The 56,252-nt window shown below is 68.1% G+C and carries 57 protein-coding genes (1 of these 57 running past the window's edge); 38 read left to right on the forward strand and 19 right to left on the reverse strand.

Going from position 1 to position 56,252, the window contains the following annotated elements; all coding sequences use genetic code 11:
• Positions 1–221: 221 nt before the first annotated feature.
• Together ACLBYA_RS21750 and ACLBYA_RS21755 are read right to left on the reverse strand one after the other, a co-directional pair.
• On the reverse strand, positions 222–1,883 hold the full coding sequence (locus ACLBYA_RS21750; RefSeq protein ID WP_447711526.1) for an acyl-CoA synthetase: 1,662 nt from the start codon (positions 1,881–1,883) through the stop codon (positions 222–224).
• Positions 1,884–1,935: 52 nt separating this feature from the next.
• Positions 1,936–2,370, reverse strand: coding sequence for a hypothetical protein (locus ACLBYA_RS21755; protein WP_447711527.1), 435 nt, complete (start codon positions 2,368–2,370; stop codon positions 1,936–1,938).
• Positions 2,371–2,616: 246 nt separating this feature from the next.
• Here ACLBYA_RS21755 and ACLBYA_RS21760 point away from each other — a divergent pair, with 246 nt between their 5' ends.
• Positions 2,617–3,825, forward strand: a complete 1,209-nt coding sequence (locus ACLBYA_RS21760; RefSeq protein WP_447711705.1) for an IS110 family transposase — start codon at positions 2,617–2,619, stop codon at positions 3,823–3,825.
• A 29-nt stretch (positions 3,826–3,854) separates the two neighbouring features.
• Here ACLBYA_RS21760 and ACLBYA_RS21765 read toward each other — a convergent pair whose 3' ends face one another.
• Genes ACLBYA_RS21765 through ACLBYA_RS21775 form a run of 3 tightly spaced genes read right to left on the reverse strand, consistent with a single transcriptional unit; the run spans position 3,855 to position 7,923 of the window.
• On the reverse strand, positions 3,855–5,045 hold the full coding sequence (locus ACLBYA_RS21765; RefSeq protein WP_447711528.1) for an FAD binding domain-containing protein: 1,191 nt from the start codon (positions 5,043–5,045) through the stop codon (positions 3,855–3,857).
• Positions 5,042–6,403, reverse strand: a complete 1,362-nt coding sequence (locus ACLBYA_RS21770) for an MFS transporter (protein WP_447711529.1) — start codon at positions 6,401–6,403, stop codon at positions 5,042–5,044. Before ACLBYA_RS21770 ends, ACLBYA_RS21765 begins: the two co-directional genes overlap by 4 nt.
• A gap of 29 nt (positions 6,404–6,432) precedes the next feature.
• Positions 6,433–7,923, reverse strand: coding sequence for an aldehyde dehydrogenase family protein (locus tag ACLBYA_RS21775; protein ID WP_447711530.1), 1,491 nt, complete (start codon positions 7,921–7,923; stop codon positions 6,433–6,435).
• A 162-nt stretch (positions 7,924–8,085) separates the two neighbouring features.
• On the opposite strand from ACLBYA_RS21775, the gene ACLBYA_RS21780 reads away from it, so the two are divergent.
• The 3 genes from ACLBYA_RS21780 (at position 8,086) to ACLBYA_RS21790 (ending at position 12,035) form a co-directional block, all read left to right on the forward strand.
• Positions 8,086–9,855: a GAF domain-containing protein gene (locus ACLBYA_RS21780; protein ID WP_447711531.1), complete on the forward strand. Its 1,770-nt coding sequence runs from the start codon at positions 8,086–8,088 to the stop codon at positions 9,853–9,855.
• A 116-nt stretch (positions 9,856–9,971) separates the two neighbouring features.
• A complete protein-coding gene (locus ACLBYA_RS21785) occupies positions 9,972–10,955 on the forward strand; it encodes an amidohydrolase family protein (protein ID WP_447711532.1) in 984 nt (327 codons plus the stop codon).
• A gap of 3 nt (positions 10,956–10,958) precedes the next feature.
• On the forward strand, positions 10,959–12,035 hold the full coding sequence (locus ACLBYA_RS21790; protein WP_447711533.1) for an NADH:flavin oxidoreductase/NADH oxidase: 1,077 nt from the start codon (positions 10,959–10,961) through the stop codon (positions 12,033–12,035).
• On the opposite strand, the gene ACLBYA_RS21795 is transcribed toward ACLBYA_RS21790, so the two are convergent.
• A complete protein-coding gene (locus ACLBYA_RS21795; protein ID WP_447711534.1) occupies positions 12,032–12,436 on the reverse strand; it encodes a hypothetical protein in 405 nt (134 codons plus the stop codon). The two genes, ACLBYA_RS21790 and ACLBYA_RS21795, sit on opposite strands and share 4 nt — an antisense overlap.
• A 64-nt stretch (positions 12,437–12,500) precedes the next feature.
• Positions 12,501–12,860, reverse strand: coding sequence for a hypothetical protein (locus ACLBYA_RS21800; protein ID WP_447711535.1), 360 nt, complete (start codon positions 12,858–12,860; stop codon positions 12,501–12,503).
• 37 nt (positions 12,861–12,897) lie between these two features.
• On the opposite strand from ACLBYA_RS21800, the gene ACLBYA_RS21805 reads away from it, so the two are divergent.
• Genes ACLBYA_RS21805 through ACLBYA_RS21815 form a run of 3 tightly spaced genes read left to right on the forward strand, consistent with a single transcriptional unit; the run spans position 12,898 to position 14,775 of the window.
• A complete protein-coding gene (locus ACLBYA_RS21805; RefSeq protein WP_447711536.1) occupies positions 12,898–13,701 on the forward strand; it encodes a ketosteroid isomerase family protein in 804 nt (267 codons plus the stop codon).
• A gap of 52 nt (positions 13,702–13,753) precedes the next feature.
• Complete coding sequence (locus tag ACLBYA_RS21810) at positions 13,754–14,347, forward strand: hypothetical protein (RefSeq protein ID WP_447711537.1); 594 nt, start codon at positions 13,754–13,756, stop codon at positions 14,345–14,347.
• Between the two features lie 44 nt (positions 14,348–14,391).
• Complete coding sequence (locus tag ACLBYA_RS21815; RefSeq protein WP_447711538.1) at positions 14,392–14,775, forward strand: DUF732 domain-containing protein; 384 nt, start codon at positions 14,392–14,394, stop codon at positions 14,773–14,775.
• Here the strand turns inward: ACLBYA_RS21815 and ACLBYA_RS21820 are convergent.
• Both ACLBYA_RS21820 and ACLBYA_RS21825 read right to left on the reverse strand, forming a co-directional pair.
• A complete protein-coding gene (locus ACLBYA_RS21820; protein WP_447711539.1) occupies positions 14,747–15,538 on the reverse strand; it encodes an SGNH/GDSL hydrolase family protein in 792 nt (263 codons plus the stop codon). The genes ACLBYA_RS21815 and ACLBYA_RS21820 overlap by 29 nt on opposite strands.
• A 52-nt stretch (positions 15,539–15,590) precedes the next feature.
• The gene (locus ACLBYA_RS21825) at positions 15,591–15,848 is read right to left on the reverse strand and encodes a PASTA domain-containing protein (RefSeq protein ID WP_447711540.1); all 258 of its coding nucleotides are present in this window, start codon (positions 15,846–15,848) and stop codon (positions 15,591–15,593) included.
• A 137-nt stretch (positions 15,849–15,985) separates the two neighbouring features.
• Between ACLBYA_RS21825 and ACLBYA_RS21830 the strand changes: the two genes are divergently transcribed.
• Positions 15,986–16,462 (forward strand): NUDIX domain-containing protein, encoded by a 477-nt coding sequence (locus ACLBYA_RS21830; RefSeq protein WP_447711541.1) that lies wholly within the window; start codon positions 15,986–15,988, stop codon positions 16,460–16,462.
• Here ACLBYA_RS21830 and ACLBYA_RS21835 read toward each other — a convergent pair whose 3' ends face one another.
• From ACLBYA_RS21835 to malQ, 3 genes are all read right to left on the reverse strand, one after another.
• Entirely contained in the window at positions 16,463–17,890 is a 1,428-nt protein-coding gene (locus ACLBYA_RS21835) for a serine/threonine-protein kinase (RefSeq protein WP_447711542.1), read from the reverse strand.
• Between the two features lie 22 nt (positions 17,891–17,912).
• Complete coding sequence (locus ACLBYA_RS21840) at positions 17,913–18,353, reverse strand: hypothetical protein (RefSeq protein WP_447711543.1); 441 nt, start codon at positions 18,351–18,353, stop codon at positions 17,913–17,915.
• Positions 18,354–18,417: 64 nt separating this feature from the next.
• Complete coding sequence (gene malQ / locus ACLBYA_RS21845; protein ID WP_447711544.1) at positions 18,418–20,526, reverse strand: 4-alpha-glucanotransferase; 2,109 nt, start codon at positions 20,524–20,526, stop codon at positions 18,418–18,420.
• 66 nt (positions 20,527–20,592) lie between these two features.
• Here malQ and ACLBYA_RS21850 point away from each other — a divergent pair, with 66 nt between their 5' ends.
• Complete coding sequence (locus ACLBYA_RS21850) at positions 20,593–21,789, forward strand: MFS transporter (RefSeq protein ID WP_447711545.1); 1,197 nt, start codon at positions 20,593–20,595, stop codon at positions 21,787–21,789.
• On the opposite strand, the gene ACLBYA_RS21855 is transcribed toward ACLBYA_RS21850, so the two are convergent.
• From ACLBYA_RS21855 to ACLBYA_RS21870, 4 genes are read right to left on the reverse strand one after another with little or no spacing between them, the layout of a single operon-like run.
• The gene (locus ACLBYA_RS21855) at positions 21,786–22,106 is read right to left on the reverse strand and encodes a DMT family transporter (RefSeq protein WP_447711706.1); all 321 of its coding nucleotides are present in this window, start codon (positions 22,104–22,106) and stop codon (positions 21,786–21,788) included. The genes ACLBYA_RS21850 and ACLBYA_RS21855 overlap by 4 nt on opposite strands.
• Positions 22,106–22,444 carry a DMT family transporter gene (locus tag ACLBYA_RS21860; RefSeq protein ID WP_447711546.1) on the reverse strand — a complete coding sequence of 113 codons (339 nt, stop codon included), beginning with the start codon at positions 22,442–22,444 and terminating at the stop codon, positions 22,106–22,108. The genes ACLBYA_RS21855 and ACLBYA_RS21860 overlap by 1 nt, the downstream gene beginning before the upstream one ends.
• Positions 22,445–22,463: 19 nt before the next feature.
• Positions 22,464–23,537 carry a hypothetical protein gene (locus tag ACLBYA_RS21865; protein WP_447711547.1) on the reverse strand — a complete coding sequence of 358 codons (1,074 nt, stop codon included), beginning with the start codon at positions 23,535–23,537 and terminating at the stop codon, positions 22,464–22,466.
• An 11-nt stretch (positions 23,538–23,548) separates the two neighbouring features.
• Positions 23,549–24,805, reverse strand: coding sequence for an acyl-CoA dehydrogenase family protein (locus ACLBYA_RS21870; RefSeq protein ID WP_447711548.1), 1,257 nt, complete (start codon positions 24,803–24,805; stop codon positions 23,549–23,551).
• A gap of 109 nt (positions 24,806–24,914) precedes the next feature.
• Here ACLBYA_RS21870 and ACLBYA_RS21875 point away from each other — a divergent pair, with 109 nt between their 5' ends.
• From ACLBYA_RS21875 to ACLBYA_RS21895, 5 genes are all read left to right on the forward strand, one after another.
• The gene (locus ACLBYA_RS21875) at positions 24,915–26,468 is read left to right on the forward strand and encodes a carboxylesterase/lipase family protein (protein ID WP_447711549.1); all 1,554 of its coding nucleotides are present in this window, start codon (positions 24,915–24,917) and stop codon (positions 26,466–26,468) included.
• A gap of 30 nt (positions 26,469–26,498) precedes the next feature.
• A complete protein-coding gene (locus ACLBYA_RS21880; RefSeq protein ID WP_447711550.1) occupies positions 26,499–27,434 on the forward strand; it encodes a sterol desaturase family protein in 936 nt (311 codons plus the stop codon).
• A gap of 10 nt (positions 27,435–27,444) precedes the next feature.
• Positions 27,445–28,851 (forward strand): NAD(P)/FAD-dependent oxidoreductase, encoded by a 1,407-nt coding sequence (locus ACLBYA_RS21885; protein WP_447711551.1) that lies wholly within the window; start codon positions 27,445–27,447, stop codon positions 28,849–28,851.
• A gap of 98 nt (positions 28,852–28,949) precedes the next feature.
• Positions 28,950–29,606, forward strand: coding sequence for a LysM peptidoglycan-binding domain-containing protein (locus tag ACLBYA_RS21890; protein WP_447711552.1), 657 nt, complete (start codon positions 28,950–28,952; stop codon positions 29,604–29,606).
• A gap of 212 nt (positions 29,607–29,818) precedes the next feature.
• Positions 29,819–30,562: an Rv1815 family serine proteinase gene (locus ACLBYA_RS21895; RefSeq protein ID WP_447711553.1), complete on the forward strand. Its 744-nt coding sequence runs from the start codon at positions 29,819–29,821 to the stop codon at positions 30,560–30,562.
• On the opposite strand, the gene ACLBYA_RS21900 is transcribed toward ACLBYA_RS21895, so the two are convergent.
• Positions 30,475–30,915: a nitroreductase/quinone reductase family protein gene (locus ACLBYA_RS21900; RefSeq protein ID WP_447711554.1), complete on the reverse strand. Its 441-nt coding sequence runs from the start codon at positions 30,913–30,915 to the stop codon at positions 30,475–30,477. The genes ACLBYA_RS21895 and ACLBYA_RS21900 overlap by 88 nt on opposite strands.
• 101 nt (positions 30,916–31,016) lie before the next feature.
• On the opposite strand from ACLBYA_RS21900, the gene ACLBYA_RS21905 reads away from it, so the two are divergent.
• The 3 genes from ACLBYA_RS21905 to ACLBYA_RS21915 are packed head-to-tail and all read left to right on the forward strand — an operon-like array spanning position 31,017 to position 33,763.
• A complete protein-coding gene (locus tag ACLBYA_RS21905; protein WP_447711555.1) occupies positions 31,017–31,700 on the forward strand; it encodes a TetR/AcrR family transcriptional regulator in 684 nt (227 codons plus the stop codon).
• A 45-nt stretch (positions 31,701–31,745) separates the two neighbouring features.
• On the forward strand, positions 31,746–32,237 hold the full coding sequence (locus ACLBYA_RS21910; protein WP_447711556.1) for a VOC family protein: 492 nt from the start codon (positions 31,746–31,748) through the stop codon (positions 32,235–32,237).
• Positions 32,238–32,254: 17 nt separating this feature from the next.
• Entirely contained in the window at positions 32,255–33,763 is a 1,509-nt protein-coding gene (locus tag ACLBYA_RS21915; RefSeq protein ID WP_447711557.1) for an FAD-binding protein, read from the forward strand.
• Positions 33,764–33,831: 68 nt separating this feature from the next.
• Here ACLBYA_RS21915 and ACLBYA_RS21920 read toward each other — a convergent pair whose 3' ends face one another.
• Together ACLBYA_RS21920 and ACLBYA_RS21925 are read right to left on the reverse strand one after the other, a co-directional pair.
• Positions 33,832–35,757, reverse strand: a complete 1,926-nt coding sequence (locus ACLBYA_RS21920; protein ID WP_447711558.1) for an ABC transporter ATP-binding protein/permease — start codon at positions 35,755–35,757, stop codon at positions 33,832–33,834.
• A 36-nt stretch (positions 35,758–35,793) separates the two neighbouring features.
• Entirely contained in the window at positions 35,794–37,698 is a 1,905-nt protein-coding gene (locus ACLBYA_RS21925; RefSeq protein WP_447711559.1) for an ABC transporter ATP-binding protein/permease, read from the reverse strand.
• Positions 37,699–37,802: 104 nt separating this feature from the next.
• Here ACLBYA_RS21925 and secA2 point away from each other — a divergent pair, with 104 nt between their 5' ends.
• From secA2 to ACLBYA_RS22030, 21 genes are all read left to right on the forward strand, one after another.
• Complete coding sequence (gene secA2 / locus ACLBYA_RS21930; RefSeq protein ID WP_447711707.1) at positions 37,803–40,148, forward strand: accessory Sec system translocase SecA2; 2,346 nt, start codon at positions 37,803–37,805, stop codon at positions 40,146–40,148.
• A gap of 10 nt (positions 40,149–40,158) precedes the next feature.
• The gene (locus ACLBYA_RS21935; RefSeq protein ID WP_447711560.1) at positions 40,159–40,815 is read left to right on the forward strand and encodes a CDP-alcohol phosphatidyltransferase family protein; all 657 of its coding nucleotides are present in this window, start codon (positions 40,159–40,161) and stop codon (positions 40,813–40,815) included.
• Positions 40,808–41,716 carry a DUF881 domain-containing protein gene (locus ACLBYA_RS21940; protein WP_447711561.1) on the forward strand — a complete coding sequence of 303 codons (909 nt, stop codon included), beginning with the start codon at positions 40,808–40,810 and terminating at the stop codon, positions 41,714–41,716. Before ACLBYA_RS21935 ends, ACLBYA_RS21940 begins: the two co-directional genes overlap by 8 nt.
• A gap of 14 nt (positions 41,717–41,730) precedes the next feature.
• Complete coding sequence (locus ACLBYA_RS21945) at positions 41,731–42,063, forward strand: small basic family protein (RefSeq protein WP_447711562.1); 333 nt, start codon at positions 41,731–41,733, stop codon at positions 42,061–42,063.
• A 2-nt stretch (positions 42,064–42,065) separates the two neighbouring features.
• Positions 42,066–42,869, forward strand: a complete 804-nt coding sequence (locus ACLBYA_RS21950; RefSeq protein WP_447711563.1) for a DUF881 domain-containing protein — start codon at positions 42,066–42,068, stop codon at positions 42,867–42,869.
• Positions 42,870–42,898: 29 nt separating this feature from the next.
• On the forward strand, positions 42,899–43,294 hold the full coding sequence (gcvH, locus tag ACLBYA_RS21955) for a glycine cleavage system protein GcvH (protein WP_447711564.1): 396 nt from the start codon (positions 42,899–42,901) through the stop codon (positions 43,292–43,294).
• Positions 43,295–43,497: 203 nt separating this feature from the next.
• Positions 43,498–43,962 (forward strand): glycogen accumulation regulator GarA, encoded by a 465-nt coding sequence (gene garA, locus ACLBYA_RS21960; RefSeq protein WP_447711565.1) that lies wholly within the window; start codon positions 43,498–43,500, stop codon positions 43,960–43,962.
• Between the two features lie 25 nt (positions 43,963–43,987).
• Entirely contained in the window at positions 43,988–44,713 is a 726-nt protein-coding gene (gene ftsR, locus ACLBYA_RS21965; RefSeq protein ID WP_447711566.1) for a transcriptional regulator FtsR, read from the forward strand.
• Between the two features lie 46 nt (positions 44,714–44,759).
• Positions 44,760–45,254 (forward strand): bifunctional nuclease family protein, encoded by a 495-nt coding sequence (locus ACLBYA_RS21970; RefSeq protein ID WP_447711567.1) that lies wholly within the window; start codon positions 44,760–44,762, stop codon positions 45,252–45,254.
• 185 nt (positions 45,255–45,439) lie between these two features.
• Entirely contained in the window at positions 45,440–46,081 is a 642-nt protein-coding gene (locus ACLBYA_RS21975) for a MerR family transcriptional regulator (RefSeq protein ID WP_447711568.1), read from the forward strand.
• A gap of 506 nt (positions 46,082–46,587) precedes the next feature.
• Positions 46,588–47,589 carry a TRAP transporter substrate-binding protein gene (locus ACLBYA_RS21980; RefSeq protein ID WP_447711569.1) on the forward strand — a complete coding sequence of 334 codons (1,002 nt, stop codon included), beginning with the start codon at positions 46,588–46,590 and terminating at the stop codon, positions 47,587–47,589.
• Positions 47,590–47,672: 83 nt separating this feature from the next.
• Positions 47,673–48,377 carry a maleate cis-trans isomerase family protein gene (locus ACLBYA_RS21985; RefSeq protein WP_447711570.1) on the forward strand — a complete coding sequence of 235 codons (705 nt, stop codon included), beginning with the start codon at positions 47,673–47,675 and terminating at the stop codon, positions 48,375–48,377.
• A complete protein-coding gene (locus tag ACLBYA_RS21990; protein WP_447711571.1) occupies positions 48,374–48,949 on the forward strand; it encodes a TRAP transporter small permease in 576 nt (191 codons plus the stop codon). The genes ACLBYA_RS21985 and ACLBYA_RS21990 overlap by 4 nt, the downstream gene beginning before the upstream one ends.
• The gene (locus ACLBYA_RS21995) at positions 48,946–50,223 is read left to right on the forward strand and encodes a TRAP transporter large permease (RefSeq protein WP_447711572.1); all 1,278 of its coding nucleotides are present in this window, start codon (positions 48,946–48,948) and stop codon (positions 50,221–50,223) included. Before ACLBYA_RS21990 ends, ACLBYA_RS21995 begins: the two co-directional genes overlap by 4 nt.
• 4 nt (positions 50,224–50,227) lie before the next feature.
• Positions 50,228–51,151 (forward strand): LysR family transcriptional regulator, encoded by a 924-nt coding sequence (locus tag ACLBYA_RS22000; protein WP_447711573.1) that lies wholly within the window; start codon positions 50,228–50,230, stop codon positions 51,149–51,151.
• A gap of 137 nt (positions 51,152–51,288) precedes the next feature.
• Positions 51,289–52,107, forward strand: a complete 819-nt coding sequence (locus ACLBYA_RS22005) for an alpha/beta fold hydrolase (RefSeq protein ID WP_447711574.1) — start codon at positions 51,289–51,291, stop codon at positions 52,105–52,107.
• Positions 52,108–52,112: 5 nt separating this feature from the next.
• Positions 52,113–53,123 carry a zinc-binding dehydrogenase gene (locus tag ACLBYA_RS22010; protein WP_447711708.1) on the forward strand — a complete coding sequence of 337 codons (1,011 nt, stop codon included), beginning with the start codon at positions 52,113–52,115 and terminating at the stop codon, positions 53,121–53,123.
• Between the two features lie 121 nt (positions 53,124–53,244).
• Complete coding sequence (locus ACLBYA_RS22015) at positions 53,245–53,751, forward strand: flavin reductase family protein (RefSeq protein WP_447711575.1); 507 nt, start codon at positions 53,245–53,247, stop codon at positions 53,749–53,751.
• Positions 53,748–55,208, forward strand: coding sequence for a 4-hydroxyphenylacetate 3-hydroxylase family protein (locus tag ACLBYA_RS22020; RefSeq protein ID WP_447711576.1), 1,461 nt, complete (start codon positions 53,748–53,750; stop codon positions 55,206–55,208). The genes ACLBYA_RS22015 and ACLBYA_RS22020 overlap by 4 nt, the downstream gene beginning before the upstream one ends.
• The gene (locus ACLBYA_RS22025; RefSeq protein WP_447711577.1) at positions 55,205–55,621 is read left to right on the forward strand and encodes a RidA family protein; all 417 of its coding nucleotides are present in this window, start codon (positions 55,205–55,207) and stop codon (positions 55,619–55,621) included. Before ACLBYA_RS22020 ends, ACLBYA_RS22025 begins: the two co-directional genes overlap by 4 nt.
• Positions 55,618–56,252 carry the 5' portion of a DUF1028 domain-containing protein gene (locus ACLBYA_RS22030; RefSeq protein WP_447711578.1) on the forward strand. Its footprint extends 40 nt past the window's final position, so the window shows 635 of its 675 coding nt (coding positions 1–635); the start codon lies at positions 55,618–55,620; the stop codon falls past the right edge of the window. Before ACLBYA_RS22025 ends, ACLBYA_RS22030 begins: the two co-directional genes overlap by 4 nt.

Here is a 56,252-nt window from a genome sequence, read left to right on the forward strand (position 1 = left end):
ATCGGCATCCAACAACGCCTTCACCGATGCAGCGCGGTCGGCCAGCGCATGCTGCACCGCTTCCCGACTCGCCACCGCATCCGACTTCATGACCTCAACGTACGTGCGGCCACCGACAAAACAGGTCGGCTTGTGACACCAGAGGCCAACGGGGCCAAAGAAACTCGTGTCGCTCGAAAGTCGCTCCCCAGGTGGCACATTCGAGCAGTGAGGCGTGGGCGTCAGTCCACCGCGGCGCCCTCGGTGGCGATCGCCTTGGCCCATCGGTAGTCGGCCTTGCCCGCCGGCGAGCGCTGGATCTTCGGGTGCCGGATGAAGGCCTTCGGCACCTTGTACCTGGCGACCGACTGCCCACAGACCGCGGCCAGATCGTCGTCATCGGCGCTGGCGCCCTCGGCGAGCTGGACCACTGCCACAACCTCCGAGCCCCACCGCTCCGACGGGCGGCCCACCACCACGACGTCGTAGACCGCGGGGTGTGCGGCGATCGCACGCTCCACCTCCTCGACGAAGATCTTCTCGCCGCCGGAATTGATGGTCACCGAATCGCGACCGAGGAGCTGGATCTTGCCGTCTGCCAACATGTTCGCGCGGTCGCCGGGAACCGACCAGCGCACCCCGTCGATGGTGGGGAAGGTGCGCGCGGTCTTGTCCGCATCACCGAGGTAACCCAGCGGGATCAGGTCGCGGCGGGCCAACCAACCGCCACCCTCACCGGGGGTCAGCACCCGGGACAGGTCCTCGGCGACGACCGCGGTATCGGACTGGGCGTCGAAGACCGCCGCGGTCGTTTCTGCACCAGCGGTCGAGAACGTGCTCAGCTGCGCACCGGACTCGGAGGCGCCGACGGCGTCGAGCACCGTGACATGCGGGAGCGCTGCGTGGATGCGTTCCCGCACCGTCGGTGACAGGGCGGCGCCGCCGTTGGTGATGGTGAACAGACCGGACAGGTCGTACTCGCCGCGTTCGATCTCCTCGACCAGTGGTCGCGCCACCGCGTCGCCGACAACCGGAATGGTCAGCACCCGTTCCGTTTCGGCCAACTTCAGCACCTCGGCCGGGCGCAGCCGCTCGACGTCGTCGGGGATGACCAGCGTGCCGCCCATGGTGACGGCGTTGTAGGCCGCCCATTGCGCGGCGCCGTGCATGAACGGCGGGATCATCAGCATCTTCAGCGCCCCGGCGCCGGCCCGGGCCTTCTCGGCGAGCTCGTCGTAGGAGGCCAGCACCTGATCGCTGCCGAACGGACGACCGCCCATCGAGGACAGGAAGATGTCGTGCTGGCGCCAGAGCACCCCCTTGGGCATGCCGGTGGTGCCGCCGGTGTAGAGGATGTACAGGTCATCACCCGAGGCGTCCGGGAGGCCCGCCGCCGGCGCGGGTGTGTCCAGCGCGGTTTCGTAGTCCACCGCCCCGGACAGCAGGTCGTGCCCGGACTCGTCGGGCACCTGGATCAGCACCCGCAGGTGCGGCACCCGATCGCGGATCGCAGCCACCCGGGGGGCGAACTCGGCGTTGTAGACCAGCGCCGCGGCCTTCGAATCGTTGAGCAGGTAGACCAGCTCTTCCTCGACATAGCGGTAGCTGACGTTGAACGGAGCGACCCGGGCCCGGTAGCCACCGATCATCGACTCCAGATACTCGTTGCCGTTGCGCAGGTAGATGCCCAGGTGATCCTGGCCGGATTCGTGGCCGGCCAGGCCGGCTCGCTCGGTGTGGCAGCCCAGACCCTGCGCGGTGAGGAACCGGGCGAACCCGTCGACCCGGGCGTCGAACTCGGCATAGCTGAGTCTGCGATCCCGCCACACCAGGAAGGTCTGATCGCCGATCGCCCGGGCCACGGTGCTGAAAACCGATGACAGGTTGAAGGTCACTCCGCTCATGACACCCGACCATACATTGATCAAGCAAGCGTATGGTCGAGAATCCGGGTCGTCAGGCCAACGGCAGCGGGGCGTTGGCGCTGTCGAGGTGCTCGACCGTGGTGAACACCAGGTCGCCGTCGCCGATGTTCTCGATATCGTGCAGCAGGAACTCGCCCGGCCCGAAGTGGAAATGCCGGGTCTCGCCGGCGTCGTAGGAGACCTCGCGCACCGTGCCGTCGTGGGTGTGCTGCCGACTGCGCCCGGCGTTGACCGCCGTCCAGAAGTAATCCAGCACGTGGCGATGGGCGTGCCACCGCTCGCCGGGGGCCAGTCGGATCTCCCAGACCCGTACCCGGTCGTTCTCGCTGAGCAGTCGCGAGCCCACCTCGCCGTCATGGGCGTGCTCGGTGAACTCGGTCCGCAGCCAGTCCGGCCAGGTCTCGAAATCTTCTGCCACCAGTTCGCCGGCCAGTGGCAGGTCGGTCAGAAAGCTGTTGTCCCTCATGGAGTTTCCTTAAGTTCGTAGTTGCAGTTACTTCGTGTTGTTACGTTGTGCTGTGACCCGGGTGGGTCGGGTGAGGCTGCATGTTGTTTGCCGGCCTGTAGGTGCGGCTTGAAAGGACTGGCCGCCCGGCCTGCCTGGACTTCTCTGGCCGCTGATTGAGATCTGCGACGTGATCGCTTGTTTAAGGAGATGCCGGCGGGGTTGTCCGTGGGGATCATGTTGGTCAACAAGCGAATAGGAGCTTCGATGGCAACAGGCCAGTTGTGGGCTGGTGTGGATGTCGGCAAGGAACACCATTGGGTGTGCGTGGTCGACGACAAGGGCACTGCGGTGCTCTCGCGCAAGCTCGTCAATGATGAACAACAGATCCGAGAACTGATCGCCGCGGTCAACGCGCTGGGCCACGAAGTGTCTTGGACGGTGGATCTGACCACGGTGTATGCCGGCTTGCTGTTGACCGTATTGGCCGATGCCGGCAAGACGGTGCGCTATCTGGCCGGCCGCGCGGTATGGCAAGCTTCGGCGACCTACCGCGGTGGCGAAGCCAAGACCGACGCCAAAGATGCCAGGGTGATCGCCGACCAGTCGCGGATGCGTGGTGCTGATCTGCCGATGCTGCATCCCCACGACGACCTGATCAGCAAGCTGCGGATGCTTACCGCTCATCGTGCTGATCTGGTCGCCGACCGCACCCGCACGATCAACCGGCTTCGCCAACAACTCATCGCGGTCTGCCCGGCATTGGAGCGGGCCGCGCTGCTGACCCAGGACCGCGGCTGGGTGGTGCTGCTGTCGCGTTATCAGCGACCGAAAGCCATTCGCCAGAGCGGTGTTTCGCGTCTGACAAGGACGCTCGATGATGCCGGGGTGCGCAACGCAGCGGTGATCGCTGCTGCGGCGGTTGCGGCGGCCAAATCGCAGACGGTGCGTCTGCCCGGCGAGGACGTTGCCGCCGGTCTGGTCTCTGATCTGGCTAGGGAGGTGGTTACCCTCGATGACCGCATCACATCCACCGATGCCGACATCGAGGACCGATTTCGCCGCCATCCGCTCGCCGAGGTAATCACCAGCCTGCCCGGCATTGGGTTCAGGCTCGGCGCGGAATTCCTGGCCGCCGTGGGCGATCCCGAGTTGATCGGATCGGCTGACCAACTCGCTGCCTGGGCCGGACTGGCCCCGGTATCCAAAGACTCCGGGAAACGCACCGGACGGCTGCACACTCCCCGGCGGTACAGCCGACGACTGCGCCGGGTGATGTACATGTCGGCGCTCACCGCGATCCGATGTGACCCGCATTCCAAGGCTTACTACCAGCGCAAACGCGACGAAGGGAAACGTCCAATCCCGGCCACCCTCTGCCTGGCCCGGCGCCGCACCAACGTCCTTTACGCGCTTATCCGCGACAATCGCACCTGGCAACCTGATTCACCCCCGATCACCAAATCGGCGGCTTGACTTCTTCATTGAGAGTCCTTTCGTGGGGTTCAGCGTCCGGGCCCGTAGAGACCGAAGCGCAGATCGGGGTCCTGGGGGTCCCAGGTGTTGGTGAACTGGGAGCGTTCACCCATGCTGACGACGCGGCGCAGCAACGAATCGCTGAGCTGCAACTGGGCCGGTTCCCACTTGGTCAGCGCCGCCGGGATGTCGCCGGCGGTTTCGGCGAGTGCGGTGGCCAGTGTCCAAGCGTCGGCGGCGGCCTTGGCGGTGCCGGCCGCGGCATGCGGGCGCGACGCGCAGGCGGCGTCACCGATCAGTGCGACGCGGCCCAGCGCCATCCGGGTCGACCGCACATCGGAGAGCACCTGCAGATACGGCGTCTCGGTCGCGATGACCACCTCGGCGACCGCCGGTGCGAACAGTTGCGCCGCGGCACTGCGTATCTCGTCGATGTAGCGGTCCTGTACCTGGCCGGGGTGGATCGACACCGATCCGGCGAATCCGCGCTTGTCGATCAACATCTCGCTGAGATCGGGGCCGGCCGGCACGTTGCGGTACCAGACGTAGTTGATCAGCCGGTGCGCCTCGTCGAGGCCTTCCTCGCCGGGAATGGGGTACATGGTGATGTGCGAGTTCGGCACCACGTCATAGGTGATGGCGTCGTGCAGGGTGTCCCGGGTCGCCGCGGACAGCGCCGCCTGCGGCACCGTCCCGCGCCATCCGACGTACCCGGAGTAGGCGAGTTTCGCCGTCGGGTCGAAGCGTTCCCGGGCCGCCGAGGTGATGCCGTCGGCGAACACCACCAGATCGGCCGTCGCGGTGTGCCCGCTGGCGAATCGCACCGTGGCCTTTTCGTCGGTCTGGTGGAAACCGCAGGCGAATTCGCCGTAGTGATAGTGCTCGGTGCCGAAGTCGGCCAGCAACGCCCGGTAGAAGGTGCCCCACGAGGTGTAGGTCCAGCGGGCGGGCTCGCGGTGGGCGATGCTGCCGTCGGGGTTGAGGTACTGCACATGCGAGGTGGCGGTGTGCAGGTCGTCGAGGGACCTGCTGCTGCGTTCGGCGAACCAGCGCACCGTATCCGGTTGCAGCACGATGCCGCCGCCGCGGCCGTCCAGCGGCCCCGGGGTGCGTTCGTAGACATCGACGGTGAAGCCGAGATCGCGCAGCAGCAGGGCCGCGGTGAGCCCGCCGATGGAGCCGCCGACGACGATGGCCGAGGCGGTGTGAGGTTGGCTCATGAGTGGCTCTTCTCGGGGTCGGTGACGGGCGCGAAATGCTGGTCGACGGGGAGGGGCCGGCCCCGGGTCTCGGCGGCGAAGGCCAGGCCGACCACCGCGATCAGGCCGAGCGCGGCGACGGCGGCGGTGGCCAGCCCGAGGTTCCCGCCGAACCACGAGGCGGCGATGACGCCGGCACCGAGCGGGCCGAGCGCGGTGACGAAACGCCCGACGCTGTTGCAGACCGCCAGGGCGGTGGCCCGCACACTCGGCGGGAACACCTCGGGACCGTAGATGAAGGTGCCCGACAGCGCCCCGAACAGCCCGAAGCCCAGCAGCGGCATGGCGAACAGGAACTCGGTGTAGCCGCGGTCGAAGGGGAATGTCCAGGCGATCGACACCGCGGACACCGCGAAGCTGAGCAGGAACGTCTTGCGCCGTCCGATCGCGTCGGCGATGAAACCCCAGGACGCGTAGCCGATGATGCCGCCGGCGTTGAACAGCATGGCGGTGATGGCGACGCGGTGGTCGGTGACCGCTTGTGGCACAGCCTCGTTGGCGCTGATCTGCCGGATGATCTGCGGGTACCAGGTGGACACGCTCCAGAAGGCCAGCAGGGCGCCCGATGCCAGCGCGGTGCACACCAGCATGGGCCGCAGCAGCGGCGGCGAGATGAGCCGACGCAGGACGAACTGCTCGCGGGTACCGGCGGCCTTGCGCTGTTTGCGGGCATGCATCTGGGCGTTGATCTCCGGTGGTTCCGGGACGTAGCGGCGGATGAACCACACCAGCAGGGCCGGCAATCCGGCCAGCAGCATCATGAATCGCCAACCGTGGTCGCCGAGTAGGGCGTACACCGCGGCCGCGGCAAAGAAGCCACCGGCGTAACCGGCCATCATGACGCCACCGGCCCGGGCGCGGTAGCGGTTGCGCCAGGTCTCGGCGATCAGCGCGGCACCGACCGGTGCCTCGACCCCGGAGCCGACACCGGCGACGAAGCGCAGGACGCCGAGCTGCCACCAGGTGTCGGCGAACGCGGCCAGCGCGCTGAACACGGCGTAGGTCAGGATGCCCACCGACAGCACCCGGGTGCGGCCGAAATAGTCGGCCAGCATGCCGAACATGATGCCGCCGACCGCCCAGCCGATCAGGAACAGGGCCACGGTGAGCCCGCCGTACAGGCCGATCGACGACGAGGACACGGCCAGACCGCTGTTGGGCAGTAGTTCGGTCATGGTGGGCCCGAGCACCAGCACGTAGAGGCTGCCGGCGAAACCGTCCAGCCCCCAGCCCAGCGTGGTGCCGGCGAGCACCAGCCATTGCACGCGGGTGATCTCATGACGCCAGCCGGAGTTCGGCGGGCGGGATTTCAGGGACATCAAAAGCCTTTCAGCAGTTCGGAATCAGGTCAGTTGAGGCGGCGCTGGCCGAAGTTGCCGTACCAGTCGACGGGCTCGGCGGCGGTGCGCACCACGATGGTCTTGATCCAGGAGAAGTCGTCGAAGGACTCGGTGCCGGCGTCCTTGCCGGTGCCGGATTCCTTGACCCCGCCCCAGGGCAGCGAGGGCTCCAGGCGGTGATGGTCGTTGACCCACACCATGCCGGCGGTGATCCGGGACGCGACGCGATGGGCGCGGGCGACATCGAGGGTCCACACCCCCGCACCCAGCCCGAACTGGTTGTCGTTGGCCATCACCACCGCATCGGCCTCGGTGTCGAACGGGATGACCACCGCGACCGGACCGAAGATCTCGTCGCGGGCCACCGTCATCGCCATCGTGGCGTCCGAGAGCACGGTGGGTGCCACAAAAAATCCTTGGCGCAACGCATCGGGCAGGGCGGGATCGGCACCCCCGGCGGACAGCCGCGCGCCCTCGTCGACACCGGTCTGGATCAGCGCACGCACCTTGTCTCGCTGCCGGGCGCTGATCAGCGGACCCATCTGGGTGTCGGGGCTGCCCGGGTCGCCCACCACGATCGACTCGGCGCGCCGTCCCAGGGCCGCAACGAACTCGTCATAGATGTTGCGCTGCACCAGGAATCGGGAACCCGCCACACAGGACTGCCCGGCGGCGACGAAGGCGGCGAAGGCCGCGCCCTCGGCGGCGCTGACCGGGTCGACATCGTCGAACACGATCACCGGGGTCTTGCCGCCGAGTTCGGCGGTCACCCGCGCGAACCGGGCCGCGGTGGCCACCGCGGCGGAACGGCCGGCCTCGGTACCGCCGGTCAGGGTGATTTTGGCGACGTCAGGGTGCTCGGTCAGCCGGATGCCGGCCTCTCGGCCGCCGGTCACCACGGTGACAACCCCGGCGGGCACCCCGGCCTGGCCGAGGATGTCGGCGAGTGCCAGCGTGGTGAGCGGGGTCAGCTCGGAGGGTTTGACGACGACGGTGTTGCCGTTGGCCAGGGCCGCGGACAGGCTGCGGGCCAGGATCAGCAGCGGATGGTTGAACGGGGTGATGATCCCGCACACCCCCAGCGGCAGTCGCTGCTGATAGGTCAGGTAGGGGCCGTCACCGGGTAGCACCGAATTACGCTGGGCGGCAAGCAGTCCGGCGTTGTACCGGAACCACTCGGGTACCCGGGACAACTGCGCGCGGGTTTCGGTGATGGGGCGGCCGTTGTTCTGTGCTTCCAGGGTGTACAGGCGCTCGGCCTGGTCCTCGATGGCATCGGCGATCCGCAACAGAAGGCGCGCCCGCTCGCTGCGCGCCATCTCGACCCACGGGCCGGCCTCGAAGGCGGCCTTGGCCGCGGCGACGGCGGCGTCGACATCGTCGGCGCCCATCTCGGCGACCGTGGTGATCACGGTGCCGGTCGCCGGATTGAGGATCTCTCGGACATCGGGCCCGGAGGTGTCAGGGGTGCGGGGTGCGGCGTCGGTGCTGCTGGTCATTCGGGTGTCCTTACTTTCCGGTGAACCCGCCGTGCTGCGATGTGGTCAACAGCACGGCGTCGATATGAGTGTCGTCACGCCCGAGCGGTCGGGCAATGTCGCTCGGGCCATAAGAATCAGATTCTTATGTGCTATATGACATACGCATGTCATGCTGTCGTGGTGAGCGGGAGATCTGCCGGCGGTCGGCCCGGCGTCGAACTGTCGACCTGGTTGGGTGCCATGCGGGAGCTCAGCGCCGCCGCGACCGCGGCGACCGACCTGGCGGACCTGCTGGGACAGGTCGCCACCACCGCACGGGCCCTGCTGGGGTTCGATTTCTGCGGTGTCCTGATACCCGACGCCGAACAGACCCGGCTGGTGGTGGCCGGGTGGAGCGGGTTGTCCGAGGAGTACGTGAACCGGGTCAACGGTGACCGACCCATCCGACTCGACGGCGGCGCGCCGTCGAGTCGGGCGTTCCACGCGGCGCAATCGGTCACCATTCGCGATATCGCCGCCGACCCTGAATTCACACCGTGGGGTGGGGCCGCCCAGGAGCAGGGCTACCGCGCGATGATCAGCGTTCCGCTGATCGCGGCGGGCCGCACCCTGGGCACCCTCAACGGCTACTACACGCCGGTGCACACCTTCACACCGTTCGAAATCGAGCGAATGACGCTGTTGGCCAACCATGCCGCCATCGCGCTGACCTCAGCCGACCGGCTGGACCAACTGCGTCAACTCAATACCGAACTGCGGGCGCAGCGCGATGCCCTGGCGCGTTCGGAGGAGATCCACAACAGCCTGCTCGCGGTCACCTTGCGCTCGGGCGGGCTCAGCGGGGTGGCCGAGGCGCTGGCCGAACTGATCGCGGCGCCGGTGCTGATCGAAGGCCCGCTGCACGAGGTGCTGGCCACCGCAGGGGCGGCGGATCTGTTGCCCGGCAGCGACATCCGGATGGCACTCGATGCCGAGGGGCATCGCTCGTCGCGCCCGACACGGATCGGCGCAGGCTTTTTCGTGTCCTCGCCGGAACTCGACGGTGAGCTGGTGGCCCGGATCTGGTTTCCCGCCGGGGCAGCCGAGCCCGATCCGATGACGGTGCGGGCGGTCGAGCACGCGTCGATGGTCGTGTCGCTGGAGCTGCTGCGCGCACGCACCGCCGTGGAGGTGGAGCAGCGCCTGCGCGGTGAGCTGTTGTCCGAGGTGCTCGGTTCGGCGGCGCAGCTGCCGGAGCCGGTGCTACGCCGGGCCCAGTTGCTCGGCCACGATCTGAGCCGGCCGCACATCGTGATCGTGGCGCGGCTCAACAGCCTGCCCGACCGATCGGGAAAGCTGCTGCGGCAGCGTATTTTCGGGCTGGTCACCGATCTGGCGGCCGATCAGCGGCCGCGCCCGCTGGCCGCCTCGATTCGTGACGACATCGTGGTGTTGTGGCCCGAGGGCACCGCCTCGGCGTCGGTGTTGGCGGCCTCGATCCACCGGACCATCGTCACCGTCGCCGACGGTGTACAGGCGACGGTCGCCGCCGCGGCAGCCGGCGGTGTGACCTACGCCGAGGTCTATCGCAGTGTCCGGGGCGCGGTGACGATCGCGGTGGCCGCACACCGCACCGACGAGGTGGTGACGTTGGCGGACCTGGGGGTGGCGGGTCTGCTGTTGCAACTCGATGATCCGACTCTGCTCAGCGGGTTCGCCGACCGCACGCTGGGCCCGCTGCGAACCTATGACGCCACCCATGGCACCGAACTCTTGCGCACCATCCGCACCTATCTGGCCTGCCACCAGGACCGTAAGCGCGGGGCCGCGGAGTTGCACATCCACCCCAACACCCTGACCCAGCGGCTTCAGCGCATCGAGACGTTGTCGGCGGTGTCGCTGGCCGATCCCAGTGCGGTGTTGCAGTTCGCGACTGCATTGACTGTTGATGATGTCGCCGCGCAGCGTTGAGGCATTGCCATGGCGGTGGACACATACATCAAAGCGAACTATGTGACCGTTCACATTGAATCGGCGTGGTCGTCGGCCGACACTCGTATCGACACCGCCGTTGGAAGGACGTATCGATGATCAGTGCCACGCTCGCGCCCGGAGTGATCGACGTGCACGCACACTGGCTGCCGCGCGAGCTGTTCGGCCTGCCCGGCGCCGGGCCGCACGGTCAGATGAACGACCGCGACGGCAAGCTGTTCCTCGGCGAGATCCCGCTGTCGATCGCCACCGAGGCGATGAGCGATGTCGCGGCGATCCGCGAGGACATGCGCCGCAACGATGTCGGGGTCCGGGTGCTGTCGGCGCCGCCGTTCGCCTTCCCGCTGCAACCCGGCGCCGCCGCCGACACCTATGTGGCGGCCTTCAACGATGCGCTCGGCGAGGTGGTCGCGAACGCCGACGGCGCACTGCTGGGCCTCGGGCTGGTCAGCCTCGCCGACGCCGGCGCGGTCACCGCGCAGCTCAAGGCGTTGGCGGCCACCGAAGGTATTGCCGGAGTGGCGGTTCCGCCGCTGTTCGATACGCAGTCGCTGGACGGTCCGGTACTCGGCCATGTGTTGCGCGAGGCCGCGGGCCTGGACCTGGCGGTGCTGGTGCACCCCATGCAGCTGCCGCAGCCGCAGTGGACGTCGTATTACCTGAACAATCTGATCGGCAACCCTGTCGAATCCGCCACCGCCGTGGCATCGCTGATCCTCAGCGGACTCAAGGATGAGCTGCCCGGCCTGCGGATCTGCTTCGTCCACGGCGGCGGGTGCGCACCGGGTCTGCTCGGTCGGTGGCGGCACGGCTGGGAGGCCCGCGCGGATGTCCGCGCGGGCGATTCCCGGCCACCGCAGGAGGTGTTCGGCGAGCTGTACTTCGACACCGTCACCCACGGGGCGCCGCAGCTGGACCTGCTGTGCGAGGTCGCCGGTGTCGACCGGGTGGTGTGTGGCAGCGACTATCCCTTCGATATGGCCGATGCCGATCCCGCCCGCTTCGCCGTCGAGCACGGTCCCGGCCGCGACGCCGTCATCCGCGCCGCGCTGGCCTATCTCGGCATCTCGGGGGAGTAGCTCATGGCCACGTTGTTCAGTCCGCTCACCTTGCGTGAGGTCACCTTCGCCCATCGGGCGTGGATGTCACCCATGATGCAATTCGCCGCGTTCCCAACCGGTCCCGACGAGGGATCGCCGACCGACTGGCACCTGCAGCACCTCGGCGCCCGCGCGGTCGCCGGTGCGGCACTGATCATGGTGGAAGCCACCGCCGTGCATCCGGTCGGCCGCAGCAGTGTGTACGACCTCGGACTCTGGAACGACGGGCAGGCCGACGCACTGCGCCGGATCGCCGAGTTCGTGACGTCCCAGGGATCGGTACCGGGCATTCAGCTGGTGCACGCCGGGCGCAAGGGCTCCACCGGTCGGCCCTGGGACGATGACGGACACCGTTGGCCCACAGTCGGTCCCAGCGCCGTACCGTTCGGCAGGCTGCCGGCGCCGGCCGAACTGGACCTCGCCGAGATCGCGGACATCACCGTGGCGTTCGCGGCCGCCGCCTGGCGCGCCGCCGCGGCCGGATTCAAGGTCCTCGAATTACACGGTGCGCACGGTTATCTCATCCACCAGTTCCTGTCCCCACAGTCCAACACCCGCACCGATCACTACGGCGGATCGCTGGAGAACCGGATGCGGTTCGCATCGGAGGTCGTCACCGCGGTGCGCCAGGCCTGGCCGGCCGAGCTGCCGCTGTTCTTCCGGGTATCGGCCACCGACTGGCTCGGCGGCGATACCGATGACCCGCGGCCGGGCTGGACCGTCGCCGACACCGTCGTGCTGGCCGGGCGGCTACAGGCACTCGGCGTGGACCTCGTCGACGTCTCCAGTGGGGGATCGGCGCCCGACGCGAAGATCACCGTCGGCCCCGGTTATCAGGTCCCGTTCGCCGCCCGGATCCGCAAGGAGGTCGACATCCCGGTCAGCGCGGTCGGCCTGATCACCGACGCGGATCAGGCCGACGCCGTCGTCATCGGCGAACAGGCCGATGCGGTGTTCCTGGCGCGGGAACTGCTCCGCAACCCGGGTTGGGTGTGGCAGGCCGCCGCGCACCTGGGCGCCGAGATGGCCCACCCGGCCCGGTACGCCCGCGCGTTCTAAGCCGGGAAGAACCCGTCCCCGGTCAGCGTGCCGGGCTGCCAGCCCATCGCCCCGCGACACAGCATCGGCCGGCCGTCGGTGGTCTGCGCGGCGCCCTGGGGCACCGCACACGGCGCACCGACCTCCTGCACCCCGTGCAGCGGGTAGGAGATCGTCCAGAACCCGGTGTAGACGGGCGGCCACTGGTTGGGGATCCAGCTGCACTTCATCGCCTGGCCACCACGGCCGCGGCCGAAGGTGAACAGCTGGTAGTTGTCGCACGGGGCGCCGAGCGCCGCGTGGTAGTTCATGCCCGGGACATCGGTCGGGTAGCGACCGGACTCGTCATCGGCGGTGGCCGGCGCAGCAAAGGTCAGCGCGGCCAGTGCGGCGGTCGCCGCCACTGTCAGTTCACGAATCATGTTCACCCTCGCCGTGGCCGGTCATCACGGGGTGAGCTTAATGGCGCAGACCGCCGGTGGGTGGCTATTCCGGCGCGTCGAGCACGCTCACCGCAATCCCGTACGGCAGGAACCGCACCCGCCGGGACGGATCGGTGTTGTTCTTGTTGGCGCGCAGCGCGTCGAGTTCGCTGGGATAGACCTCTTCGATATGCGCACCGCCGGCGTCATCGACGGTGTAGATCGCCCACACCCCGTCACCGGTGTCACCGGTGGTCTCGGGGGTGGGTGCCGGCCGGGCCTGATTGGTGAACTGGTCGATCAGGGTGGCCCAGCCCGCACGCTTGCCGAACCGGTCCAGCGCATCGCGCAGGCCCTCGCCGGCCTCACGGGCGAGCCTGTCAAACTCTTCTGGGTCGATACCGAACGGCCCGTTCTGGCTCATTGCCGTCCTCCTTCGCACAGGGGTGGTAACCAAGGATATGTCCACAACACGAACTGCGGTTCTGGCTGCGGTGGAGCGCTCGCCGGCGGCGGCCGCCGCCCACGACCGTGACGGCTGGGTCGGGCTGTTCACCGCGGCCGGAACCGTCGAGGACCCGGTCGGTTCGCGGCCGCACACCGGCCGCCTCGAGATCGAACAGTTCTACGACACCTTCATCGGCCCGCGGGACATCACCTTCCACCGCGATATCGACATCGTCCGCGGGCACACCGTGCTGCGGGACCTGGTGCTCGAGGTGGCGATGGGATCGGCCGTGACCATGCGCATCCCGGCGGTGCTGCGGTATGACGTGGCACCGGTCGATACCGGGCTGGCCATCGAACGACTGCAGGCCTACTGGGAGCTACCCGCGATGATGTGGCAGTTCACCCGCAAAGGACCGGTCGCGGTACCGGCCGCCGTCGCGTTGAGCCGCGCGTTGCTGGTCAACCAGGGACCGTCCGGGGCCCTCGGCTTCGCCTCCGGCCTGACCGGCGTCGGCGGCCGTGGCAAGCGGCTGGTCGGGCAACTGATCGACGATGCCTGCGCCGGGGACGAGATGACCGTCAAGCGCCGGCTCGGCGCACACGCCGAGATCACCGGGGGGGACACCGACCGGCTGCGCGCAGGCGAACTGATCGCCGCACTGGCCGGCAAACATCGTCGAACCCTGCTGGCGGCCGGGCGGCAGGTGGCCGTCAGCGTCTCCGGCCCCGACGGGGCCGCGGTGCTGATCGCCGATGTCGGCCTGCGTCCCACCCGGGTGCGGCGGCTCCGGCTGTTCGTCGACGGGGCGGCCTAGATGGGTGTGTCGTGCTGCGCCCCGGCGGGTACGTGAGACGGTTATATCCACCATGGACAGTTCCCCGACCCCGCATCCGGCACCCGATCTCCCGGCGCAGTTTCTGAGCTACGAGGAGTTCGGCCGCCGTTTCTTCGAGGTCGCCGTATCGGAGAAGCGGGTCGCCGACGCCATCGGGGCGATCGCCGGTGACGAGTTCGAGATGGGCCCGATGGGACAGGGGCCGGGCGGGATCGCCAAGGTCACCGCGCGGGTGCGCGTGCAGTACCCCCGCGTCACCCGGCATGTCGGCGAGGCCATCACCTTCGACATCCGGATACCGCTGGAGATCAACATGGTGATCGACCTGCGGATCGACAAGCCCCGCTTCATGGTCTTCGGAGAGATCACCCTGCAGGCGACGGCACGCGCCGCCGAACCGCTGCTGCTGATCCTCGACGTCGGCAAGCCGGGCCCGCGTGACATCTCGATCCATGTGACCTCCGGCACACTGCGCGCCGAGGTGCTGCGGGTGATGGCCGGCATCGACAGCGAGATCAAACGGTTCATCTCGGCCCACGTTGCCGGTGAGATCGACAGTCCCGGCGGGCGGGAGGCCAAGATCATCGATATCGCCCAACAGATCGAGGGCGCCTGGCACAGCTGACGGTGACCGGGTGGGCACCGCGAAATGGCATAGGATCACCAGCCATGCGCCGTATCACCGCCACCCTGCTGTCCGGTTTGGCCGCCGCCGGGACCGCCGTCGCGGTCGCCGCCCCCGCGAGTGCGGACTCGGCGACCGACGTGTTCCTGAACGCCTTGGATGCCGCCGGGGTGAGCGCACCGAACACCCTCAATGCCGTCGACACCCTGGCGCTGGGACAGTCGGTGTGCCCGATGCTGTCGCAGCCCGGCCAGAACGCGGCCAATGCCGCGTCGACGGTCGCCGACCGCGCCGGGATGTCGCTGGGCCCGGCCACCATGTTCACCGGGGTGGCCATCTCGATGTTCTGCCCGGCCGCCGTCGCCGGCATCGGCGACGGCAAGATCTTCGGGCTGGACCCTATTGGGCTTCTGAGCGCACCGCGATAGGGGTGAGCTCGGGGTGACGTGACACCCGACCATGGAAGGCGCTGCGGCCCCGCAGATGCCGCCAGATCCACGGCATGAACATGTTCTGCGTCCACAGCACCTGCGAATACATCCGCGACCGCAGCGAGCGATACTCGTCGCCGGCCTCCGCGTGCGCCCAATCATGGTTGGCGCCAGGTAGTTCCAACGCCTCGGCCGCCGCGGCGGCGAACAGCAGGTGGCCGGTACGCGAACCGTGCACCCGATCCGGGCTCCAGACGGCCGGGTTGGTCATCGACGGAGCGTCGTACAGATCGACCAGCCGGAAGCCGTGCCGCGCGGCCGCGGATCGGATCACCTGGTTGATCTGGATCACCCGCGACACCAGCAGTCGGCCGGCGGGCAGGATCTGGGTGATATCGGGGAACGTCGTGGTCACCACCGTGGCACCGGAGCGGGCCAATTCGTCGTGCAGGATGTCCAGATCCAGCAGCGCCTGCTGGAATTTCCGGCCCGGCCGGGTCACATCGTTCATGCCGACGCAGACGGTGATGAGATCCGGTTGCATCGACAGTGCCTGGGGCAGTTGCACATCCAGGACATCACGGATGCGCTTGCCGCGGATCGCCAGATTGGCGTACTGCAGACCAGGGGAGTGCAGGTCCATCATCCGGGCCAGTCGATCGGCGAACCCGATCAGCGCGCCCGAGTCGTCGAGATCCCAGAGTCCTTCGGTCTGACTGTCGCCCACCGCGACGTATCTGCTGTACCCGCTGCCGGCCACGGTGGTGACTGTAACGGGCAACCGTTCGCGCCGCGCTATGACATGTGCGAAATCAGCCGACTTCCAGGTACACCACATCGCCGGCGAGCCGCTGGTAGTTCTCGCCCGGCCGCACACCGAGCACCTTGGCCCGGTCCAGCGGGGTGTTGCTGCGCTTCTCGACGATGACGATGACGCCCTGTTCTTCCAGCTCGCTGATCGCCTGGTCCGCGCTGCCCGGCCCGGTCGGGGCAGCCTGGGCCTGCGCCGCCAACCCGATCGTGGCACCCGCCAGTGCCGCCCCCAACACGATGAATCCTCTTGCCTGCATGGCTGTCTTGCCTACTTTCGGTGACTCTGCAGGGTGCAACCGGGCCCAGATCTTGAAAATTCCGGCGAACGAAAAGGTTGACAGTAAGTTAAATCACCACGTCACAAGGGTCGCCGGCGCAGGACGTAGGGTGCGGTATGCCGCAACAGAGCGCAGGGGTGCTCCTCTTCCAGGTGACCGACGGCACAGTTCAGGTCTTGCTCGGGCATCCCGGTGGCCCGTTCTGGGCCCGCAAAGACGATGGCGCCTGGTCGATTCCGAAGGGTGAATTCGACGGATCGGAGGACGCCTGGGCGGCGGCCCGGCGGGAGTTCGCCGAGGAGACCGGGTTGGCCGTGCCGGACGGCCCGCGCATCGATTTCGCACCGTTGCGCCAACCCAGCGGCAAGGTCGTGACGGCCTTCGCGGTCGAGGCCGACCTGGACGTCACCGCGGCGGCGAGCAACACCTTCGAGCTGGAATGGCCTCGCGGATCCGGCACGCTGCGGCAGTTCCCCGAACTCGACAGGGTGCAGTGGTTCCCGGTGGGGATGGCAAGGACCAAACTGCTCAAAGGCCAACGGCCGCTGCTGGATCAGCTGATGGATCGACTGGCCGGGCGAGCAGTCGAATAGTCAGGGCAGCCCATTGCTCAGCCGGATCTGCTCGCGGCACTCCCGGCGTGTCATCCCGGTCTGCTGCATGCAGACCCGGACCGGTGATTCCTCGGCCGCGGGCAGCGGCTCCTCGGTCGGATCCACCGTGACCGTCGGGCTCGGGACGGTGCCCTGGGTCAGCGACCAGATGGTCGCGTCGGTGCCGGCCAGCGTCTCGCAGTAGACGGTCGTGCCGGTGACGGTGCTGCCGGTCGCGCCGGCCGGGCTACAGTCCGCGCCCACCACGGCCGCGGTCGGTGCGGGTGGCGCGTCGGTGGTCTCGGTGACGGTCAACGTCGACTCCGGTGCCGTCGTGGTTGCCGAGGGTGGGGACGTGGTGGCCGGTGCCGGGGTGGCGGTCGTGGTGGGCCGCGGGCTCTGGCTCGTGGTCGGCGCCGCGGCGGGTTGTTCGTCGTCGGCGCGGCCGAACTCGAAGGCGGCCACCACGATCGCCGCGACCAGCAGCACCGCGAGCACCGCGGCGACGACGATGGCGGTGGGCGGGCGCCGACGCGGCGGCTTCGGGGCGCCGGCCGGGGCGGCCAGGCGGGTCTGTTCGACGGTGTCGCCGGCCAACTGGTGACCGAGCGCGCGGGCGAAGTCGGTGCACCGGTCGAAACGCTCGGCGGGATCCTTGGCCAGCGACTTGGCGAACACCGGGTCCAGATGGGCGAGCTCGGGCCGGCGGCTGCCGATCGTCGGCGGCGCGGCCGACAGGTGCTGGCTGATCACGACGGCTGGATTGGAGTTCCGGAACGGCGGTGTGCCGGTGAGCAGTTCGTAGGCGGTGGCGGCCAGCGCGTACTGATCGGACCGGCCGTCCAACGGATCGCCCATCAGCTGCTCGGGTGCGGCATAGGACACCGTGCCGACCGTCATGTTGGTGGCGGTCAGCCCGCTTACGTCATCGGACCAGCGGGCGATACCGAAGTCGGCCAGCATGATCCGCTGGTCGCCGGATTCCGGATGACACAGCAGGATGTTGGCGGGTTTGACATCGCGGTGCAGCAGGTTGCGCTGATGCGCGTAGTCCAGCGCGTCGGCGACCGCGGTGACGATCTCGGTGACCTGCTCGGTCGGCAGTCCCTGCGGGTGCTGCTCGCGCAACAACCGTGAGGTGTCGGTACCGGGCACATAGTCCATCGCGATCCACAGCTGACCGTCGTTCTCGCCGCGGTCGTGCACACCGACGATGTGCGGATGCCACAAGGTGGCCGCGATATCGGCCTCGCGCTCGAAACGCTGCCGGTACTCGTCGTCGGTGGATACGTGCGCCTGCAGGATCTTCAGGGCGTCCTGACGGGGCAGCCGCGGGTGCTGGGCGAGGTAGACCTCGCCCATCCCACCGGTGCCCAGACACCGCACGATCGTGTATCCGGCAAAGGTCGCCCCAGCTGCCAATGGCATGGGCGAATACTAAACGCCGAAATCAGGGCAGCGGCGGAGGCACGGGAGCCGGTGAGGTCGGCACACCCGTGGGGTTCATCGGCATCGGGGTGGGCGTCACGGTGGTGACACCGTTGGCGCCGATGGTGACACCGCCGGGGCCGGATCCGGTCGAGTTGCTGATCCCGGCCTCGTCGAGGGCTGCCTGCGTGCAGTTCAGATTCAGGATCATGGTGCCGCTGGAGCTCATCTTCTGCTTCGACACCACGCACAGGCTCTGCTGGATATCGCTGCCGACCGCGCCACCGAAGGTGGCCTTGATGCCCATGCTCTTCAGGATCTGGACGGCCTTGCCGTACGGTTCGCCGATCACGTAGTACGGGCTCGCCCCCGCCTGCGGATCCGAGCTCGCGGTCCCCGCCGTGATCAGGGCGGCCGAGGCCACGGCGCAGGTGCCGAGTCCGAGCGCGATTGACTTCTTCACGTGACCTCCGGGTGTCGCGGTGCGGTGCGAACATATCGCAGAACCGCACCTGTAGAAACTCCAGTCACGTGTCCATCGTCCGTACCTGGGAATTCATTACTTCGGCCAGCGAGCAGGCGCGCGGATCGGTGAACACGTCCTCCAGCTGCAGCCGTTTCCCGTCCGGGCCGGCCAACGGGACCCGCCAGTTCGGGTACTCGTCGGTGGTGCCGGGCTGATTCTGGGTACGCCGGTCACCCACGGCATCGGGTAGCGCCAGGGCCAGCAGTGTCGACGGGGTCCGACCCAAGAACGCGTGCAGGCCGCGCACCATCTCGTCGACATCGGGATCCTCGCCGACCAGTCCGAGCCGGTGCAGCTCGTCGCGCCACGCCTGCTGTTCGGCATGGTCCTCGGCGATCTCGTCGGCGACCGGACGCGTCAACAGTCCCAGCTGTTCGCGCAGCCGGATGTGCTCACCGGCCAGGTATCCGGCGGTCGGCGGCAGATCGTGGGTGGTGACCGCCGACAGGCAGGCCTGGCGCCAGGACCAGGCCGGCAGCGGCGCACCCTCGTAGGTCCGTTCGAACCACAGGATCGACGTGCCGAACAGGCCACGGTCGCGCAGGTGATCACGCACCCACGGTTCGACGACGCCGAGGTCCTCGCCGACCACGACGGCGCCGGCGCGCTGCGCCTCCAGCGCGACGATGCCGACCAGCGCCTCATGGTCGTAGCGCACGTAGGTGCCCTCGGTGGGCGGGACACCCGACGGGATCCACCAGAGCCGGAACAACCCGATGATGTGGTCGATGCGGACCCCGCCCGCGTGCCGCAGCACCGCGTTGACCAGAGCGCGGAACGGCGCGTACCCGACCCGCTCCAACTGGTCGGGCCGCCACGGCGGCTGGGACCAGTCCTGGCCGAGCTGATTGAACTCGTCGGGTGGCGCGCCGGCACTGACCCCGCGGGCCAGTACATCCTGCAGGGCCCAACTATCGGCGCCGTCGGGGTCCACGCCGACCGCCAGGTCGTGCATGATGCCCAGCGCCATCCCGGCGCCGGTGGCGGTGCTCTGCGCCGCCGCCAGTTGATCGTCGAGCAGCCATTGCAGCCAGCGGTGGAAGTCGACCTCGGTCTCATGCGACGCCGCGAACTCGGCGACCGCCGGGTTGTCTGGGTGCGACAGTGCCTCGGGCCAGCTGTGCCAGTCGGCGCCGTGCACCTCGGCCAGGGCGCACCAGGTGGCGAAATCGTCGAGGCTGCGTCCCTCGCGGGTGCAGAAAGCGGCATACGCAAGCTCGCGGCCGGCCGATCGCGGTACCCGGTAGACCTGCGCCAGGGCCGCCCGCTTCACCTTCCAGGCGCGGTCGCGGTCGATACCGTCGTGCCGACGTGCCCGGGCGGCCAGATCGGTGCGGGCCTTGCGCAGCGGTCCGCGCTTGCGCAGGTAGGCGTATTCGGGCACGGCCTCGACCCGCAGGTACAGCGGGTTGGCGAAGCGTCGGGAGGTGGGCAGGTACGGCGAGGGTTCCATCGGGGCCACCGGGGCGGCCGCGTGCAGCGGGTTGACCAGGATGAAGCCGGCGCCGTGCCGGGTCGCCGACCACACCGCGAGATCGGTCAGGTCGGTCAGATCGCCGGTGCCCCAGGAGTTTTCGCCAGCGACGCTGTAGAGCTGGGTGGTCAGGCCCCACTGCCGGTGTGCGGGCGGGGTCAGCATGGCGGGCGACACGATGAGCGTGGTGTCCGTGTCGAGGGCGCCGGTCTGGGCGTGCAGCCTGTGGTAGCCCGGTGGTAGATCGGCGGGCAGCTCGAAGGTCGCCTCACCGACCAGCCTGCCGTCCAGATCGTATGGCGGACGGTTGTTCTCGAGCTGGCGCAGCCCGGTACGCACCGACCCGTCCTCCAGTCGGATCCACAATCCGACCGGTTCACCGTGGGTGACATGCACCCAGAACGACGAGGTGCTGCCGGCCCGGGTGACCACCGTGGGCGGCAGGGTGTCGGACCAGTACTGCCGGTCGTGCCGGGCCAGGGAGTCCGCTCGCTCCTCAGCGGTCCCGGCGGGCAACCCGAGGGCAGCCAGCACCGCGACCAAGGTCTGTTCGGGGACCGGATTGTGTTGGCCGTTCCAATCGATGAATTCGGTTGCCACCCCGTAGCGCTGTGCGAGGTCGGCCAGTTCGGTCATGGCGCCAATCTTGCCGGATCGACGTCGGCGACGCTGGACTCGCCCGCGTCAGTAAGGTCGGCGGGCATGGTGACCGGATCCCCGCCCGTGCAGGATCGCCGGGCCAGGATCGCCGTCGGTGCGCTGTTCCTCACCAATGGCGCGGTGTTCGCCAACCTGCTGCCGCGCTACCCGGAGATCAAGACCGACCTGGCGTTGTCCAACACCGCCTATGGCGCCATGGTGGCCGCGTACGCCGGGGGTGCGCTGCTGGCCGGCCTGGCCGCGGGTGCGGTGATCCGTCGATTCGGGTCGGCGCGCTCGGCGGTGGTGTCCACGGTGCTGTTGGCGGCATTGCTGGTGGTCGCCGGATTCGGCGGGACACCGGTGGTGGTGGCTGCCGCGCTGCTGCTGGCCGGCGCCTGCGATGCCGTCACCGATGTCGCGCAGAACGCACACGGCCTGCGGGTCCAGCAACGCTACGGGCGGTCCATCATCAACTCACTGCACGCGGTGTGGGCGGCGGGGGCCATCCTGGGCGGGTCGATGGGCGCGGCGGCGATCGCCCTGGACATCGGGCGGGGGATCCATCTGACGATCTCGGCGGTGTTGTTCGCCACCGTCGCGCTGACGGCCTACCGGTTCCTGTTGCCCGGCCCCGACCATGTGGACCGCCACGAGTCGGCGGCCGCCGCTCGCGGGCGCGCCGGGTTCAGCGTCTACGCGGTGCTCGCGGCCTTGATCGGGCTGGCGATCGCCGGTGCCGTCATCGAGGACGCCGGCAGTACCTGGGCGACGCTGTACCTGCGCGATGTCGTCGGCGCGCCGGGCGCGGTCGCGGTGTTCGGGTACGTGGCGCTGGTCGGCTGCATGTTCGTCGGCCGGCTGGCCGGGGACCGCCTGGTGGACCGGTTCTCCGAGCGAAATGTCACCTTGAGCGGTGGGCTGGTCATCGCCGTCGGGATGGGGCTGGCCCTGGCGTTTCCCTCTGTACCGGGCACCATCGCCGGGTTCGCCGCGGTGGGGCTCGGGGTGGCCACGGTGGTGCCCGCGGCCATGCATGGTGCCGATCGGCTGCCGGGCCTGCGACCGGGCACCGGGCTGACCGCGGTGGCCTGGCTGATGCGCCTCGGCTTCGTGGCGTCCCCACCGGTGGTCGGTCTGCTGGCCGATGCCGCCGGGTTGCGTGCCGGGCTGTTGCTGGTGCCGGCCGCCGGGCTGCTGGTCGCGGTGTTGGCGAGCATCCCAGGGGTGCTGAGCGGGCCTCGTTGCAAGTACACCTAGTGAACGCCACCCATCTCGATCGTGAGCACGCCGGCGATGATCAGGCCGATGCCGGCCATCATCCGCCAGGTCAGCGGGTCACGGAAGAGCACCTTGGCGGCGATCGCGACCAGCGCGACACCGCAGGCCGTCCAGATGCCGTACGCGACGCCCACCGGCATACCCAGTGACAGCGACAGCCACAGCAGATAGAAGGACACCAGATACCCGGCGGCCACCGGCGCGATCCAGCGCCGCCGGCGGAAACCGTCCGAGGCGCGCAGCGACAGCGTCGCCACCACCTCCATGGCGATCGCACCGGCCAGTGCGAGCCACATCATGACGGGACCGGTTCGGTGTCGTGCGAGCCGAACTCGACCAGCAGCACCCCGGCGATGATCAGGACGATCCCCGCGGCCAGCGCCCAGGTGAACGCCTCGTCGAAGATCAGCGACGCCGCCACCGCGGTGACCGCCGTCCCGGTCGCACCCCAGATGCCGTAGGCCACCCCGACCGGCATGCCGGCCCGCAGCACGGCCGCCATCAGGATGAACGACGAGATGTACCCGACCACCACGACGACCAGCCACGCAGAGTGGTCCTGGGACGCCCGAAGAGACAGGGTGCCGGTGACCTCGGTGGCGATGGCCGCGCCGAGCAGCGCCCACTTTCGCATCGCGGCAGCCTAGCCGCGATCAGGCCAGCGCGGCCTGCCGGGTCTCGAACAGTTCGTCGACCGCGGCCACCACCGCGTCGAGTTGCGCGGCCGAATGCCGACCCAACCCGCATTCGGTGGAGATACCGAAGGTAGGCAGGAACTTGGCGGCCAGGGCGGCCCGGTACTTGGCGCCCGCCGCGCCGTCCTCGGCGTGCAGCAGGCCGAGGAAGAACTCGGTCTCGGGTTCGATGGCCAGATTGGCCAACGGCTGCCAGTGCGCCAACCGGTTCCACGCGGTGACGGTCGCCGCCTGGATGGCGTCGATGCGGCGGGGGACGTGGCGCGACAGCCCGTTGGACACCGCGACGATCACCGACGCATCCCGCGGGTAGATGTGCCTGCCGCCGCGTGCCGCCGCCTCCTCGTCCGGCGGATCGCCCATGAACGGCGAGGCGCCGAACTTGGAATCCCCATAGCAGAGGTGGAAGGTCAGCTCGACACCCTCGTGCACCCAGGACGCCGGCCGGGCGGTGACGGCGTAGATCTCCTCGAAATCCTTGTAGGGGTTCGGGAACCAGCCCTCGACGGTGGCGTCCTCGACCGGCAGATCCCACTGGATCACCAGATCCTGGTGCGGGATGGAGGCCTGGATGGCATCGACACTGTCCTTGAGCGGGACCTCGTACGCGCGGGCCACCTCGACCTGGGAATCGAACTCGACGAAGAAGTTCACCGCGTTGAACGGGGTGGGGATGGACACCAGGAACTTCGAATCCGGTGTCAGCTCACCGCGTTCGCGGGCGGCCCGGAACAACGCATAGGACGCGATGGCGTGGTCGGCGTAATCGAAGGCCGGGAAACGGACATCGTCACCGGTGGTGCCGGGCTTGAGCCGGGCCAGCCGTCGACCGTGCACCTCGACGACATCCAGCGTCGGGTTCTCCAGGAAGTGCGGGGTCTGGGTGAGCACCCAGTTCGCCCGGTCCCCGGGCTCACCGTCGGGCACCCGCTTGACGGCACCCCGCAGCCTGCTGCCGACGAACCGGAACGCATCCTCGACGGTTGGCTGGTTGATACTTCCGGTCAGGTAGAAACTGTTCTCGTACCCCATCATTCGCCTTTCTAGAGGACCAGGCCCAGCCGCGGCGGGCGGGTGCCGTGCAGGGTGTGGTTGCCCAGGTGCACGTACTTCCAGCGGGCCGGGTCGTGCAGGGAATGGGTGCGCACGTTGCGCCAGTGCCGGTCCAGGTTCACCTCACCGTCGGTACCCGAGGTGCCGGTGAGCTCGAAGATGCCACTGGCGATCTCGACACCGAATTCCTGGGCCAGCGCCTTGGCCGCGGCGACGTGCAGGGTGGCGGCGGCCGCGGTGTCGCGGGACAACTCGGGCTGTGCCTGGCCCTCGTCGACCAGCGCGGTGCCGCGGGCCAGCAGCGCCTCCAGCGCGTACAACCGCGCGGTCAGTTCGCCGAACCGACGAACGATATGCGGTTCCTGATCGGCGCGCTCGATCCCGGCGTTCAGCGCCTCCTTCCACGGCCGTGACCGGGTGCGGACGAATTCGGCGCCGTCTTCCAATGCGGCCCGGGCGATCCCGATATCGATGGCGGCGTGCAGCGCCTGGTCGTAGGCGCCGAGCACGGTCGGCGGGCCGTCCACCGGATCCGGTGCCGGACCCTCCTCGATGACCAGGTCGTCATCGACGATGACGCCGTCGAGGCGGACCTCGCCGCTGCGGGTGCCGCGCTGGCCGAACGCCGACCACTTCTCCAGGTCGAGGGTGACACCGGCCTGATCCGGCCGGACGAACACCGTGGCGGTCTCCCCGGGCTTCTCGGCGACAAGCGCGGCCACGGCGATCCACTGCGCACCCAAAGTGCCGGTGGCGTAATACTTCACACCGTTCAGGTCCCAGCGGCCGTCGGGGCGCCGCGTCACGGTGGTGCGGCGGTCCAGTGCGCTGGCGGTGCCGCGTTCGGCGGTCGCATTACCCAGTTGGCCGCCGGCGAGAATGTCGGCGTAGATCCGCGGGGCCGGCTGCTGGTCGACGGGCAGACCCGAAATCGCCTGGGAGATGACAAAATGCGCCAACAGCAGCTGCCCGACCGCACCGTCGCCACGGGACAACCGACGCAGCACCTCGACCTGCACCGAGGCCGGCAGGCCGGGCCCGCCGTGGGCGGCAGGCACGGGTACCGCGAGCAGACCGGACTCAGCGACCAGCCGCAATTGCGGGAGCAGCGAGGTGCCCTCGCGCTCGTATTGGGCTGACCGGGCGGCCAATTCGGCGACGACCGCATCGGCGGCGGCCAGGGCGGCCTGCGCGGTGTCCAACAGCGGTGGGGACGTGGTGATGGTTTCAGCGATATCGATGGCCATGGCGGGTGAGGCTACGGTCACCGATCGCCGGTGCCGAGAGTTGTGAGCAGCGCGAGTGAATCTATGGGGCGCGTCACGAATCGGTCCGCGCGGCGGCGGCAGTGCCACTATGGAAGATGTGACCGATATCCGAGATGCGGTCGGCGACGTGACCGTCGTCGACACCGAATACGGTCCCGTACGCGGCAGCACCGACGGGGCCGTCAACCGATGGCTGGGGGTGCGCTATGCCGCGCCGCCGGTCGGTGACCTGCGTTGGCGTGCTCCGCAGCCACCGGCGCGCTGGACCGAACCGGCAGACGCCACCCGGGTGGGCCCGGTGTGCCCACAACCGACCGACCCGCGGGTGCCGCTGGACCTGGGCGCACCCCAGGGTGACGACTTCCTGACACTCAACATCTGGTCGCCGACGCCGGACGACGCTCCCAAGCCGGTGCTGGTGTGGGTGCACGGTGGCGCCTACGTGCTGGGATCTTCGGCGCAACCGCTCTACCACGGCCGTGAGCTGGCGCTCGGCGGTGATGTCATCGTGGTCACCGTCAACTACCGGCTGGGTGCGTTCGGATTCCTGGATCTGTCCTGGCTCGGCGACGGTTTCGAGACCAACCCCGGGCTGCGCGATGTGCTGTGCGCGCTGCGCTGGGTGCGCGACAACATCGCCGGTTTCGGCGGGGATCCGGAGCGGGTGACGCTGTTCGGCGAATCGGCCGGTGGCGGGATCGTCACCACGCTGCTGGCCAGCCCGGCCGCCGAAGGCCTGTTCGCCAGGGCCATCGCCCAGAGTTCGCCGGTGACCTCGGTGTACGACCAGAACCGGGCACAGCACATCGGCGCGCAGTTCCTCGGTGAGCTGGGCATGACCGCACGGCAGGCAGGTCAACTCACCCAACTGCCGGTATCGGCGATCGTCGCCGCTTCCAAGCAGTTGTTCAACGATGTGCCGCAACTGGCGCCCGGCACGCTGGCGTTCGCGCCGATCGTCGACGGCGATGTGGTGCCCGACTATCCGGTGCAGACCGCCCGGGCCGGCCGCACGCTGCCGGTGCCGCTGATCATCGGGACCAATCAGCATGAGGCGGCGCTGTTCCGCTGGATGCGCTCACCACTGCTGCCGATCACCGCACAGGCCATCACCGAGATGTTCGCCGCGATCGCCGCCGAGCAGCCCGGACTGCAGATCCCGACCCAATCCGAACTCGGTGCGGCGTATCCCGGGCGGGGTAAGAAGCCCGGGCTCGGGGTGGCCCGCGACGTCGGCTTCCGGATGCCGTCCATCTGGTTCGCCGAGGGCCACCAGCGGGTGGCCCCGGTCTACATGTACCGCTTCGACTGGAGCACCCCGATGCTGCGGGCACTGGGCCTGGGCGGCGCGCACGCCACCGAACTGCCCTATGTGTGGGGCAATCTGGTCGCCGGGCGCAAGGACCCGACGTTCAAGTTGGGCGGGCTGGCCGCGGGCACCGAGGTGTCACGGCGCATGCGCGCCCGCTGGTGCAGCTTTGCCAAGGGCACCGGTCCCGAGGCCGAGGCGGCGACGTCCTGGCGTCCCTACCGCCCCGACGATCGGGCCAACCTGGTGATCGGGCGCGATGACGAGGTGGTCGTGGACCCCGATCATGTGCAGCGCAGCACCTGGGGTGAAGAGGTGCTCAGCTTTCGCTGACGCCGCCATGTGACGTATTACTCTCGTCACATGGATGTGGTCGTGACCGTGCTCGACGCGCTGCCCCCGCAGATGCGCGACCCGGTGCTGTTCGCCATCCCGTTCTTCGTCCTGTTGCTGGTGCTGGAATGGACCGCCGCCCGCCGCCTCGAGCATCTGGAGTCCGATCGCACGCCCGCCGGGGCATATCAGCGTCGGGACGCCTGGACCAGCCTGTCGATGGGTCTGGTGTCGGTGGTGACGACCGCAGCCTGGAAGGCCGGCGCACTGCTCGGTTATGCGGCGATCTACGCCTATCTGGCGCCCTGGCACCTGCCGGCCGATCGCTGGTACACCTGGGTCATCGCCCTGCTCGGGGTCGACCTGTTGTTCTACGCCTATCACCGGGTGGCGCACCGGGTCCGGTTGATCTGGGCCACCCACCAGGCGCACCACTCCAGCCAGTACTACAACTTCGCCACCGCGTTGCGGCAGAAGTGGAACAACAGCGGCGAGATCCTGATGTGGATTCCGTTGCCATTGCTGGGTGTACCGCCGTGGATGGTGTTCGCCAGCTTCTCGGTGAACCTGATATACCAGTTCTGGGTGCACACCGAGCGGATCGACAAGCTATGGCGGCCAATCGAATTCATCTTCAACACGCCGTCGCACCATCGGGTCCACCACGGCATGGACCCGGAATACCTGGACAAGAACTACGGCGGGATCCTGATCATCTGGGACCGCATCTTCGGCTCGTACACCGATGAATTGTTCCGGCCGCATTACGGATTGACCAAACAGGTGGACACCTTCAACATCTGGAAACTGCAGACCCACGAATACGTGGCGATCGCCCGCGACATGCGCCGCGCGCGCCGCTGGCGGGACAAGCTGGGATACTGTTTCGGCCCGCCGGGATGGGCGCCGCGCACCGCCGAGACCGTCGATGCCGGTCTGTCCTCGGCCACCGCGCCGACCGCGTAGGGTGCCGGAGGTGGATACCGTATTCGATGCCGACGTCGACCCGGCGCTGGTCGAACGTTCGCTGGCGGCAAGCACGTTCGGCCCGATGTGGTTGGACATCCTGCGCCCGGAGTATCCGCGCCTGAGCGGCAGGCAGACCTGCGACCTGCTGGTGGTCGGCGGCGGGTACACCGGACTGTGGGCGGCCCTGCACGCCGCCGAACGGCATCCGGACCGCAAGGTGGTGTTGATCGAGGCCGACCGGATCGGCTGGGCCGCCTCGGGGCGCAACGGTGGTTTTGTCGACGCCAGCCTGACTCATGGTGCGGCGAACGGAAAGTCCCGTTGGGCCGCCGAATTCGACACCCTCGAAGTCCTCGGCATGGAGAACCTGGACGGGATGGCCGCCGATATCGCCCGGCTCGGGCTGGATGCGGAGTGGGAGCGGACCGGCATGCTGTCGGTGGCCACCGAACCGCATCAGGTGGACTGGCTGGTCGAGGCCGCGGCCGACGGTGAGGGCCGGTATCTGGCACTCGATGAGGTCCGGGCCCAGGTGAATTCGCCGACGTATCTGGCCGGGCTGTTCGCCGAGGACAGTTGTGCGCTGGTGCATCCGGCCAAGCTGGCCGTCGAGCTGGCCCGGGCCGCCCGCGAGGCGGGGGTGCAGATCTACGAGCAGGCCAAGGCGATGACGTTGGAGTCGAATGGCACCGGGGTGACCGTCGGCACCGGCTCCGCCGAGGTGACCGCCCGGCAGGTGGTGCTGGCGACCAACGTGTTCCCCAGCCTGATCCGGCGCAACCGGTGGTACACCGTCCCGGTGTACGACTACGTGTTGTCCACCGAACCGTTGACGCCGGCGCAGCTGGACCGGATCGGGTGGGCCGGCCGCCAGGGCGTGGGGGACTGCGCCAACCAGTTCCACTACTACCGGCTCAGTGCCGACAACCGGATCGTGTGGGGTGGATACGACGCCGTCTATCACTTCGGGCGGCGGGTGGATGCCGCCTACGAGGACCGTGACCAGACCTACCGGCGCCTGGCCGAGCACTTCTTCATCACGTTCCCCCAGCTCGACGACATCCGGTTCAGCCATCGCTGGGCAGGTGCCATCGACACCAACACCCGGTTCTGCGCGCACTGGGGTACCGCGCACGGTGGCCGCGTCGCGTATGTCAACGGTTTCACCGGGCTCGGGGTGGGTGCGACCCGGTTTGCCGCCGATGTCTGTCTGGATCTGCTCGACGGGCTGAGTACCCCGCGCACCGAGTTGGAGATGGTGCGCCGCAAGCCGCTGCCGTTCCCGCCCGAACCGATCGCGTCGGTCGGCATCCAGGCGACCCGCTGGTCGCTGGACCGCGCCGATCATTCGGCGGGCCGGCGCAATCTGCTGCTGCGCACCCTGGACAGCTTGGGTCTGGGCTTCGACTCCTGACGTTTCCGAATTGTTCCGCTTATGTCGAGCGCAAACCGCCACGGCGACAACGTCGATCACTACGCTTTGCGGTACGCAATAGCGAAAGGGGAGCGGACATGGGGGATCGACTTCACGCTGGTGAGAAGCTCGAACGTGGGCAGTCGCTGACGTCACGGAACGGGGCCTACCGCCTCGACCTGCAGGGCGACGGGAACCTGGTGCTCTACGCAGGTGACACCGCGGTCTGGTCGACCGAGACCAACGGTCAGGATGTGGTGCGCGCCGAGGTGCAGAAGGACGGCAACTTCGTGCTCTACACCCCGGACAAACCGGTCTGGCACACCGACACCAAGGGGGCCAAGGACGTCCGACTGATCCTGCAGGACGACCGTAACGTGGTGCTCTACGGTTTCGACGGCGTGGCGTGGGCGTCGGGAACCGATACCACCGAACGGCCACCCGCCGGCGAGTCCGTTCCGGCGCCGGCTGCCGCCGACAGCGCCGAGCCACCGGCCGTGGCCGCCGAACCCGAGGTGGAACTGGCGGCCGCGGAGGAACCCGCGCCGACTCCGGAGCCGGCCGCACCGGCCGCTCCGCCGCCACCGCCCCCGCCGCCTGCCCCGCGCAGCTACACCGTCGTTTCCGGCGACACCCTGTGGGCAATCGCGGAACGGTTCTACGGCGACGGCAACCAATACCCGCGCATCGCCGAGGCCAGCGGGGTGGCGAATCCGGACCTGATCCACCCCGGCCAGGTGCTGACCATTCCCTGATTCAGCCACTTCCTCCGCGAGATTGCAGTTATCGGCGTAGGCACTTGGGCGGATTCACGGGGAACGGTCACTACGGCATGGGGCTGAAGTGACTGGTGTGACACACGTCTTGTTACGGGATGTGTGGTGTAACGAGATCTGACCGTTATCCGATTCACCTGACAGCACCCCGGTAGCGTCATCCGAAGAGGGGTGGGGGATCGGAGGGCTCCATGCGCGCACGGCTTTTCCTGACCACCGCCGCGACGGCAATGGCCGCGGTCACGCTGTCCCCGACCGCTCCCGCCGGCGCCGAACCCGGTGTCACCGTGCATCCCGGGATGGAGATCAGGCAGGGCGGCACCTTGTGCACGCTGGGCTTCGTCGACCCCGTCGCACGGGTGGCGTTCACCGCCGGGCACTGCCGCGGCCAGGGCCCGGTCACCGACCGGTTCGGCAATGTCGTCGGTGCCATGGCGCTCTCCGATGACAACACTCCCGACGGCGCGACCGTCACCGGCGATCACCAGATCTCGGACTGGGGCGCCATCACCCTGCATCCCGATGTCGCGGTCAACACCGTGCTGCCCGGCGGCCGGGCGCTGGTGATGGACCAGGCGCTCCCGGTGCAACAACCCGGCCAGCCGGTCTGCCACTTCGGTGTCGTCACCGGTGAGAGCTGCGGCACAGTCGCAGCGGTCAACAATGGCTGGTTCACCATGAAGGACGGCGTGGTCAGCCAGAAGGGTGACTCCGGCGGCCCCGTCTACGTGCTCAACCCGGACGGCAGCGCGGTCATCGTCGGCCTGTTCAACAGCACCTGGGGTGGCGCGCCGACGGCGGTGTCCTGGCAGTCGACTGTCCCACGCATCCGGGATGCCGTCGCGACTCAGCCGGCCAGCTCGAACACCGGGATCGAGGCGGCGATCTCGCTGACCTCCGAATCGGTCGACGAGGGTGTCAACCCGCCGGCGTGACCCTTGACCTCCCAGTACCACCGGTCCAGATAGCGCCGGATCAGTTCCGGCTTGTCGGCATCGGGAACCTCCACCGCGCGTAACTGTTTGCGGTTCCACCGCGGGCCGGTCTCGACAGTGCCCGCCGCCCGGGTGTTGCGCACCCAGTGGGTGTTCCCGCGGGTGGCCACCAGGTAATCGCGACCGTCGACCGTCAGCACATTTACGACGACCGACCGCCACTGGCCGGTGCTGCGGCCGCGGACCCGCAGGGCCCGGCTGCCGGCGATCTCGACACCCCATTCGGCCAGCCGGCGGATGACGGCGTTGGCGGCCCGGGCGATGCGGTCGGGTTCGTCATAACGAATGGTCATTGGTTCCTCCTTCAATTTGTGAGCGGTGCTCTCACATTCACGATGGCAGTGCAGGCTCCAAAAATCAAGAGCAGTGTTCTCATTTGTGGCAGACTGGCCCGGTGGGTAAACGGCAGGAGGCCCGGAATCGCATCGAGGTGCAGATCGTCGAGGTGGGACGCCGGCATCTGGCGACCGACGGCGCCGCCGGGTTGTCGCTGCGAGCGGTGGCCCGCGACCTGGGCATGGTGTCCTCGGCGGTGTACCGCTACGTGGCCGATCGCGACACTCTGCTGACCCTGCTGCTGGTGGATGCGTACGGCGAACTGGCCGATGTGGTTGATGCCGTCGCGGTGGATGTCGACGCGCCATGGGACCGCCGGTTCGGCGCGCTCGCGCACGCCGCCAGAGACTGGGCGCTCGCGCAACCGGCCCGCTGGGCCCTGCTGTACGGCAGCCCGGTGCCCGACTATCACGCGCCCGCCGAGCTGACCGTGGGGCCCGGCACCCGGGTCATCGCGACCCTGTTCGCGGTGGTGGCCGACGGCATTCGGGTTGGGTCGATACCGGACCCGGAAGATATTGCAGCCGAGCCGGTTTCGAGTGACTTCGACGGAATTCGGGCGGAGTTCGGATTTCCCGGGGGTGATCGGGTGATGCTGCGCTGTCTGACGGTGTGGGCGGCATTGGTCGGTGCGATCAGCCTGGAGGTGTTCGGTCAGTACGGCGCGGACACACTGACCGACGCCCGGGCGGTCTTCGGTGGCCAGATCGACCTGCTGACGCAGCTGCTGGCGCAAAACTAGAACATGTTCTAGCCATCGTGGCGCACGGGCGATATCCTCACTGCGATGCTTGATCAGACACCTGTCCAGGTTGCCTGGGTGACCCGTGACCTCGATGCAGGAGAGCAGATGCTCAGTGCGCTGCTCGGTGCGCGCCGATGGTTCCGGATGCCCGGTGTGCACTTCGGGCCGGACGCTTGCACCTACCGCGGTGCGCCCGCCGACTTCACCGCCGATATCTCGCTGAGCTATGCCGGAGACCTGCAGCTGGAACTGATCGCGCCGGTCTCGGGGCCGAGCATCTATACCGAATTCCTCGCCGAGTCGGGCCCCGGGCTGCATCACATCTGTGTCGTCGTGCCCGACGAGGATGCCTTCGAGACCCGGCTGCGCGATGCCGAATCCGCCGGGGCACCCGTCGTCACCCGGGGTGTGATGCCCGGCGGTATGCGATTCGGTTATGTGAGCGCCCCGGACGCGGGTGTGCCCTATCTCGAGATCGCCCATATCCCACCGGATATCCAGGCCTTCTTCGACCACATCAAACAACAGCAGTGACGCGCGAGGAGAAAACGATGAGCCTGCAACAGATTCCGGACGCCGTCGGGGTGGCCGATGTGGACACCTGGTCCGACGAGGTCGACGTCGTCGTCCTCGGGTTCGGCATCGCCGGTGGATGCGCCGCGGTTTCCGCCGCCGCGGCCGGTGCGCGGGTTCTGGTGTTGGAGAAGGCTGCCGCGGCCGGTGGCACCACCTCGATGGCCGGCGGCCATTTTTATCTCGGCGGCGGTACCGCGGTCCAACAGGCCACCGGCCACGAGGACAGCGCCGAGGAGATGTACAAGTACCTGGTCGCGGTCACCGAGGATCCCGAACTGGACAAGATCCGGGCCTACTGCGACCAGAGCGTCGAACACTTCGACTGGCTTGAGGCCCTTGGCTTTCAGTTCGAGCGCAGCTACTACCCGGGCAAGGTGGTGGTGCCGCCGGGCACAGAGGGGCTGTCCTATACCGGCAATGAGAAGGTCTGGCCGTTCAACGAACAGGCCAAGCCGGCACCGCGCGGCCACTCGGTACCGGTGCCCGGTGAACTCGGCGGCGCGGACATGGTGATCCAGCTGCTGCTCAAGCGGGCCGCCGAACTCGGTGTCCAGTTCCGCTACGAGACCGGTGCCACGAACCTGATTGTCGATGCCGGGTCAGTGGTCGGGGTGCGCTGGAAGCATTTCACCGATACCGGTGCGGTGAAGGCGAAGTCGGTGGTGATCGCCGCCGGCGGCTTCGCGATGAACGCCGAGATGGTGGCGCAGTACACCCCCGAACTCGGGCAGGAACGCAAGACCAAACATCACGGCACGGTGGCGCCCTACATCCTGGGCAACCCCAACGATGACGGGCTGGGGATCAAACTCGGTGTGTCGGTCGGCGGGGTCGCCAAGAACCTGGACCAGAAGTTCATCACCGCGGCGGCCTACCCGCCCGAGATCCTGCTGACCGGCGTGATCGTCAACTCCGACGGGCAGCGCTTCGTCGCCGAGGACTCCTACCATTCGCGAACCTCGGCGTTCGTTCTGGAGCAGCGTGATCATGCGGCATACCTCATCGTCGACGAGGCGCATATGCAGATGCCGGAGATGCCGCTGATCAAGTTCATCGACGGATACGAGACGGTGGCTGAGATAGAGACCGCACTGGGCATCCCGGCCGGCAACCTGGCCGCCACCCTGGACCGCTACAACACCAACGCCGCGGCCGGATCCGACCCGGACTTCCACAAGCAGCCGGATTACCTTGCCCCACAGGACACCGGCCCGTTCGCGGCCTTCGACCTGACCCTCGGGGTGGCGATGTATTCGGGCTTCACCATGGGCGGGCTGACGGTGTCGCTGGACGGTGAGGTGCTCGACGGTACCGGTGCCGCGGTGCCGGGACTGTACGCCGCCGGGGCGTGCGCATCCAACATCGCGCGCGACGGCAAGGGATATGCCAGCGGTGTGCAGCTCGGCGAAGGATCGTTCTTCGGGCGGCGGGCGGGCGATCACGCAGCGCGGCGGGCCGGCGCGCACGCGGCCACACGGGGGTAAGTCCCGGCCGAAACTGGGGAAGATGACGGGTTTTCGTCGAATTCCCGCCATCTACTTCAGGTTCGACGCTACTCGGTGGTGCGCGGCTTCCCGGTCTCCTCGTCGACCTCGCCGAGCACCCATTCGCCACCGCCGAGCAGGTGCAGATGCTTCTCGTGGTGCTCGCCGACCGTGCTGCGGTGGGTGACGCTGACCAGGATGGTGTCCGGCAGCTCCCGGCGCACCAGGTCGTACATGGTGAACTCCAGACCTTCATCCAGCGCCGAGGTCGCCTCGTCGAAGAAGACCACCCGCGGTTTGGTCAGCAGCACCCGGGCGAACGCGATGCGTTGCTGCTCACCGGGGGAGAGCACCTTCACCCAGTCCGCAACCTCGGACAACCGCCGCGAGCACTGCGGTAGCGACACTTTGTCCAGCGCGGCGATCAGCTCCTCGTCGGAAAGCTCCTCGGGTCCCTTCGGATAGGACACCACCGCGCGCAGATCACCGAGCGGCACATACGGCATCTGGGACAGGAACATCGTCTCGTTGATGCCGGCCGGGCAGCGCAGGGTGCCGGTCGTGAACGGCCACAGCTGCGCGAGGCTGCGCAGCAGTGTGGTCTTACCCGCGCCGGACTGGCCGGTCACGATCAGCGTGTCACCCGGGAACATCTCCAGGTTCAGATCGTCGACCAGCAGTTCACCGGTCGGGGTGCGGACGTCGACATTGCGGATCTCGACCGGGCAGTCGCCGCACGGTTCGACATTGAGTTCGGGCAGCTCGCGGCCCTCCTCGTTGGCGACCACCAGACCGTGCAGACGGATGATCGAGGCGCGCCAACCGGCGAACGCGTCATAGGAGTTACGGAAGAACGACAGCGAGTTCTGGATGCTGCCGAATGCCGACGACGTCTGCGAGACATCGCCGAGCTGGATCTCGCCGGCGAACAACCGCGGTGCCTGGATGATCCAGGGCAGCGGGTTGATGATCTGGCTGACCGACAGGTTCCAGCCGTAGAACCCGATCGACCGGTTCAGGTACCGCTTGTAGTTGGCCACGATCGGTTCGAACCGCTTGCGCAGCTGCACCCGCTCGGCGACCTCACCACGGTAGAACGCCACCGACTCCGAGGCGTCGCGCAGCCGGACCAGGGCGTACCGGAAGGCGGCGTTGTACTTCTCGTTGTCGAAGGTCAGCCGGATGATCGGCCGGCCGATCCAGAACGCGATGACGGTGGCGATCAACACGTACACGATCGCGATCCAGAACATCGCCCGCGGCACGTTGACGCCGAACATCTCGTAATTGCCCGACAGGTTCCACAGAATCGCGGTGAACGAAATCACCGACGCGATGGCCTCGATGGCGCCGAAGAGCAACGTCGCGCCGCTGGTGTTGTTGGGCGTGTTCGGCAGCGGGCCGATATTGGTGGTGAAGATGTCGATATCGGCCTGGATGCGCTGATCCGGGTTGTCGATGGTGTCATCGATGAATCGGCTGCGGTAGTAGGCCTTGCCGTCGAGCCAGTCGTTGGTCATCCGGCCGGTCAGCCAGGCCCGCCAAGCCAGCATGAACCGCTGCATCATGAACAGGTCGAGCATCACCCGGGTGACGTGGATGGTGGCCAGCACCGCGAAAGTCCAGATGGCGAACCAGAATCCGTCGATACCGGACTGCCTGACCGCCTCGTCACCTCCGGACAGGCCCTGCACCGCCACCTGCGCGGCGCTCATCATGTCGTTGCCCTGGAAGCTGAGCAGCACGTCGATGCGCACACCGGCGATGACCGACAGCAGGATCGCGCCCAACCACAGCCACACCTTCAGCGATTCGCGTCCGGTGAAGTAACTGCCGGTCACCCGCCAGAACTGGCGACCCCAGGTGGTGAACTTGGCCAGCAGCACGAGGACCACCAGGGTGCTCACCGCGGCGATCGCCCACGCTCTGGCAATCCAGATGAGCGACGTGACCAGCTCGGCGCCCCAGTCGAGGGTCGGAGTGAACATCTCCATGCGGGCAAGGTACCCCTTGCGGATGTCGGCAGCGTGTTACGGGGCGTCGGCGATGTCCGGGCTCACCCCGGTGAGTTCCCCGGTCGCCCACCGGCCGTCCCCGCTCAGGTCCAACCGGCGCCGGTGCAGTGCCGCCACGCTGCGCCGGTGACTCACACTCACCCAGGTCGTCCCGGGTAGTTCCGCGGACAGCAGTCGGTAGAGCATCAGCTGCAGCCCTTCGTCGAGCGCGGCGGTCGACTCGTCGAGGAAGACGACGGCCGGCCGGTGCAGCAGCACCCGGGCGAATGCCACCCGCTGCTGTTCACCGGGAGACAGGATGGCGGCCCAGTCACGGGTGTCGCCGAGTTGCAGCAGCAGATGTGGCAGCGCGACCTGCGTCAGCACCCGCTGGATCTGGTCATCGGTGAACTCGCCCGGCTCACCCGGATAGCCGACCACCGCGCGCAGCGTGCCCAGCGGCAGATAGGGCACCTGCGGCACGAACATCGTCGCCGCCGGGCGCTCGACGATGCCGTCCGCGTACGGCCACAGACCGGCAAGGCTTTCCAACAACACCGTCTTGCCCACCCCGGACGGGCCGGCCAGCAGCAGACTCTCCCCGGCGGCCACGCTCAGATCGAGTCGCTCGACCAGCGCCCGGCCATCCGGGGTGCAGACGGTGACCGCGTGCAGGCGCAGCGTGCCGTCGGTCGAGGTGGTGCTGCGCAGGCCGGGCATCGCGGCGGCCCGGCGGTTGGCATCGCGCAGTCCGTCGAGGCGCAGCAGTGCGGCCCGGAATCCGGCGAAGCTGTCATAGCTGACCCGGAAGAACGACAGACCGTCGTGGATGGCGTGGAACGCGGTGGCCGACTGCATGACGTCGCCGAAGGAGATCTCATTCGCGAACAGCCGCTGTGCCTGCACGATGTATGGCAGCGGATTGATGGCCTGGCTCACCGTGATGTTCCACCCGAGGAACAACATCATCCGGTTCAGCCAGGCCCGGTAGTTGTGCAGCACACCGTTCAGGCGGGTGTCGAGGTCGCGGCGTTCGGCCTGCTCGCCCCGGTACAGGCCGACGCCGCCGGCGGCATCCTTGAGCCGGATCATCGCGTACCGGAAGCCGGCGTTGCGCCGCTCGTTGCGAAAGCTCAGTCCGATCAGCGGGCGGCCCACCCAGAACGCCACCAGCGTGGCGGCCAGTACGTAGCCGAGCACGATCCAGAACAGCGCACGCGGCAGCACGAACCCGAACAGGTTCAGCGGCCCGGACAGGTTCCACAGGATGACACCGAAGGATGCGACCGTCAGCAGTGACTCCACCGCGCCGAACAGCAGGATGTGGTTGGAGCCGTTGGCCGGGTTGTTGGGTTCGGCCGACCCGGTGGTGACGATGTCGACGTCGGCCTGGATGCGCTGGTCGGGGTTGTCCAGCGTGCCGGTCGGGTCCCGGACGAACCGGCCGCGGAAATAGGCGTGGCCGCCCAGCCAGTCGTCGAGCATCCGCCGGGTCAGCCACCGCCGCCAGTCGATCAGGAACCGTTGGGTGAGGTACAGGTCGACGAAGAACCGGGCCACGAACGCCGTTGCCAGCAGCGCGTAGATGAGTAGTGCGTCCCAGAACCCCGCCACCCCGGCATCGGAGCCCTGAAATACCAGCTGCAGCGAGGTGAACAGATCGTTGGTGTAGTAACTGATCAGCACCGTCAAGCGCACCGCGATCACGGTGGACAGCAGCAGGGCCGCCACGATCAGCCAGACCCGCAGGCTGCGACGACCGGCGAAATAGCCGCCGGTGATCCGGACGAACTGCCTGCCCCACTCGGTGCGGCGCGCCACCAGCGCCACCACCGCCGCCAGGCAGACCGCGGCGATGCCGAACGCCTGCAGGATCCACACCGCCGAACGGCCGAACTCGGTGCTCCAGTCGATCGAGGGGCCGAGCGTCACAGGGATCATCGGTGTCCGTCCGGTCGGTGTCTGCGACGGAAGCTACACCCACCGCGGCGCCCAGACGGCGCTGCTACGGCCGTGCCACGCCCGCGTACCGTATGACTGTGGCTGTGAGTTCCAAGACCTCGAAGGCGTCCAAGTCCGGCGGCCGGTTCAGCAACCGGTTCTGGAAGATGCTGGGCGCCAGCACCGACAAGGACCAGGCGAAGTCCATGGCGGCGGTGCGCGCCTCGGCCAAGTTCGACGAGAAGGCCGCCGGCCTCGACGACGAGCAGCTGCGCAAGGCGGCGGGTCTGCTGGTGCTCGACGACCTCGCGGATTCCACCGATATCCCGCAGTTCCTGGCGCTGGTGCGGGAGGCTTCCGAGCGGGCGATCTCGTTGCGGCCTTTTGATGTCCAGTTGCTCGGGGCGCTGCGCATGCTGGCCGGGGATGTCGTGGAGATGGCCACCGGTGAGGGCAAGACGCTGGCCGGCGCGATCGCCGCGGCCGGATACGCGATCGGCGGACGCAGCGTGCACGTCATCTCGGTCAACGACTACCTGGCCCGTCGAGATGCCGAATGGATGGCCCCGCTGCTGGAGGCGCTGGGGCTGACCGTCGGCTGGATCACCGCCGACTCGACACCGGCGCAGCGTCGCGAGGCCTACGGCTGCGACATCACCTACGGGTCGGTCAACGAGATCGGCTTCGACGTGCTGCGCGACCAGCTGGTCATCTCCGTCGACGACCTGGTCTCGCCGAGCCCGGACGTCGCGCTGATCGACGAGGCCGACTCGGTGCTCGTCGACGAGGCCCTGGTGCCGCTGGTGCTGGCCGGCACCAGCCACCGCGAGACGCCGCGGCTGGAGATCATCCGGCTGGTAGGCGACCTGCGCGAGGGCGCGGAATACGAGACCGACGCCGACCGACGCAATGTGCAACTCACCGACGCCGGTGCACGCAAGCTGGAAGCCTCGCTCGGCGGGATCGACCTGTACTCCGACGAGCACGTCGGCTCCACACTCACGGAGGTCAACGTCGCGCTACACGCGCACGTGCTGCTGGAACGCGATGTGCACTACATCGTCCGCGACGACGCGGTGCACCTGATCAACGCCTCGCGCGGCCGGATCGCCTCGCTGCAGCGCTGGCCCGACGGCCTGCAGGCCGCGGTGGAGGCCAAGGAGGGCCTCGACATCACCGAGACCGGGGAGGTGCTCGACACCATCACGGTGCAGGCGCTGATCAATCGCTACCCGCGGGTGTGCGGGATGACCGGTACCGCGCTGGCCGCCGGCGAGCAGCTGCGCCAGTTCTACAAACTGGGCGTCTCGCCGATCCCGCCGAACACCCCGAACGTGCGCGAGGACGAGGCCGACCGCGTCTACATCACGGTCGCCGCCAAGAACGACGCCATCGTCGAGCACATCACCGAGGTACATGCCACCTCGCAGCCGATCCTGGTCGGCACCCGCGATGTGGCCGAATCCGAAGATCTGCACGAACGCCTGATCAAGGCGGGCATCCCGGCCGTGGTGCTGAACGCGAAGAACGACGCCGAGGAGGCCGCCGTCATCGCCGAGGCCGGCACCGAGGCCCGGGTCACGGTGTCCACCCAGATGGCCGGTCGCGGTACCGATATCCGGCTGGGTGGCTCCGATGAATCGGGCCATGATGCGGTCGCCGAGCTCGGCGGCCTGCACGTCATCGGCACCGGGCGGCACTACACCGAACGGCTGGACAACCAGCTGCGCGGCCGCGCCGGGCGCCAGGGTGATCCCGGTTCGTCGGTGTTCTTCTCCAGCTGGGAGGACGACGTGGTGGTGTCCTTTCTGGAGCCCAACAAGCTGCCACTGCAGACCGACGGCGACGGCAGGATCACCAGTCCCAAGGCCGGAGTGCTGCTCGACCACGCCCAGCGTGTCGCCGAGGGCAAGACGCTGGACCTGCACGCCAACACCTGGCGCTACAACCAGCTGACCGCCCAGCAGCGCGCCATCCTGGTCGACCGTCGTGACACCCTGCTGCGCACCGATGCGGCCCGCGAGGAGCTCGAAGAGCGTTCACCCAAGCGCTACGCGCTGATCGCCGAGAATGTCTCCGAGGAACGGCTGACCGAGATCTGCCGGCTGATCATGCTGTATCACCTGGACCGCGGCTGGGCCGACCACCTGGCGTATCTGGCCGATATCCGGGAGAGCATCAGCCTGCGCGCACTGGGCAACCAGAGCCCGCTCGACGAGTTCCACCGGATGGCGGTCGACGCGTTCGCCTCGCTGGCTGCCGACGCCATCGAGGCGGCGCAGCAGACCTTCGACACCGCCAACATCGTCGACAGCGACGAGGACGGGGTGGCCGGTCTCGATCTCTCCAGGCTGGCGCGGCCGACCTCGACGTGGACCTACATGATCCACGACGATCCGCTTGCCGATAACGTCATGTCGGCGCTGAGCCTGCCGGGCGTGTTCCGCTAAGTTTCTAGCCATGGACGGGGGAGCGGGATCCCGGGCGAGCGGAGCGACGGGAGATGGGCCCCGTGCGGGCCGGGATCGAATTTTCACGATCCCCAATGTGCTCTCGGTGATCCGGCTGCTGCTGGTGCCGGTGTTCCTGTACCTGCTGTTGATCGCCGGAGCCGTCGGGTGGGCCGTGGCGATCCTGATGTTCAGCGGGTTCTCCGACTGGGCGGACGGCAAGATCGCCCGCCTGGTCGACAACCAATCCTCGCGCCTGGGCGAGCTGCTGGACCCCGCGGTGGACCGCATCTACATGGTGGTGATCCCGGTGGCGTTGGCCGCCGCCGGCGTGGTGCCGTGGTGGTTCGTGGTGGTGCTGCTGGGTCGTGATGTGCTGCTGGCGGCGACGCTGCCGCTGCTGCGCGGCCGTGGGCTGACCGCGCTGCCGGTCACCTATATCGGCAAGGCCGCCACCTTTGCCCTGATGTCCGGGCTGCCGCTGGTCCTGCTCGGCCAGTTCGACGCCTTGTGGAGCCGGATCATCCTGGCCTGCGGATGGGCGTTCCTGATCTGGGGGCTGGTGCTCTACCTGTGGTCGGCCGTGGTCTATCTGGTTCAGGTGCGGCTGGTGTGGCGGCGGCTGCCCCGTACCCCCGCACCGCGCAAGCGGGTCGCCGATGGTTGAGCCGCGCAACCCGCTGGGTGGCTACAACCCGCAGGCCGGTCTGAACGCGCACGAAGCCGATGCGCCGCAACGCATCCCGGTCCCGTCACTGTTGCGTTCGTTGCTGTCCGATCACCTGGACCCGGGCTATGCCGCCGCGGCCGCGGCACGGGCCGACGCACCGCCGCGGCGCCTCCGCGGGTGGGGCTGGACGCTGCTGGGCGGGCTGCTGGTCGCCGCGGTCTTCGCCGCGGCGGCATCGCAGGCGCAGTCGCTGGCCCCGGCCAACCGGCAGACCCAGCAGGTGTTGGCCGACAGTGCCCGCGCCGCCGAGGCCCGTACCGCCGCCGTCGAGGCCACCCGCGACACGTTGGCCGCCGACGTCGAGACAGAACGGCGCAGCCGGCTGGCCGGTGACGAGCAGGGCCGGCTGCTGCTGGCCCAGCTCGACGATGCGGAGTTCGCCGCCGCCATCACCCCCGCCATCGGGCCGGGGCTGACGGTCACCGTCACCGATCCGGGCGTGGCCGGCGGGCTGACCGATGTGACCAAACAGCGGGTCGCCGGCAGCCAGCAGGTCATCCTGGACCGCGATCTGCAGCTGGTCGTCAACTCGCTGTGGGTCGGCGGTGCCGAGGCGGTGTCCGTCGGTGGGGTGCGGGTCGGGCCGAATGTCACCATCCGGCAGGCCGGTGGCGGCATCCTGGTCGACAACCGTCCCATCACCAGCCCTTATGACGTCATCGCGCTCGGTCCGCCGCACGCCATGCAGGACGTGTTCGACCGCAGTCCCGGCATGCAGCGGCTCCTGCTGCTGCAGCGGTCCTACGGGGTCGGGGTTACGGTCAGTGTCGGTGAAGCCCTGAGTGTGCCCGCAGGATCGGTCCGGGAGATCCGCTTCGCCAACGAGATCGGGCCTTAACCCATGGAACAGACATGATCGGAATCGCCGCGCTCGCCGTCGGCATCGTGCTGGGGCTGGTGTTCCACCCCGGGGTGCCCGAGGCCATCCAGCCCTACCTTCCGATCGCTGTCGTCGCGGCGCTGGACGCGGTGTTCGGCGGCCTGCGCGCCTATCTGGAAAAGATCTTCGATTCGAAGGTCTTCGTGGTGTCCTTCGTGTTCAACGTTCTGGTCGCCGCGTTGATCGTCTACGTCGGCGACCAGTTGGGTGTCGGTACCCAGTTGTCCACCGCCATCATCGTGGTGCTCGGCATCCGGATCTTCGGCAACGCCGCGGCGTTGCGCCGCAGACTGTTCGGAGCCTGAGGATGGCCGAGCATTCCGAGCCAGAGCACGGTCGGCACGAGATGCCGGCGGACAACGCCGCGGCGCCCCGGCGCACCCGGTCGCAGCTGGCCTTCGGTGCGCTCGGGGTGCTGCTGTGCGTCCTGCTCGGCGTCGCCATCGCCACTCAGGTGCGCCAGACCAACTCCGGTGATTCGCTCGACTCGGCCCGCCCTGCCGACCTGCTGGTACTGCTCGATTCACTGCAACAGCGCGAGGCCGCGCTCAACACCGAGGTCGCCGACCTGCAGCAGACACTGAACTCGCTGCAGGCCTCCGGCAGCAGCGATCAGGCCGCGATCGAGAACGCGCAGGCGCGACTGGAGGCACTGTCGATCCTGATCGGCAGCGTCGCCGCGGTGGGGCCGGGTGTCACGATCGCCATCGACGACACCGCGCGCGGCGTGTCCCCGGAAACCATGCTCGACGTCATCAACGAGTTGCGCGCCGCCGGTGCGGAAGCCATGGAGGTGCGCGGTACCGGCGGGCAGGAGCGCAGCGACTCGGGGAATGTCACCGGCGGTCAACCGGTCCGGGTGGGTGTCGACACCTGGGTGGTCGGTGCGCCCGGTGCGCTGCTGATCGACGGGGTGACGCTGGGATCGCCGTATTCGGTTCTGGCGATTGGTGATCCACCCACCCTTGCCGCCGCGATGAACATCCCGGGTGGGGCGATGGACAGCGTCAAACGGGTCGGGGGAGCGATGACGGTCACCCAGTCGGAGCGCGTCGACGTCACCGCCTTGCGGACACCGAAACCTCGCCAATACGCTCAGCCCGTCAAGTAAGCCCGCCCGCATCCGCCTGAAGGAGCCCCGTGAGCGAGATCCCGTCCGATCTGCAGTACACCGCCGAGCATGAGTGGGTGCGCCGCACCGGTGCGGACACCGTGCGGGTGGGTATCACCGATTACGCCCAGGCTGCACTGGGGGATGTGGTGTTCGTTCAGCTACCCGACGTCGGCGCCGCGGTCACCGCCGGCGACACCTTCGGTGAGGTCGAATCCACCAAGTCGCTGTCGGATCTGTACGCGCCGATCACTGCGAAAGTCATTGCGGTCAACGCTGAGTTGGAGGCCAACCCGGAGCTGGTGAACTCCGACCCGTATGGCGAGGGCTGGCTGGTCGAACTGCAGACCGAGGACTCCGCCCCGGAGGGGGCATTGCCCGGACTTCTGGACGCCGACGGCTACCGGGCAATCCTGCCCGAGTAGGTGTTGTTAGGGTTTTCGCCGAACGGTTCATCAGGGACAGGCGTGAGCAAGTCCGCGTCAGACGGATCCGGCGGTGGTGGACCCAATGGCCTGCCCGGCGCGGTACGGTCGATGTGAGACGCAATATGGTCAGAAGGGGCGGACGTGACGCCCCGGACGGCCACCGGCCAGGCACGCCACAGCAGCCAGTAGAGGAGCAGCGGGTGACGGAGAACAGCAACTTTCAGGCCGACCAGTCCGACGAAGTCACGGTGGAAACGACCTCGGTCTTCCGCGCGGATTTCCTCAACGAGTTGGATGCCCCGGCCAGCACCGGTACCGAGAGTTCGGTATCCGGAGTCGAGGGCCTGCCTGCAGGTTCGGCACTTCTCGTCGTCAAGCGCGGCCCCAACGCGGGGTCGCGGTTCCTGCTCGACCAGGCCACCACGTCGGCCGGTCGGCACCCGGACAGCGACATCTTCCTCGACGATGTGACGGTCAGCCGCCGGCACGCCGAGTTCCGGTTGGAGACCGGCGAGTTCCAGGTTGTCGACGTCGGCAGCCTCAACGGCACCTATGTCAACCGTGAGCCGGTGGACTCCGCGGTGCTGGCCAACGGTGACGAGGTCCAGATCGGCAAGTTCCGGCTGGTGTTCCTGACCGGACCCAAGTCCGACGACGCCGGCTGACGGCCGGAGCGCGCGCGAGGACCAGATGACCCAACCGGACCCGGCGCCCGCCGGGATGTCCATCGGAGCAGTGCTGGATCTGCTGCGCCCGGACTTCCCGGATGTGACCATCTCCAAGATCCGGTTCCTCGAGGCCGAGGGGTTGGTCACGCCGCAGCGGTCGGCGGCCGGTTACCGACGGTTCACCGCCTACGATTGTGCCCGGCTGCGTTTTGTACTGACCGCCCAGCGTGATCAGTACCTGCCGCTCAAGGTCATCAAGGCCCAGTTGGACTCCCAACCCGACGGCGAGTTGCCGGTCACCAAGACCGGTTACGGCGCGCCACGTCTGGTGCAGGTCTCCGATGCCGCCGACGCCGCAGATGCGGTGCGGCCCGCCCAGGTGCGGCTGAGCCGCGAGGACCTGCTGGAGCGGTCCGGCGTGGACAACACGATGCTGTCCGCACTCGTCACCGCCGGCATCATCAAGCCCGGGCCGGCGGGCCTGTTCGACGAGCATTCGGTGCTCATCGCGCAGTGCGCCCGCGCCCTGGCCGACTACGGTGTGGAACCGCGGCATCTGCGGGCCTTCCGGTCGGCGGCCGATCGGCAATCCGATCTGATCGCTCAGATCGCCGGACCGGTGGCGGCCGCGGGTAAGGCCGGCGCCCGGGACCGGGCCGACGACCTGGCCCGCGAGGTCGCCGCACTGGCGATCACCTTGCACACGTCGCTGATCAAGTCGGCGGTGCGCGACGTTCTCGACCGTTGAGGACTAGAATTTTCCACGACGGCTTCTTCGCGGAAGGCAGGCGCTGATGGGTGAGGTTCGGGTTGTCGGTATTCGCGTGGAGCAGCCCCAGAATCAGCCGGTGCTGCTGCTGCGTGAGTCCGAAGGCGACCGCTACCTGCCGATCTGGATCGGGCAGCCGGAGGCGCAGGCCATCGCCCACGAGCAGCAGGGCATCGAGGCGGCGCGCCCGCAGACCCACGATCTGATCCGCGATCTGATTGCCGCGTTGGGTCATTCGCTCAAAGAGGTGCGCATCGTCGATCTGCGTGAGGGCACCTTTTACGCCGATCTGATCTTCGACCGCGATATCAAGGTCTCGGCGCGCCCGTCGGACTCGGTGGCCATCGCATTACGCGTCGGGGTGCCCATCTATGTCGAGGAGGCCGTGCTCGAAGAGGCCGGCCTGCTGATCCCGGACGAGAACGGTGAGGACTCGGCCGAACCGGTGCGCGAGGATGAGGTCGAGAAGTTCAAGGAGTTTCTCGACAGCGTGTCACCCGATGATTTCAAGGCGACCTGACCAAGATCACGGATCCGTCTCGTGAGGTCGACACGCGGTGTGGGTGTGGGACGCGCGCGAAGCGGGCAGCCATACTTTTGATCGACGACGAGCAGTAGCGGCACTGTGTGGGGCGTATGCTCGACACATTCGACCCCGGTGTGGTGCGGGCACCGCCCCGGGAGCGATCGGCGAGAGGATGGACTGTGGGCGACACGCCACGCACGCCACACCAGGGGGAATTCGACCTTTCTTCGGAGTCTTCCGCGGGCGGATCGGCTCCGCCGGTGAGCAGGGTGGTCAGCGAACCCGTGCAGGGCGGACTGTTCCCCGATGACTCGATCCCCGACGAACTGGTCGGCTACCGCGGTCCCAGCGCCTGCCAGATCGCCGGTATCACCTACCGGCAGCTGGATTACTGGGCCCGCACGTCGCTGGTGGTCCCGTCGATCCGCGGCGCGGCCGGATCGGGCAGTCAGCGGCTGTACTCCTTCAAGGACGTCCTGGTCCTCAAGATCGTCAAGCGCCTGCTCGATACCGGTATCTCGTTGCACAATATCCGGGTCGCCGTGGATCACCTGCGCCAGCGCGGTGTCCAGGATCTGGCCAATATCACGCTGTTCTCCGACGGCACCACCGTGTACGAGTGCACCTCGGCCGAAGAGGTCGTCGACCTGCTGCAGGGCGGGCAGGGAGTGTTCGGTATCGCGGTGTCGGGCGCCATGCGGGAATTGACCGGTGCGATCGCCGACTTCCCCGGCGAGCGCGCCGACGGTGGCGAGTCGATCGCCGCGCCCGAGGACGAGTTGGCCTCGCGGCGCAAGAGCCGCGACCGCAAGATCGGATAGGTCCGCCGACTCACGAACCTGAAAAAAAGATGGCGAGGAATCTCTGATTCCTCGCCATCTTTGTCATTGTCGGCGCGTCGAGGTCGCGTCGCGGCGGCCCGATATCCCCCCGATCGGGATCGGCGAACATTTTTCTGGGATGGCGTTCGCCACAGTGACCCCGACCGCGCTCGGATGACGTTGCTCACACCCTGGGGATGTCGCAGGGTGGCATCTGCGGGTCCATGCCCTTCACCATGGGTTTCGGAAACCGGCAGCCGGTATCTGAACAGCTGGCAACAGGCCAGTGAACCGCAACCCGGTTACGTCCGTGTCACGTCGAAGTGACCACTGCTGCAGTTAAATTCGTGTTACAGGGCATCTGTTTGACAGATGTAGACGCTCGCTTTTGACTGTTTGACGCGGTCCAGTCTCACCTCGGAATCTTGACTTCATCGCGCTGGCATCGGTGCCGGCCCGGATCTCCAGTCTGAACCGAAATCTGTTGGGCCCATGAGAGGAAAACGATGAAGTCATTGACGAAGGTGATGGCCGCCTGCGGCGCGGCCACCGCGCTGGTGTTGACCGGCTGCTCCAGCTCGGCTGAAAGTAATTCCGGTGCAACGACACTGATGCTCGCCGTAGAGACCAGCGCCGGAGATCCGTTGGCCGACATGTTGCTTGCCTTTGCAGACGAGGTCGAGAACGAACTCGGCGACTCGGTCGAACTCACCGTGCAGACCGGCGGTGCGATCGGCGACGAGGAGGCGGTGCTGCAGGGCCTGCGGGCCGGAGCGATCGACATCGCCGCGGTCAGTGGTTCGGTCGCGAACCTGGATCCGAACTTCACCATCATGGACATGCCGTTCCTGTTCACCGACCGTGACACCGTGGTGGAATTCCTCGACGGTCCGTTCGGTGACGAGCTCAGCGAATCGCTGGTGGAATCGGTCGGAGCCCGCGTGCTCGGCTTCGGTGAGAACGGGTTTCGTCAGATCACCAACAATGTGCGTCCGATCAACACCTCGGCGGACCTGGCCGGGCTGAAGATCCGCGTGCCCGGCAACCCGGCCCGGGTCGCGCTGTTCGAGGCCCTCGGTGCCGCGCCGACCCAGATCGACATCGGTGAGGCCTACCTGGCGCTGGACCAGGGCGTCCTGGACGGCCAGGAGAATCCGCTCAAGGTCATCGACGCGTTCTCCTTCTACGAGAAGCAGCGTTACCTGTCGCTGACCTCGCACATCTACAGCCCGGTCTACCTGACCGTCAACGAGGACACCTGGCAGGGCCTCTCGCCGGAGATCCAGCAGGGCCTGGAGGCGGCCGCTGCGGCCGCGGCGGCGACCAGCCGCACCGCGGGTGCCGACGCCGACGAGCAGCTGCTGTCCAAGTTCGAGGCGGCCGGTGTGCAGGTCAACGAGGCCGACGTGAACGAGCTCAGTGCGGCCGTCACCGGCGTCCGCGACGACATCGCCGACGAGATCCCCGGCGACTTCGCCGGCCGCGTGCTCGCCGAGTACAGCCAGTGACCCCGGTGCAGCCCAGTAGCCGGCCCCGGCCCAGGCTTCCGCTCGGTGCGCTCAACACGGCGACCCGGATCGGGTTGGTGTATATGGCGTCCAGCACACTCATGGAGGCCGAGATGTACGCCATGGCCACGCCTGCGGCCACCATCCACACCAGCCGCGTCACCCTGCCCAGCGTCACCGTCGACGGTATCGACGCGATGATGCGATCGCCGGAGTTACGCACCGCCACCGAACTGGTGGCCCAGGCGCCGCTGGACGTGTTGGTGTTCGGCGGCACCAGTGCCTCCTTCCTGCACGGCACCGAATGGGACCGCATGCTCATCGGCCACCTCGAGGAATGGAGCGGACTCACCGGACGCTGTACCACCACCTCGACCGCGAGCATCGCCGCACTCAAGGCGGTGCAGGCCGGACCGATCAGCCTGGTCACGCCGTACCGGCAGGAGGTGATCGACCGCGCCACCCGGTTCTTCGGCGAGAACGGTCATCCCGTGGTCGCCAGCGTCGGCCTGGACATCACCAACGATCACGAACTGGCCCAGGTGCCACTGGAGCGCATCTATGACCTGGCGGTCCAGACCGACACCGACGACTCCACCGCGGTGTTCATCAGCTGCACCAACTTCGCCAGCGTCGGTGCCATCGCGGCGCTGGAGGCCGAACTGGGCAAGCCGGTGATCAGTGCGGTCCAGGCGTCGTTCTGGTATGCCCTGCAGATCGCCGGAGTGTGGGCGGCCCGGCCTGGCTTCGGCTCGTTGGTGGACACCCGGGTGGAGGATGGCGAGTGACGGCCCGCAACGAGATGCACCCCATCGCCGACCCCGCGGACGTGGAGATGCAGCTCGACTCCAGCTTCGGAGTCGACCCGAATCCAGGCAGTCACAAGCTGATCGACCGGGTACTGGAGATCCTCTGTGCCGGCATGCTGGCGGCGATCACCATCATCCTGTTCGCCAACGCGGTGCTGCGCTTCGCATTCAACTCGCCGCTGGGGTGGACCGAGGAACTGGTCACCGGGCTGATGCTGTGGCTGACCATGCTGGGCTTCACCCTCGGTGTGCGGCGGCGCGAATCGATCGAGATCCGGGCCTTCGTCGGCCGGTTTCCGCTCCGCGTGCAGGTGTGGCTGAAACTGGCCACCGATCTGCTGACCGCAGCGATACTGCTGCACCTGGCCTGGTTCGCCTATCTGTACGTCACCAAGTTCGGCGGTGACCCCAGCCCGTATCTGCGGCTGCCCAAGGGTTTCTTCCTCGCGGCCCTGCCGGTCGGGGCGACGGTCGCGGCACTGGTGGTGCTGTTCCAGTTGCCCGGGTGCCGGGCAGCGCTGCTGCGTCAGCTGGAAGAGGAAGAATCGTGATCCTGACCCTCACCCTGGTGGTGATCGTCGGCCTGCTGTTGCTGGGCACTCCGTTGATCATCTCGATGGCCAGCGGTGTCGCGGTCTACGCCACCCTGGGCGGTTCGTGGATGCTGCAGTATCCCCAACAGGTCACCGACGGGATGAGCAGCTTTGTGCTGCTCGCCATGCCGCTGTTCATCCTGGCCGGTGTGGTGATGAATGCCGGCGGGGTCGCCGAGCGGGTATTCGCCTTCGCCCGTGCGATTTTCGGATCGCTACCGGGTGGACTGGCCCAGGTCGACGTGTCGACCAGCTTGTTCTTCGGCGGGATGGTCGGTACCTCGGTGGCCGACCTGGCCGGTACCGGATCCACCCTGATCCCGCAGATGAAGAAGCACGGGTACCCCGGCCCGTACGCCGCCGCGGTGACGGCCTCGTCCTCGGGCATCGGGCCGCTGATCCCGCCGTCCTCGCCGATGATCCTTTACGCCGCGGCCACCGGCACCTCGCTGGGCGCCCTGTTCCTGGCCGGCATCATCCCCGGCGTGATCCTCACCGTCGTACTGATGGTCGTGGTGGCCGTGCAGGCCCGGCGCAACGGCTGGGGGGAGAAGATCCCATACAGCTGGCGCGAGGTGTGGCGCACGTTCCGCGGCGCGTTCCTGGCCTTCGGAGTGCCGCTGCTGGTGGTGCTGGGACTGACCCTCGGGGTGTTCACCCCCACCGAATCCGGGGCGTTCGCCGTGGTGTACGCGATCGTCATCTCCTCGGTGGTCTTCCGGTCGCTCGGCGCACGCAGGCTCTACCGGTGCCTGGTCGAGGCGGCCGTGCTGACCGGCGAGGTGATGCTGATCGTCGGCGTCTCGGTCGCGCTGGGTGCAGTGCTGGCGATGGCCGGATTGCCCAAGGCGCTCACCGAATTCGCCACCCACATCGTGCCGGGTGACGCCCAGCTCGGCTACGTCCTGGTGCTCACCGTGGTGGCCGTCCTGGCCGGCATGTTGTTCGATCCGCTGATCCCGGTGATCATGCCGGTGATGCTGCCCACCATGTTGGCCGTCGGCATCGACCCGGTGTACTTCGGCGTCATCATCGTGCTGACGGTGATCATCGGCCAGGTCACCCCGCCGGTGGCGATGTCGCTGGTGGTGGCGGCCAAGATCGCCAGGGTGGACGCGTGGCGGGTGTTGCGGGCCAACACCCCGTTCCTGGTGGCCACCGCCGCGGTGCTGCTGCTGGTCATCCTGTTCCCGGCGCTGGCCACCTGGCTGCCCACGACTTTGGGGGAGTGACACGGTGACCGGTGTGGATCAACTGCGCGGGATTTCGCTGACCCAGCTGCGTTATTTCATCCGGGTCGCCGAACGCGAGAGCATGACGCGGGCGGCCGAGGACCTGTTCGTCGCGCAGTCGGCGGTGTCCTCGGCCGTGGCCCACCTGGAGAAGGAACTAGGTGTGCAGTTGTTCATCCGACGCCACGCCAAGGGGCTGATCCTCACCGCCGCGGGCAAGGAGTTGTTGCTGCGCGCCCGACAGACACTGACCGCCCTGGCGGAGTCCCTTGAGTCGATAGCCGGTGAGTCGCAGGCATTCTGGGGTCCACTGCAGGTCGCGTGTTTCAGTCCGATCGCGCCGTTCTATCTGCCGGCGATTCTGGCCGGCCTCAAATTCGACCACCCCGGCCTGGAGGTCCACGTCACCGAGGCGGTCGCCGGCGAGGTCGGGGAGTATCTGGAGTCCGGACGGGCCGAGGTGGCGTTGACCTACGACCTGGCGCTCGGCGACACAATCAGCCGTGACGTGCTCGCCGAGATCCGGCCCTACGCAGCGCTTCCCGCATCGCACCGGCTGGCCACCGCCGCGAACGTGCGGTTGGCCGACCTGGTCGACGAGCCGATGATCCTGGTCGATCTGCCCTACAGCCGTGACTATTTCATCGGTGTGTTCACCGAGCGCGGTTTGGCGCCCAACGTGCAGTACCGCTCCAGCAGCTACGAGACGGTACGCGCGATGGTGGCCCAGAACCACGGCTACAGCCTGCTGCACCAGCGGCCCGCGACCGACAGCACCTATGCCGGCGGCCGTGTGGTGGCCGTGCCGATCGCCGACGATGTGCTGCCGCTGCGCGTGGTGGTGGCCTCGCTGGCCTCGATGCGGATGAGCCGGCGGGCCAGCGCCTTTGCCGAGCGTTGCCGGACCGTGGTCACCGCGGCCTGCTGAAAATCCTGGGAGACCATTGCTTTCGCAGCTGCCCTGCATCTGGTAAAGCGATGTAGCACAGCGCTATTCACTGTTTGCCTGTGCGGGTCGCGGTGGCTTGGATCGAAGTCAGACCACTGATCCGAGATGGAGGCTACGTGAGCGGCACCGAGCTGACCCCGATGTACATCGAGACCCGATCGGGCCGGATGCACGTCGTCACCAAGAACGGGCACATCGACCGGCCGTGTCTGGTGCTGCTGCACCAGACCCCGCGTAACTGGGACGAATTCCGGGGTGTCGCGGACCTGATCGAGGACTACCGCCTGGTGATTCCGGACCTGCCCGGTTACGGCGCATCACAACCGTTGGCCGACAACACCATCGAGGCGACCGCCGGGGCAGTCCTGAACCTGCTGGACGCCCTGCGTGTTCCGTGCGCTCACCTGGTCGGGCATCACTTCGGCGGCCTGGTCGCCTATCAGGCGGCCGCCGCCGACCCCGACCGGGTGCAGTCGCTGGTGCTGTCGTCCACCCCGTTCATCGACGAAGGGGAGCGGGTCCGCCGACGCACCGCGCCACCGTTCAATGCCATTGCGCCGCAATCGGATGGTGGACATCTGGGGCAGCTGTGGCGGCGCCGCGCCGAGTATCTGGCCGCATCCGATCCGGCCGTGCAGGGTCGCTACATCCGCGACGTGCTGGCTCATCCCGACCCGGACCGTGGTCACGCGGCGGTGGCGGTCTACCGCTCCGAGGACGGGGTCGGCCGGTACCAGGGTCCGGTGCTGTGTCTGGCATCGGCCAGGGATCTGCGGGCCTTCCCCCGGCGCGGGCAGATCATGGCGGCGTTCCCGCAGGCCGACGAGCATGTGCTGGCTGACGGCGACATCGCCAGCCCGGAGACATGCGCCGCCGAATTCACCGCCGTGATAAGGGCATTCCACGCCGGTCTGGCCGTGGGGGCGACGTCGTGACCACGATGACGGCGGCGGTGCTGAGCGACCCGGGCGGCTCGCGGCCGCTGCGCATCGACAGGGTGCCGGTCCCTGTGCCGGGCGCCGGTGAGGTCATGGTCTCGGTCGAAGCGATCGGGCTCAACAATGCCGAGATCCTGCAGTGCCGCGGCCTGATGCCGGCCCCCGCGGACGGTATCCCCGGGCTGGAGTGTGCCGGTGTGGTGACCGCTGTCGGGCCCGAGGTGACGACACTGCGTCCCGGTGACCGGGTCGCGGCGCTGACCCGGGCCGGAGCCTATGCGGAATACGTCGCCGTGGCCGCCGATGCCTGCCTGCCGATTCCCGACGACCTGGACCTGTGTGTGGCCGCGGCGCTGCCGGAGGCGGCGGCCACCGCGTGGTGGAATCTGGTGTACCGGGGCCGGTTACGGGCCGGCGACCGGGTGCTGATCCACGGTGCGGCCGGGGGAGTCGGCTCGATGGCCGTCCAGTTGGCCCGCTCGCTGGGCGCCGTGGTCACCGGCACCGCTCGTGGCGCGGCCAAGGTGACGCTGTGCGCCGAACTGGGGTGTGACCAGGTGATCGACTACGGCACCGGCGATGTGTTCGACGCGGCGCGGCGTCTGGTGCCCGGTGGGTTCGACATCGTTCTGGACAACCAGGGCGCCACCGCCGTCGACGCCAACATCAGTCTGCTCGCGCCGCAGGGCCGGCTGGTCATCGTGGGGGTGGCCGGCGGCAGCCGGGCGACGGTGGACCTGGGCGCGCTGATGGCCGCCGGCGCCGAGATCTCCTCGTCGAGCCTGGGGCGGCTGCCCGACCAGACACGCGCCGCGATTTGCCGGGAACTGGCGGCCGAGGTGCTGCCGAGGGTGCGAACCCGCGACCTCTGGCCGGTGCTCGACGTGTCATCGCACACCCTGGACCGGATCGATCTGGCACACAACAGATTCGGCGCCGCCGACCGGGTCGGGAAGGTCGTGGTCACCGTCGGGGTCGGCATCTCGAAAACTGATGCGAAACAACGGAACTAGCTCTTTGTCAGATCGTCGCCGGGCGGGCAGCATGGAGGCAGCGGATACCAACGCTGACGTCCGCGGCATCAGCCCCGAATCCGAAATGCGAGGCATCCCAATGAAACCCACTCTGTCTACCGTGGGCACCCGGGACTTCATCCGGGCAGTCAGCTGCGCCGCGACACCGGTGACCATCGTGACGACCCGGGCGCACGACCTGCGGTGGGGTCAGACCGTCTCGGCGGTCAGCCGGGTCTCCGACGAGCCGGCGGTCCTGGGCGTGTGCATCAACCGCCGCAGCCCCATCAATGCCGCCATCCAGCACGGCGCCGAGTTCAACGTGTCCCTGCTCGGGCCTGGGCACCACAGTGCGGCGGACACATTCGCCGGTCGCCCACGCGGCGACCGGGCCCCTTTCACCTTCGACGACGACGAGTGGAGCCACGGGCTCAACGGTCTGCCGGTCTACACCGACAGCGTCGCATCGTTCGAATGCGCACTGCTCAGCGTCACCGACGTCGGCTCGCACCATCTGTACCTCGGCGAGGTTCGTCACGTCGCACACACCGATGCCGAACCGATGCTGCACCTGCGCGGCAGCTATCGCACGCTCTCGGCCAACCACACGGAAGGACAACACGCATGATCAAGACCGGAGACGAGTATCGCGCGGCCATCGACACCGGACGCGAGATCTACATCGACGGGGAACAGGTGCACGATGTGACCAAGCACCCGATGTTCGCCCCGATCATCGACATCCGGGCCCGGATCTACGACCTGGCGCACGAGGCGGCCACCCAGGACGTGATGAGCTACGTCGACGAGAACGGCGAGCGCAATTCGATCGCCAACAAGATGCCGCTGACACAACAGGATTGGATCGACAAGCGGGCCGCGATCGACCTGGTGCTGGACCAGGCGCGCGGTGTGGTCACCCGCGTCGGTGACGAGACGATCGGCGAGATGTGGGCCCTCTACGACGGGCAGGACGTCCTCAACGAGGTCGATCCGCGGTTCGCCGAGAACATCCGCAGGCACGTGAAGAAGGCGGCCACCGGCGACCCATTCCACATCTCGGCCAACACCGATCCGAAGGGCGACCGCTCCAAGCGTCCCCAGGACCAGGATCCGGACATGCTGCTGCACGTGGTCAAGGAGACCGACGACGGCATCATCGTCCGCGGCGCCAAGTACGAGACCGCCGCGCCGTACGCCACCCAGGCCTACACCAAGCCCACCATCGCCAACTGGGGCGATGCGAAGCTCTCCGACTATGCGGTCGGGTTCATCGCCGACCTGAACGCGCCCAACCTGAAGTTCATCTGCCGCACCGGATTCGCCGGGCGCCGCGACGCGGCGGACTACCCGCTGTCCAACCGGGTGGACGAGGTCGAGTCGCTGGTGATCTTCGACAACGTGCTGATCCCGTGGGACGACATCCTGTTCTACCGGCACACCCGGGCAGCCACCTTCGTACGCAGCTGCCTGCACCGCTACAGCGCGCTGCCCTACGTGCACCGCTCCATCCGGTTCGCCGACCTGATGATCGGGGCCGCCCTGTTCAACGTCCGGCAGACCGGCCTGGACAAGAACCCGGCCGTGCAGGAGAAGTTGGCCATGCTGGCCTGCTACCGCGAGGGTATCGACGCCCACCTGACCGCCGCGGTGGCCACCGCCGAGACCAGCCCGGGCGGACTGCTGATGCCGAATCAATCGTTGCTCTACGCCGGCCGGGTGTGGGCGCAGACCCAGCTGCCGCAGATGATGCACTACGCACGCGAACTGTGCGGCGGCCAGATCTGCATCACCCCCGATTCGGCCACCTTCGGCATCCCGGGGGCCGCGCCGTGGCTGGAGAAGTACTACTCGATCACCGACGAATGGCAGGCCGACGACCGCCGCAAGCTGCTGGCCTTCGCCCGTGACCTGCTCAACAGCGACTATGCCGGGCACCGGCTGACATTCCAGTTGTTCGCCCAGGCACCGCCGTTCGCGCACTACCAGGCCGTCTACCGCAACTTCGATTTCGACGGTCCGCTGGCGATGGTGCAGGCCGCCGCCGAGTTGTCGGACCGGGTGAACGGGGACGTCACCGCGTGAGACATCGACGTATCCGCCCCTTCAACACCCGTGACACCTACCCGGAACAGAACATCGACAACGATCTGTGCCAGGCCGTCGTCGCGGGCGACACCATCTATCTGCGCGGGCAGATCGGCCAGGATCTCGACTCCGCCGAAAGCGTCGGCATCGGTGATGTGGCCGCCCAGACCGAGCAGGCGATGGCCAATATCGAAATGCTGCTGGGCGAGGCCGACGCGACACTCGACGATATCGTGAAAGTGACTGTCTACCTTGTCGATCCGCGATACCGCGAGACGGTGTACCGGGTCATCGGGCGCTGCCTCAAGGGGGTGCACCCGGTGTCGACGGGTCTAGTGGTCAGCGCGCTGGCCCGGCCCGAATGGCTGGTCGAGGTCGACGTGATCGCAGTGCGGCAGGTGGCGTCGTGACGTTCTCGATGGCGGCCCTGGACCGCGACACCGGTGCCTTCGGCATGATCATCTCGTCCTCCTCGCCGGCGGTGGCGTCGCGGTGTCTGTCCATCCGGCCCAGCCTGGGAGCGGCGGCCAGCCAGAACGTGACCGACCCGCGGCTGGGCGGGCGGCTGCTGGACCGGCTGGCGGCCGGCGACGATGCGCAGTCCGCGCTGGACGCCGTGGTCGAGGGCCACAAGCTGCGCGACTACCGGCAGCTGACGGTGCTGGACCGGGCCGGCCGATCGGCCGCATTCAGCGGCGCCGGCGCACTGGGCACCCACCATCATGTGGCCGGTGACGGCGTGGTCGCGGCCGGCAACATGCTCGCCGGTCCGGCCACCATCGCCGAACTGATCCGCGGTTACGAGACGTCGGCGGCCGAGCAGTTCGAACGGCGGCTGCTCGACGGGCTGGCCGCCGCCTTGGCGGCCGGCGGTGAGGAGGGCCCGGTGTACGCCGCCGGGCTGCTGGTCTACCGCGAGGTCGACTGGCCCGAGACCACCCTGCGGGTGGACTGGGCCGAGGACCCCTACACGCGGCTGTCGGAGCTGTGGACGGTGTGGGAACCGCAGCGCGACGACTACGTGCGCCGGGCACTGGACCC

Source organism: Mycobacterium sp. C31M, from assembly GCF_053345865.1.

Bases quoted from the DNA above. Each gene is read 5' to 3' on its own strand.
- ACLBYA_RS21875 (WP_447711549.1), top strand. From the start codon at position 24,915: ATGGAAGATGTGACCGATATCCGAGATGCGGTCGGCGACGTGACCGTC.
- ACLBYA_RS21870 (WP_447711548.1), bottom strand. From the start codon at position 24,805: ATGGCCATCGATATCGCTGAAACCATCACCACGTCCCCACCGCTGTTG.
- ACLBYA_RS21775 (WP_447711530.1), bottom strand. From the start codon at position 7,923: ATGACCAGCAGCACCGACGCCGCACCCCGCACCCCTGACACCTCCGGG.
- ACLBYA_RS21915 (WP_447711557.1), top strand. From the start codon at position 32,255: ATGAGCCTGCAACAGATTCCGGACGCCGTCGGGGTGGCCGATGTGGAC.
- ACLBYA_RS21945 (WP_447711562.1), top strand. From the start codon at position 41,731: ATGATCGGAATCGCCGCGCTCGCCGTCGGCATCGTGCTGGGGCTGGTG.
- ACLBYA_RS21795 (WP_447711534.1), bottom strand. From the start codon at position 12,436: ATGATTCGTGAACTGACAGTGGCGGCGACCGCCGCACTGGCCGCGCTG.
- ACLBYA_RS21940 (WP_447711561.1), top strand. From the start codon at position 40,808: ATGGTTGAGCCGCGCAACCCGCTGGGTGGCTACAACCCGCAGGCCGGT.
- ACLBYA_RS21925 (WP_447711559.1), bottom strand. From the start codon at position 37,698: ATGATCCCTGTGACGCTCGGCCCCTCGATCGACTGGAGCACCGAGTTC.
- ACLBYA_RS21825 (WP_447711540.1), bottom strand. From the start codon at position 15,848: ATGCAGGCAAGAGGATTCATCGTGTTGGGGGCGGCACTGGCGGGTGCC.
- ACLBYA_RS21785 (WP_447711532.1), top strand. From the start codon at position 9,972: ATGATCAGTGCCACGCTCGCGCCCGGAGTGATCGACGTGCACGCACAC.
- ACLBYA_RS21980 (WP_447711569.1), top strand. From the start codon at position 46,588: ATGAAGTCATTGACGAAGGTGATGGCCGCCTGCGGCGCGGCCACCGCG.
- ACLBYA_RS21810 (WP_447711537.1), top strand. From the start codon at position 13,754: ATGGACAGTTCCCCGACCCCGCATCCGGCACCCGATCTCCCGGCGCAG.
- ACLBYA_RS21765 (WP_447711528.1), bottom strand. From the start codon at position 5,045: ATGAGCCAACCTCACACCGCCTCGGCCATCGTCGTCGGCGGCTCCATC.
- ACLBYA_RS21830 (WP_447711541.1), top strand. From the start codon at position 15,986: ATGCCGCAACAGAGCGCAGGGGTGCTCCTCTTCCAGGTGACCGACGGC.
- ACLBYA_RS21815 (WP_447711538.1), top strand. From the start codon at position 14,392: ATGCGCCGTATCACCGCCACCCTGCTGTCCGGTTTGGCCGCCGCCGGG.
- ACLBYA_RS21865 (WP_447711547.1), bottom strand. From the start codon at position 23,537: ATGGGGTACGAGAACAGTTTCTACCTGACCGGAAGTATCAACCAGCCA.
- ACLBYA_RS21770 (WP_447711529.1), bottom strand. From the start codon at position 6,403: ATGTCCCTGAAATCCCGCCCGCCGAACTCCGGCTGGCGTCATGAGATC.
- ACLBYA_RS21760 (WP_447711705.1), top strand. From the start codon at position 2,617: ATGGCAACAGGCCAGTTGTGGGCTGGTGTGGATGTCGGCAAGGAACAC.
- ACLBYA_RS21850 (WP_447711545.1), top strand. From the start codon at position 20,593: ATGGTGACCGGATCCCCGCCCGTGCAGGATCGCCGGGCCAGGATCGCC.
- ACLBYA_RS21895 (WP_447711553.1), top strand. From the start codon at position 29,819: ATGCGCGCACGGCTTTTCCTGACCACCGCCGCGACGGCAATGGCCGCG.
- ACLBYA_RS21860 (WP_447711546.1), bottom strand. From the start codon at position 22,444: ATGCGAAAGTGGGCGCTGCTCGGCGCGGCCATCGCCACCGAGGTCACC.
- ACLBYA_RS22010 (WP_447711708.1), top strand. From the start codon at position 52,113: ATGACGGCGGCGGTGCTGAGCGACCCGGGCGGCTCGCGGCCGCTGCGC.
- ACLBYA_RS21805 (WP_447711536.1), top strand. From the start codon at position 12,898: ATGTCCACAACACGAACTGCGGTTCTGGCTGCGGTGGAGCGCTCGCCG.
- ACLBYA_RS21880 (WP_447711550.1), top strand. From the start codon at position 26,499: ATGGATGTGGTCGTGACCGTGCTCGACGCGCTGCCCCCGCAGATGCGC.
- ACLBYA_RS21950 (WP_447711563.1), top strand. From the start codon at position 42,066: ATGGCCGAGCATTCCGAGCCAGAGCACGGTCGGCACGAGATGCCGGCG.
- ACLBYA_RS21800 (WP_447711535.1), bottom strand. From the start codon at position 12,860: ATGAGCCAGAACGGGCCGTTCGGTATCGACCCAGAAGAGTTTGACAGG.
- ACLBYA_RS21755 (WP_447711527.1), bottom strand. From the start codon at position 2,370: ATGAGGGACAACAGCTTTCTGACCGACCTGCCACTGGCCGGCGAACTG.
- ACLBYA_RS21890 (WP_447711552.1), top strand. From the start codon at position 28,950: ATGGGGGATCGACTTCACGCTGGTGAGAAGCTCGAACGTGGGCAGTCG.
- ACLBYA_RS21900 (WP_447711554.1), bottom strand. From the start codon at position 30,915: ATGACCATTCGTTATGACGAACCCGACCGCATCGCCCGGGCCGCCAAC.
- ACLBYA_RS22020 (WP_447711576.1), top strand. From the start codon at position 53,748: ATGATCAAGACCGGAGACGAGTATCGCGCGGCCATCGACACCGGACGC.
- ACLBYA_RS21935 (WP_447711560.1), top strand. From the start codon at position 40,159: ATGGACGGGGGAGCGGGATCCCGGGCGAGCGGAGCGACGGGAGATGGG.
- ACLBYA_RS21790 (WP_447711533.1), top strand. From the start codon at position 10,959: ATGGCCACGTTGTTCAGTCCGCTCACCTTGCGTGAGGTCACCTTCGCC.
- malQ (WP_447711544.1), bottom strand. From the start codon at position 20,526: ATGACCGAACTGGCCGACCTCGCACAGCGCTACGGGGTGGCAACCGAA.
- ACLBYA_RS21910 (WP_447711556.1), top strand. From the start codon at position 31,746: ATGCTTGATCAGACACCTGTCCAGGTTGCCTGGGTGACCCGTGACCTC.
- ACLBYA_RS21920 (WP_447711558.1), bottom strand. From the start codon at position 35,757: ATGGAGATGTTCACTCCGACCCTCGACTGGGGCGCCGAGCTGGTCACG.
- ACLBYA_RS21985 (WP_447711570.1), top strand. From the start codon at position 47,673: ATGGCGTCCAGCACACTCATGGAGGCCGAGATGTACGCCATGGCCACG.
- ACLBYA_RS21835 (WP_447711542.1), bottom strand. From the start codon at position 17,890: ATGCCATTGGCAGCTGGGGCGACCTTTGCCGGATACACGATCGTGCGG.
- ACLBYA_RS21970 (WP_447711567.1), top strand. From the start codon at position 44,760: ATGGGTGAGGTTCGGGTTGTCGGTATTCGCGTGGAGCAGCCCCAGAAT.
- ACLBYA_RS21855 (WP_447711706.1), bottom strand. From the start codon at position 22,106: ATGTGGCTCGCACTGGCCGGTGCGATCGCCATGGAGGTGGTGGCGACG.
- ftsR (WP_447711566.1), top strand. From the start codon at position 43,988: ATGACCCAACCGGACCCGGCGCCCGCCGGGATGTCCATCGGAGCAGTG.
- ACLBYA_RS21750 (WP_447711526.1), bottom strand. From the start codon at position 1,883: ATGAGCGGAGTGACCTTCAACCTGTCATCGGTTTTCAGCACCGTGGCC.